Annotated in this window: 50 protein-coding genes (1 of these 50 running past the window's edge); 29 read left to right on the forward strand and 21 right to left on the reverse strand. The window is 66.7% G+C overall.

The annotated features are described in order from the left end of the window. Positions 1-131 precede the first annotated feature (131 nt). The 3 genes from D7Y61_RS12755 to D7Y61_RS12765 are packed head-to-tail and all read left to right on the forward strand — an operon-like array spanning position 132 to position 1,668. Positions 132-761: a superoxide dismutase gene (locus tag D7Y61_RS12755; RefSeq protein ID WP_180866545.1), complete on the forward strand. Its 630-nt coding sequence runs from the start codon at positions 132-134 to the stop codon at positions 759-761. After that, positions 758-1,333, forward strand: a complete 576-nt coding sequence (locus tag D7Y61_RS12760) for a flavin reductase family protein (RefSeq protein WP_180866547.1) — start codon at positions 758-760, stop codon at positions 1,331-1,333. The genes D7Y61_RS12755 and D7Y61_RS12760 overlap by 4 nt, the downstream gene beginning before the upstream one ends. After that, a complete protein-coding gene (locus tag D7Y61_RS12765) occupies positions 1,333-1,668 on the forward strand; it encodes a tetratricopeptide repeat protein (RefSeq protein ID WP_032129997.1) in 336 nt (111 codons plus the stop codon). The genes D7Y61_RS12760 and D7Y61_RS12765 overlap by 1 nt, the downstream gene beginning before the upstream one ends. 5 nt (positions 1,669-1,673) lie before the next feature. On the opposite strand, the gene D7Y61_RS12770 is transcribed toward D7Y61_RS12765, so the two are convergent. Then, positions 1,674-2,822, reverse strand: coding sequence for a fatty acid desaturase family protein (locus tag D7Y61_RS12770; protein ID WP_088026244.1), 1,149 nt, complete (start codon positions 2,820-2,822; stop codon positions 1,674-1,676). Positions 2,823-2,833: 11 nt separating this feature from the next. Next, complete coding sequence (locus D7Y61_RS12775; protein WP_180866548.1) at positions 2,834-3,904, reverse strand: ferredoxin reductase; 1,071 nt, start codon at positions 3,902-3,904, stop codon at positions 2,834-2,836. 92 nt (positions 3,905-3,996) lie between these two features. Here D7Y61_RS12775 and fabR point away from each other — a divergent pair, with 92 nt between their 5' ends. The 3 genes from fabR to D7Y61_RS12790 all read left to right on the forward strand — a co-directional run bounded on the left by fabR (position 3,997) and on the right by D7Y61_RS12790 (position 7,644). Next, positions 3,997-4,653: an HTH-type transcriptional repressor FabR gene (gene fabR, locus D7Y61_RS12780; protein ID WP_180866550.1), complete on the forward strand. Its 657-nt coding sequence runs from the start codon at positions 3,997-3,999 to the stop codon at positions 4,651-4,653. A gap of 275 nt (positions 4,654-4,928) precedes the next feature. Next, a complete protein-coding gene (locus D7Y61_RS12785) occupies positions 4,929-7,106 on the forward strand; it encodes a TonB-dependent receptor plug domain-containing protein (RefSeq protein WP_180866551.1) in 2,178 nt (725 codons plus the stop codon). Next, on the forward strand, positions 7,096-7,644 hold the full coding sequence (locus tag D7Y61_RS12790; protein ID WP_180866552.1) for a thioredoxin-like domain-containing protein: 549 nt from the start codon (positions 7,096-7,098) through the stop codon (positions 7,642-7,644). The genes D7Y61_RS12785 and D7Y61_RS12790 overlap by 11 nt, the downstream gene beginning before the upstream one ends. A 122-nt stretch (positions 7,645-7,766) precedes the next feature. Here D7Y61_RS12790 and mntR read toward each other — a convergent pair whose 3' ends face one another. Beyond that, complete coding sequence (gene mntR / locus D7Y61_RS12795; RefSeq protein WP_014037494.1) at positions 7,767-8,237, reverse strand: manganese-binding transcriptional regulator MntR; 471 nt, start codon at positions 8,235-8,237, stop codon at positions 7,767-7,769. A 117-nt stretch (positions 8,238-8,354) separates the two neighbouring features. On the opposite strand from mntR, the gene D7Y61_RS12800 reads away from it, so the two are divergent. Then, a complete protein-coding gene (locus D7Y61_RS12800; RefSeq protein WP_180866553.1) occupies positions 8,355-9,686 on the forward strand; it encodes an Nramp family divalent metal transporter in 1,332 nt (443 codons plus the stop codon). Between the two features lie 94 nt (positions 9,687-9,780). Here the strand turns inward: D7Y61_RS12800 and D7Y61_RS12805 are convergent, their stop codons facing one another. The 4 genes from D7Y61_RS12805 to D7Y61_RS12820 all read right to left on the reverse strand — a co-directional run bounded on the left by D7Y61_RS12805 (position 9,781) and on the right by D7Y61_RS12820 (position 14,087). After that, the gene (locus tag D7Y61_RS12805) at positions 9,781-10,107 is read right to left on the reverse strand and encodes a thioredoxin family protein (RefSeq protein ID WP_180866554.1); all 327 of its coding nucleotides are present in this window, start codon (positions 10,105-10,107) and stop codon (positions 9,781-9,783) included. Continuing rightward, positions 10,079-10,600 carry a flavodoxin gene (locus D7Y61_RS12810; RefSeq protein ID WP_180866555.1) on the reverse strand — a complete coding sequence of 174 codons (522 nt, stop codon included), beginning with the start codon at positions 10,598-10,600 and terminating at the stop codon, positions 10,079-10,081. The genes D7Y61_RS12805 and D7Y61_RS12810 overlap by 29 nt, the downstream gene beginning before the upstream one ends. Next, entirely contained in the window at positions 10,572-11,612 is a 1,041-nt protein-coding gene (locus D7Y61_RS12815) for a ribonucleotide-diphosphate reductase subunit beta (protein ID WP_049428423.1), read from the reverse strand. Before D7Y61_RS12815 ends, D7Y61_RS12810 begins: the two co-directional genes overlap by 29 nt. Before the next feature lie 111 nt (positions 11,613-11,723). After that, a complete protein-coding gene (locus tag D7Y61_RS12820; protein ID WP_180866556.1) occupies positions 11,724-14,087 on the reverse strand; it encodes a ribonucleoside-diphosphate reductase subunit alpha in 2,364 nt (787 codons plus the stop codon). Positions 14,088-14,520: 433 nt separating this feature from the next. Here D7Y61_RS12820 and D7Y61_RS12825 point away from each other — a divergent pair, with 433 nt between their 5' ends. Further along, positions 14,521-15,498 (forward strand): zinc-binding dehydrogenase, encoded by a 978-nt coding sequence (locus D7Y61_RS12825; RefSeq protein ID WP_180866557.1) that lies wholly within the window; start codon positions 14,521-14,523, stop codon positions 15,496-15,498. A 241-nt stretch (positions 15,499-15,739) separates the two neighbouring features. Next, positions 15,740-18,418 carry a TonB-dependent receptor gene (locus D7Y61_RS12830; protein WP_258010353.1) on the forward strand — a complete coding sequence of 893 codons (2,679 nt, stop codon included), beginning with the start codon at positions 15,740-15,742 and terminating at the stop codon, positions 18,416-18,418. Between the two features lie 108 nt (positions 18,419-18,526). On the opposite strand, the gene betT is transcribed toward D7Y61_RS12830, so the two are convergent. The 6 genes from betT to D7Y61_RS12860 form a co-directional block, all read right to left on the reverse strand. Continuing rightward, positions 18,527-20,506 carry a choline BCCT transporter BetT gene (gene betT, locus D7Y61_RS12835; RefSeq protein ID WP_180866558.1) on the reverse strand — a complete coding sequence of 660 codons (1,980 nt, stop codon included), beginning with the start codon at positions 20,504-20,506 and terminating at the stop codon, positions 18,527-18,529. A 233-nt stretch (positions 20,507-20,739) separates the two neighbouring features. Then, the gene (locus D7Y61_RS12840) at positions 20,740-21,447 is read right to left on the reverse strand and encodes a hypothetical protein (protein WP_180866560.1); all 708 of its coding nucleotides are present in this window, start codon (positions 21,445-21,447) and stop codon (positions 20,740-20,742) included. 122 nt (positions 21,448-21,569) lie between these two features. Continuing rightward, positions 21,570-22,130: an acyloxyacyl hydrolase gene (locus D7Y61_RS12845; RefSeq protein WP_180866563.1), complete on the reverse strand. Its 561-nt coding sequence runs from the start codon at positions 22,128-22,130 to the stop codon at positions 21,570-21,572. 208 nt (positions 22,131-22,338) lie between these two features. Continuing rightward, positions 22,339-23,643, reverse strand: coding sequence for an ATP-binding protein (locus D7Y61_RS12850; protein WP_180866565.1), 1,305 nt, complete (start codon positions 23,641-23,643; stop codon positions 22,339-22,341). 1 nt (position 23,644) lies between these two features. After that, positions 23,645-24,331 (reverse strand): winged helix-turn-helix domain-containing protein, encoded by a 687-nt coding sequence (locus D7Y61_RS12855; protein WP_180866567.1) that lies wholly within the window; start codon positions 24,329-24,331, stop codon positions 23,645-23,647. A 111-nt stretch (positions 24,332-24,442) separates the two neighbouring features. Continuing rightward, positions 24,443-24,823, reverse strand: coding sequence for a VOC family protein (locus D7Y61_RS12860; RefSeq protein ID WP_180866569.1), 381 nt, complete (start codon positions 24,821-24,823; stop codon positions 24,443-24,445). Between the two features lie 148 nt (positions 24,824-24,971). Between D7Y61_RS12860 and D7Y61_RS12865 the strand changes: the two genes are divergently transcribed. The 3 genes from D7Y61_RS12865 to D7Y61_RS12875 all read left to right on the forward strand — a co-directional run bounded on the left by D7Y61_RS12865 (position 24,972) and on the right by D7Y61_RS12875 (position 29,449). Beyond that, complete coding sequence (locus D7Y61_RS12865) at positions 24,972-25,490, forward strand: sigma-70 family RNA polymerase sigma factor (protein ID WP_180866571.1); 519 nt, start codon at positions 24,972-24,974, stop codon at positions 25,488-25,490. Continuing rightward, positions 25,487-26,431, forward strand: coding sequence for a FecR family protein (locus D7Y61_RS12870; RefSeq protein ID WP_180866573.1), 945 nt, complete (start codon positions 25,487-25,489; stop codon positions 26,429-26,431). Before D7Y61_RS12865 ends, D7Y61_RS12870 begins: the two co-directional genes overlap by 4 nt. 69 nt (positions 26,432-26,500) lie before the next feature. Continuing rightward, positions 26,501-29,449, forward strand: coding sequence for a TonB-dependent receptor (locus D7Y61_RS12875; RefSeq protein WP_180866575.1), 2,949 nt, complete (start codon positions 26,501-26,503; stop codon positions 29,447-29,449). A gap of 221 nt (positions 29,450-29,670) precedes the next feature. On the opposite strand, the gene D7Y61_RS12880 is transcribed toward D7Y61_RS12875, so the two are convergent. Next, the gene (locus D7Y61_RS12880) at positions 29,671-29,994 is read right to left on the reverse strand and encodes a DMT family transporter (protein ID WP_180866577.1); all 324 of its coding nucleotides are present in this window, start codon (positions 29,992-29,994) and stop codon (positions 29,671-29,673) included. Then, the gene (locus D7Y61_RS12885) at positions 29,994-30,347 is read right to left on the reverse strand and encodes an SMR family transporter (RefSeq protein WP_180866579.1); all 354 of its coding nucleotides are present in this window, start codon (positions 30,345-30,347) and stop codon (positions 29,994-29,996) included. The genes D7Y61_RS12880 and D7Y61_RS12885 overlap by 1 nt, the downstream gene beginning before the upstream one ends. Before the next feature lie 160 nt (positions 30,348-30,507). Between D7Y61_RS12885 and D7Y61_RS12890 the strand changes: the two genes are divergently transcribed. Then, positions 30,508-31,359: a LysR family transcriptional regulator gene (locus D7Y61_RS12890; protein WP_180866580.1), complete on the forward strand. Its 852-nt coding sequence runs from the start codon at positions 30,508-30,510 to the stop codon at positions 31,357-31,359. Between the two features lie 68 nt (positions 31,360-31,427). Here the strand turns inward: D7Y61_RS12890 and D7Y61_RS12895 are convergent, their stop codons facing one another. Beyond that, positions 31,428-32,348, reverse strand: coding sequence for a M14 family metallopeptidase (locus D7Y61_RS12895; protein WP_180866581.1), 921 nt, complete (start codon positions 32,346-32,348; stop codon positions 31,428-31,430). A gap of 131 nt (positions 32,349-32,479) precedes the next feature. Here D7Y61_RS12895 and D7Y61_RS12900 point away from each other — a divergent pair, with 131 nt between their 5' ends. The 3 genes from D7Y61_RS12900 to D7Y61_RS12910 all read left to right on the forward strand — a co-directional run bounded on the left by D7Y61_RS12900 (position 32,480) and on the right by D7Y61_RS12910 (position 37,213). Further along, positions 32,480-34,561, forward strand: a complete 2,082-nt coding sequence (locus D7Y61_RS12900) for a TonB-dependent receptor family protein (RefSeq protein ID WP_180866582.1) — start codon at positions 32,480-32,482, stop codon at positions 34,559-34,561. A gap of 62 nt (positions 34,562-34,623) precedes the next feature. Continuing rightward, the gene (locus tag D7Y61_RS12905) at positions 34,624-36,396 is read left to right on the forward strand and encodes a chloride channel protein (RefSeq protein WP_219627917.1); all 1,773 of its coding nucleotides are present in this window, start codon (positions 34,624-34,626) and stop codon (positions 36,394-36,396) included. A 100-nt stretch (positions 36,397-36,496) separates the two neighbouring features. Next, complete coding sequence (locus D7Y61_RS12910) at positions 36,497-37,213, forward strand: MgtC/SapB family protein (RefSeq protein ID WP_010485159.1); 717 nt, start codon at positions 36,497-36,499, stop codon at positions 37,211-37,213. A 31-nt stretch (positions 37,214-37,244) separates the two neighbouring features. Here D7Y61_RS12910 and D7Y61_RS12915 read toward each other — a convergent pair whose 3' ends face one another. Next, a complete protein-coding gene (locus D7Y61_RS12915) occupies positions 37,245-37,649 on the reverse strand; it encodes a MerR family transcriptional regulator (RefSeq protein WP_180866584.1) in 405 nt (134 codons plus the stop codon). Positions 37,650-37,712: 63 nt separating this feature from the next. Between D7Y61_RS12915 and D7Y61_RS12920 the strand changes: the two genes are divergently transcribed. Beyond that, positions 37,713-38,540, forward strand: coding sequence for a class I SAM-dependent methyltransferase (locus tag D7Y61_RS12920; protein WP_180866585.1), 828 nt, complete (start codon positions 37,713-37,715; stop codon positions 38,538-38,540). 85 nt (positions 38,541-38,625) lie between these two features. Here the strand turns inward: D7Y61_RS12920 and D7Y61_RS12925 are convergent, their stop codons facing one another. From D7Y61_RS12925 to D7Y61_RS12940, 4 genes are all read right to left on the reverse strand, one after another. Continuing rightward, a complete protein-coding gene (locus tag D7Y61_RS12925) occupies positions 38,626-38,916 on the reverse strand; it encodes a DUF6959 family protein (protein WP_019659952.1) in 291 nt (96 codons plus the stop codon). Positions 38,917-39,037: 121 nt separating this feature from the next. Further along, on the reverse strand, positions 39,038-39,874 hold the full coding sequence (locus D7Y61_RS12930; RefSeq protein WP_180866586.1) for an OmpA family protein: 837 nt from the start codon (positions 39,872-39,874) through the stop codon (positions 39,038-39,040). Positions 39,875-39,935: 61 nt separating this feature from the next. Beyond that, entirely contained in the window at positions 39,936-44,780 is a 4,845-nt protein-coding gene (locus tag D7Y61_RS12935; protein ID WP_180866588.1) for a YadA-like family protein, read from the reverse strand. Positions 44,781-45,015: 235 nt separating this feature from the next. Next, on the reverse strand, positions 45,016-45,996 hold the full coding sequence (locus tag D7Y61_RS12940) for an AraC family transcriptional regulator (RefSeq protein ID WP_180866590.1): 981 nt from the start codon (positions 45,994-45,996) through the stop codon (positions 45,016-45,018). Positions 45,997-46,685: 689 nt separating this feature from the next. On the opposite strand from D7Y61_RS12940, the gene D7Y61_RS12945 reads away from it, so the two are divergent. From D7Y61_RS12945 to D7Y61_RS13000, 12 genes are all read left to right on the forward strand, one after another. Beyond that, entirely contained in the window at positions 46,686-46,871 is a 186-nt protein-coding gene (locus D7Y61_RS12945) for a Flp family type IVb pilin (protein ID WP_180866592.1), read from the forward strand. Positions 46,872-46,948: 77 nt separating this feature from the next. After that, positions 46,949-47,491, forward strand: a complete 543-nt coding sequence (locus D7Y61_RS12950; RefSeq protein ID WP_180866594.1) for an A24 family peptidase — start codon at positions 46,949-46,951, stop codon at positions 47,489-47,491. Further along, positions 47,488-47,964, forward strand: coding sequence for a TadE/TadG family type IV pilus assembly protein (locus D7Y61_RS12955; RefSeq protein ID WP_180866596.1), 477 nt, complete (start codon positions 47,488-47,490; stop codon positions 47,962-47,964). Before D7Y61_RS12950 ends, D7Y61_RS12955 begins: the two co-directional genes overlap by 4 nt. A gap of 23 nt (positions 47,965-47,987) precedes the next feature. Then, a complete protein-coding gene (gene cpaB, locus D7Y61_RS12960; protein WP_180866598.1) occupies positions 47,988-49,022 on the forward strand; it encodes a Flp pilus assembly protein CpaB in 1,035 nt (344 codons plus the stop codon). An 18-nt stretch (positions 49,023-49,040) separates the two neighbouring features. Then, the gene (locus D7Y61_RS12965) at positions 49,041-50,399 is read left to right on the forward strand and encodes a type II and III secretion system protein family protein (RefSeq protein ID WP_180866600.1); all 1,359 of its coding nucleotides are present in this window, start codon (positions 49,041-49,043) and stop codon (positions 50,397-50,399) included. A gap of 27 nt (positions 50,400-50,426) precedes the next feature. Further along, on the forward strand, positions 50,427-51,683 hold the full coding sequence (locus tag D7Y61_RS12970) for a fimbrial protein (protein ID WP_180866601.1): 1,257 nt from the start codon (positions 50,427-50,429) through the stop codon (positions 51,681-51,683). Beyond that, positions 51,668-53,017, forward strand: coding sequence for a CpaF family protein (locus tag D7Y61_RS12975; RefSeq protein WP_180866603.1), 1,350 nt, complete (start codon positions 51,668-51,670; stop codon positions 53,015-53,017). Before D7Y61_RS12970 ends, D7Y61_RS12975 begins: the two co-directional genes overlap by 16 nt. 2 nt (positions 53,018-53,019) lie before the next feature. Next, positions 53,020-53,976 carry a type II secretion system F family protein gene (locus D7Y61_RS12980; RefSeq protein ID WP_180866609.1) on the forward strand — a complete coding sequence of 319 codons (957 nt, stop codon included), beginning with the start codon at positions 53,020-53,022 and terminating at the stop codon, positions 53,974-53,976. A 28-nt stretch (positions 53,977-54,004) separates the two neighbouring features. Then, positions 54,005-54,943 carry a type II secretion system F family protein gene (locus D7Y61_RS12985; RefSeq protein ID WP_180866611.1) on the forward strand — a complete coding sequence of 313 codons (939 nt, stop codon included), beginning with the start codon at positions 54,005-54,007 and terminating at the stop codon, positions 54,941-54,943. Next, positions 54,943-55,827: a Flp pilus assembly protein TadD gene (locus tag D7Y61_RS12990; protein ID WP_180866613.1), complete on the forward strand. Its 885-nt coding sequence runs from the start codon at positions 54,943-54,945 to the stop codon at positions 55,825-55,827. Before D7Y61_RS12985 ends, D7Y61_RS12990 begins: the two co-directional genes overlap by 1 nt. After that, on the forward strand, positions 55,824-56,279 hold the full coding sequence (locus D7Y61_RS12995; RefSeq protein WP_180866615.1) for a DUF3613 domain-containing protein: 456 nt from the start codon (positions 55,824-55,826) through the stop codon (positions 56,277-56,279). The genes D7Y61_RS12990 and D7Y61_RS12995 overlap by 4 nt, the downstream gene beginning before the upstream one ends. An 8-nt stretch (positions 56,280-56,287) precedes the next feature. After that, on the forward strand, positions 56,288-57,230 hold the beginning of the coding sequence (locus tag D7Y61_RS13000; protein WP_180866617.1) for a TadG family pilus assembly protein. 1,217 nt of this gene lie beyond the right edge of the window; 943 of the gene's 2,160 nt are visible here — the first part of the coding sequence; it begins with the start codon at positions 56,288-56,290; its stop codon lies off the right edge, out of view.

Raw genomic sequence — 57,230 nt, forward strand, 5'->3', positions numbered from 1 at the left:
TGCCGSCCAGCGGCCGGCACTACCATGCCTCCGTCTTGACCTCTTGATCTATTGACCTCAACCAATGTTGAGGTGCGATAACAGTCTCCCCACGGCCAGCCCGTCTGGCCTTCCCCACGGAGATTGCTTCGATGTCGTACTCGCTTCCCCCGCTCCCCTATGCCTATGACGCCCTCGAGCCGCATTTCGATGCGCGCACGATGGAGATCCACCACAGCAAGCACCACCAGACCTACGTCAACAACCTCAATGCCGCCATCGAGCAGGCCGGCATCGCCGAGCAGCCGGTCGAGGCGCTGATCGCCAACCTCGATGCAGTGCCCGAGGCGCAGCGTGGCGCAGTCCGCAACAACGGCGGTGGCCACGCCAACCACAGCCTGTTCTGGACCGTGCTCAGCGCCAACGGCGGCACGCCCGATGATGAGCTGGCCGCCGCCATCGACCGCGATCTGGGTGGCTTCGATGCCTTCAAGGAGGCCTTCACCAAGGCCGCGCAGACCCGCTTCGGCAGTGGCTGGGCCTGGCTGACCAGCGATCGCGACGGCCGCCTGAAGGTTGAAAGCAGCGCCAACCAGGACAGCCCGCTGATGGGTGCAACGGCCGGCCTGTCCGGCAATACCCCGATCCTCGCACTGGACGTCTGGGAACACGCCTACTACCTGCACTACCAGAACCGCCGCCCGGACTACATCGGTGCGTTCTTCAACATCATCAACTGGGCCGAGGTCGGCCGGCGCTACCGCCAGGCCCGGGCCTCATGAGCGGCGAGACACTGCCGTACGCCGGGCCGTGGGTGGGGGTCTTCCCCGCCCCGGCCCCGGTGCCGTCGGTCGAGATGCCGCCGCGTGCCCTGCGGCGGCTGCTCGGCCACTTTCCTACCGGCGTGGCCATCGTCTGCGCGCGCGATGCGCAGGGCAAGCCCATCGGCCTGACCATCAATTCGTTCGTGCCGGTGTCATTGCAGCCGCCACTGGTGCTGTGGAACCTGGCGTTGCACGCGCAGAGTCTCTCCACCTTCCAGCGCGCCACCCGCTTTGCGATCAGCGTGCTGGCGGCCGACCAGGAAGCACTGGCCCGGCGCTTTGCCGATCCGCAGGTACGCAACCGCTTCGACGGTCTGGCATTGCTGGATGACGACGAGGACGCCCCGCCACGCATCGCCGGTGCGGTAGCGCATCTCACCTGTACTCGTCACGCGCAGTGGCCGGTCGGCGATCACCTGTTGCTGGCCGGCCGCATCATCGAAGTGCACGAGAACGGCGGCGCGCCGCTGCTGTTCCATCGCGGCCGCTTCCAGCCGGGACCGGCCGAGCTGCTGGTGGAGGTGCGCTGATGAACATCGAGGCTCTGGAATGCATGCTCGCCAGCGGCAAGGACGGCGCGCTGCTGCGCTTCGGCCTGGGCAAGGGCTGGCTGGATGCCGGCAACCCGGTGCGCGCGGCAACCCATCTGGGCCGTTGCGTGGTCCTTGATCCGCAGTATTCGGCGGCGTGGAAGCTGCTGGGCAAGGCCTGGCTGGCCAGTGGCCAGCCGCAGGCGGCGCGCGAAGCGTGGCAACGCGGGCTGAGCGTGGCCGGCAGCAAGGGCGACCAGCAGGCACGCAAGGAAATGCAGGTGTTCCTGCGACGCCTGGACCGCGAGCAGGCGGATCTGGCGAAAGCGGGCTGAGTCGATCAGCCCGCGTTGGCCGATGCCGGTGCGGACATGATGTCCGACATCGGCAGGCGGCGCGGCTTGCTCGGGAACGCGTGGCGCAGGATGCGCCAGACCACCTGGCCGAACTGGCGCGGCAGCGAGCCGTTGTTGTAGTGCTGGCCGTAGCGGCGGCAGATGTCCTTCACTTCCTTGGCGATGGCCGCATAGCGGTTGGCCGGCAGGTCCGGATAGAAGTGGTGCTCGATCTGGTGGCTGAGGTTGCCCGACAGCACGTTGATCAGGAAACCGCCACTGATGTTCGACGAACCGCGCAGCTGGCGCAGGTACCAGTGACCGCGCGACTCATTGCGCAGGCACTCCTTCGGGAAGGTTTCCGATTCAGCGGTGAAGTGGCCGCAGAAGATGATCACATAGGTCCAGATGTTGCGCAGGCCGTTGGCGACCAGGTTGCCCAGCATCACCGTGAGGAAGAACGGACCGGCCAGCAGCGGGAAGAACACGTAGTCCTTCAGAACCTGGCGCAGCATCTTGCGCGCCACCGGGCGGGTCTGCATCCACATCGCACGGCCACTGATGCGGCCCTTCAGCCAACGGCCCAGGCGCAGGTCCTGCGCGGCCACGCCCCACTGGAACAGCAGCGCGAAGATCGGCGCGATGATCGGCTGCAGCAGGTAGAACGGCTTCCAGCGCTGTTCCGGGAAGATGCGCAGCAGGCCGTAGCCGATGTCATCGTCCATGCCACGCACGTTGGTGTAGGTGTGGTGGCGGAAATTGTGGGTCTTGCGCCAGTTGTCGGCGGTGGCAACGATGTCCCACTCGTAGGTGTTGCCGTTGAGCTTGGGGTCGCCGGTCCAGTCGAACTGGCCGTGCATGACGTTGTGGCCCAGCTCCATGTTCTCCAGGATCTTCGACAGCGCCAGCAGCAGCGTGCCGGTGATCGCGGCCGGCCACAGCAGCGGCATCCAGAACAACGGCGAGAACGCCGCCAGGAACAGCAGGCCACGGCCACCCACGCCGAACCAGCGCACGGCGGCGGCCACGCGGCGGATGTAGCGGGTATCGGAGGCGCCGAGGCTGCCGATCACACGGTCGCGGATCGCGTCGAGTTCCTCACCGAAGGCATGCATCTCGGCGGTGCTCAGGGCACGGTCGGTAGCGCGGGTCATGGCAGGCGTCCTCAGAGATCCAGGGTCAGGTCGGTGGTCGGTGCGCTCACGCAGATCCGCACCGGCTGTGCCGATTCGGACTGCAGGTCGCCGGTGCGCAGGTGGCGGGTGGCGCCACTGACGCGGTCACAGCTGCAGCTGTTGCAGATACCCATGCGGCAGCCGTGTTTGGGCTTGATGCCGTGGGCTTCGAGGCTTTCCAGCAGCGAGCGGCCCCGCGGCACGCTCAGCTGGCGGCCACTGCGCGCAAGCGTCAGCGACACCTCACCTTCGCTGCTGGCATCGCACAGCGGCGCCGGCGGTGTGAACGCTTCGGCCTGGAAGCCGGCGACCTGGTGCGCCAGACGCTCGCGCGCAGCGGCTACGAAGCCGTCCGGGCCGCAGGCCAGCACATGGCACTGCGCCAACGGCGTGTCATCGCCGGCCACCTGCAGATCGTGGGTATCGATGCGCGCGGCCGGCGCCGCGCCCTCGCGGGTGGTCAGCAGGTGCACGCGCAGGTTCGGGTGCGCTGCGGCCAGCGCCTGCAGCTCATCACGGAACTGCAGATGGGCGGCGGTGCGCTCCCAGTAGAACAGGTCCACCGGTGCTGCCAGCGGGCGCTGGCAGGCGTCGCGCAACAGGCTGCGCATCGGCGTGATGCCACTGCCGGCCGCCAGCAGCAGCACCGGCGCTGCGGCCGGCATGTGGAACTCGCCGAAGGCGGCATCAAGGCGGAACAGTTCGCCCGGCTGTGCATGGTTCACCAAGTGCTGGCTGACCCGGCCGCCATCGATCGCCTTGACGGTGATCGCCAGCTCGCGCCGCCCCAGTGCGGTGGGGCTGTAGCTGCGCTGCCACAGGCGTCCTTCAATCTCGACGCCGAGGGTGACGTGCTGGCCAGCGCGCATGCCAGCCCAGTGCCGGTTGGTGCGCAGGACCAGGGTCGCCGCGCCCTCGCCGGCCGGCTCGCGCCGGACCAGGCGGGCCACCGGCTCGCGCAGGGTCCACAGGGGATTGAGCTGGCCCGCCCAGAAATCGAACAGCGACGGCGAGACCCAGCGGTACGGAGAGAACAGGGACGGACGGACGACAGCGCTCATGGGCGCACTATACGGGCGCACATACATCTGTGTATACATGTGTATATTGAACCGGATTGGGTATGATTCAGCCTCGCCCCACCGGAACCCCCATGGCCGCCGCCACCGCCTTGTCGACGCCCGAAGATGCCAACAGCCCGGCCCGCCGTACGGTGAGCCGCGAGGATCTGCTGGCTGCTGCCCTGAAACTGATCGGGCCGCACCGCAGCCTGTCCACGCTCAGCCTGCGCGAAGTGGCACGTGAGGCCGGCATCGCGCCGAACAGCTTCTACCGGCAGTTCCGCGACATGGATGAACTGGCCGTGGCGCTGATCGATGCGGCCGGCCGCTCGCTGCGCACCATCATCGGTGAGGCCCGGCAGCGCGCCACCTCCACCGCCAGCAGCGTGGTGCGGGTCTCGGTGGAGACCTTCATGGAGCAGCTGCGCGCCGACGACAAGCTGCTGCACGTGCTGCTGCGCGAGGGCGCGGTCGGCTCGGACGACTTCAAGCACGCGGTCGAACGCGAGCTGCACTACTTCGAGGAAGAGCTGCAGCACGACCTGGTGCGCCTGGCTGCATTGGACGGCGCGGTCCTGCATGCGCCGGAACTGGCGGCCAAGGCCATCACCCGGCTGGTGTTCGCGATGGGCGCCACCGCCATGGACCTGCCGCCTGAGAAGGATCCGGAGCTGGTCGAGCAGATCTCCACGATGATCCGCATGATCATCGTCGGCGCGCGTACCCCCGCCGCGTTCCGCCGCGGCTGATCGAGCGTCCCCCGGGCCGGATCCCTTTCCACAGGAAAGGGCTGTGACCCCGTTCCCGTCTACTCCGCAACGCCATCCTCCGCACATGACCACCGGCAGGGTTGCGGTCGTTTTATGTAATGTTATAACACGTCCATGATCTGACTCGGCCGGCGCCTCAATCGTAATTGCTGCGGCTTCGTTATATAGCCCTTGCTATATTCATGAGCCGCTGCTTTCATATGCGTCAGCCAGGTCGCCCTCGCCGCCTTTCTTCTCCCAAGGACGACGCCCTCATGCGCTTCATTCCCCACCACCTCCTCATTCCCCACCACCTCCGCCGGTTGCCACTGGCCGCCGCCATTGCCATCGCCCTGCCGCTGCCTGCACTGGCCGCCACCTCGAAGCCGACCGAGCTGGACCGCGTACAGGTCAAGGTCAGCACCGCCACCCGCAGCGAACGCCTGCTATCCGATGTCCCGATCCGCACCGAAGTGCTGCGCAAGGAAGACATTGCGCTGCGCGCGGCCACCGACTTCTCGCGTGCCGCCGAGCTGATCAACGGCCTGCGCGTGGAAAGCAACTGCCAGAACTGCAACACCAGCGAAGTACAGCTGCTGGGCCTGCCCGGCGCCTACAACCAGCTGCTGTTCGACGGCATCCCGCTGCTGTCCACGCTGGGCAGCGTCTATGGCCTGGAGCAGATTCCGGCCGGCTTCGTCGACCGCATCGAAGTGGTCAAGGGCGGTGGCTCGGCGCTGTACGGCCCGGGTGCGGTGGCCGGTGTGATCAACCTGATCCCACCGCTGCCGGCGCGCAGTGGTGGCCATGTGCAGGCCGGCGTGGACGTGCTGAAGGGCACGCCGCAGAAGAACGCCGACGTGCGCCTGGACCTGGTAGCGAAGGACGCCGACGCCGGGCTTTCAGTGATTGCCCAGCGCAACTGGAACAGTGGCATTGACTACAACGGCGACGGCTACACCGAGATCACCCGCAAGAACCTCAAGGTCGGCGGCCTGCAGGCCTGGTATGCACCCAATCCCGGCACGCGGCTGCGCCTGGACCTGCAGGTGACCGATGAAACCCGCCGCGGCGGCAATCGACTGGATCAACCGGAATACCTGGCCAACATCGCCGAGTCGTTGGATACGAAGTACCGGCGTGGCAGCGTGTCGTGGGACCAGGAGATCAATGCCGACGTCGAATTCCGCCTGGCCTACGCCTTCGCCGACATCGACCGCGACAGCTTCTACGGCGGTCTGGGCGACGTCGTCACCGATCCCTCAGCACCCGACTATGACCCGTCGCAGCTGGACCACAACGTGGCCGGCAGCGCGGCCTCGCGTTCGTGGCGCCAGTACGGCCGCACCCACAACCCTCTGCACTACATCGACAGCCAGTTGAACTGGCGATTGGGTGCGCACGCGCTGGCCTTCGGCGTGCAGTACAAGCACGAGGCGCTGCGCGACGACAACCGCACCGGTGACGGGCAGCGTATTGCCGTGCTGGAGGATGCGACCTTCCACAACTTGGGCGCCTTCATCCAGGACGAGTGGAGCCTGCGCGACAACGTCGACCTGGTGCTGGGTGCACGCGTGGACAAGAGCTCGGAGCTGGACAACGCGGTGTTCTCGCCGCGCATCGCGCTCGCCTGGCAGGCCACGCCGAACCTGAAGTGGCGGGCCGGTATCGCCACCGGCTTCCGCGCACCGGAGATCTTCGTCGAGGATGTGCATGTCGATACGCTGGGTGGCGAACAGGTGCGCGTGCGCAACACCGACGGTCTCAAGGAAGAGCGCGCGTTGACCACCCTGTTCGGCTTCGACTGGCGATCGGACCCGGCCAATCCGGTGTGGAGCTGGGATGCGACCGCCTCCTATGCACGCATCCGCGACACCTTCGCACTGGGCGAGATCCAGCGCGGCGATGACGGACAGCTGAGCCAGCTGCGCTACAACGCTTCCGGCTCCAACGTGCTGGGCGCGGAAACCAACCTCGGTTGGCAACCGTCGCCGCAATGGCGCCTGACTGCCGGTGCCTCGTGGTACCGCTCCCGATTCCGCGAACCGCAGCGCATCTTCGACGACACCGGCGACGGTGGCGACACCGTCATCGAAAGCCGCGACTACCTGAAGACCCCGCGCTGGACCGGCCTGGCCCAGCTTAGCTGGATGCCGGCCGAGCCGTGGGAGACCTTCGTGGCGCTGCGCCATACCGGCCCGATGTCGGTACTGAACAACCGGTTGGGCGAGCTGCACCGTACGCGTTCGTTCCTGCTCACCGACCTCGGTGCGCGCTGGCACCGTCATCTGGGCGCGCAGGCACAGCAGGAAGTGTCGGTGGCCGCAGGCGTCAAGAACGTGTTCGATCAGCGCCAGAAGGATCTGGAGGTGGGCGCGCTGCGTGACAGCGACTATGTCTACGGGCCGCGTTTTGCGCGCTCGTGGTACGTCAACCTGCGTTATGCGTTCTGAGTTGCTGCGAACGTTGTCGCTGGTCAGCGCCCTGCTGCTGGGCGCACCGGGAATGGCCACGGACCTGCATGCGCAGGTCTCGGCCTCGTTGATGCGTCCGGAGCAACGCTCGCTGGGGCCGATGCAATGGTCACCGCCACCGCGACTGGTGGCGCTGTACTTCGGTGCCGACTGGTGTGCGCCGTGCCATGCCTTCGTACCCACCCTGCGCAGCGTGCGCGACGCGTTGCGGGAGGCCGGCGCCGATACCGAAGTGGTGTACGTCAGTCTGGATGAGAGCGAGAGCGCGCTGCGCCGCTACATGCAGGCGCAGGGCATGCCGTGGCCGGTGCTGGACCCGCGCCGCGCCGCTCGCATGCCGGCACTGCAGTCCCTGGCTGGGCTGGCACCGCCGAACCTGGTGCTGATCGATGCCGACGGCAAGGTGCTGGCCAATGGCTGGCAGGGGCGGCGTTACGAAGGGCTGCAGCCGGTGTTGAAGGAATGGACGAAACGGGCGTGTGCGCAGGCACAGGCGCACTGCCCGCCCGGATTGTAGAGTCGAGCCATGCTCGACTCATTCCATCACCGTGCGAACGGCAGCCGAGCATGGCTCGGCTCTACAGAACACCTGATTCCGCCACCACACGGACACCCGCCGGGCATGGCCCGGCGCTACCACTAAGGCGCCCCGCCCTCGGCCTTGCGCACGAACGCCTCGAACAACGCCAGCGTCTGCTCGCTCACATGGTGCTCGATGCCCTCGGCATCACGCCGTGCCGTATCCGGGTCCACGCCCAGTGCCAGCAGGAAACGCTCCACGGTCTGGTGCCGCTGGCGGCTGGCATGCGCCAGCGCCTCGCCTTCCGGGGTCAGGAACACGCCACGATACGGCCGCTGCACCACCCAGCCATCGCGGGCCAGGCGCCGCAGCATCTTCGCCACGGTTGGCTGGGCCACGCCCAGGCGGGTGGCGATGTCGACCTGGCGGGCCTCGCCGCCGTCGGCCAGCAGATCCGAGATCAGCTCGACATAGTCCTCCACCAGCTCCATCCGGTGCGCCTCGCGCACTTGCCGGAAGCTCTCGACCTGGCGCTCGGCCTCGATCAAGGGGGTGCTTTTCAGCGATGTCGAATCGTCGGTCTTGCCCACGCCTGCGCCTGTCCTTCCGGGGTGATCCGGTGTTGAACCTGAATTCTGGACCAGTAACGCGATAAAGACGATTGTTTCACATTGCTAATGACTATAGCAGGAGCTATATTCGCACCCATGAACACCCTGGCACCCCGCGACCCTTCGGCCTCCACTGCGGCCAGCCTGGGCGCGCTCAACGCCTCGGTGGCGGTGCCTGACAAGGGTCACTGGTGGTTCCGCCTGCTGGCCTTCCTCGGCCCGGGCTACATGATCTCGGTCGGTTACATGGACCCGGGCAACTGGGCCACCGACCTCGCCGGCGGTTCGCGCTTCGGCTACCTGCTGCTGTCGGTCATCCTCATTTCCAACCTGATGGCGGTGATCCTGCAGGCGCTGTCGGCGCGGCTGGGCATCGCCACTGGCATGGACCTGGCCCAGGCCTGCCGCGCGCGCTACCCGAAGCCGGTGAACCTGGCGCTGTGGGCGCTGTGCGAGGCGGCGATCATCGCCTGCGACCTGGCCGAGGTGATCGGCACCGCGATCGCGTTGAAGCTGTTGTTCGACCTGCCGTTGCTCTGGGGTGCGGTGATCACCGCGCTGGACACGCTGCTGGTGCTGATGCTGATGAACCGCGGCTTCCGTGCGCTGGAAGCGTTCGTCATCGCGCTGTTGATGGTGATCTTCGGCTGCTTCATGGTGCAGATCGCACTGGCCGCACCACCAGTGATGGAGGTGCTGGGCGGGTTCATTCCCCGTGCCCAGGTGGTGACCGATCCGCACGCGCTGTACATCGCCATCGGCATCATTGGTGCCACGGTGATGCCACATAACCTGTACCTGCATTCGTCCATCGTGCAGACCCGTGCGTATCCGCGCACCGATGAGGGCCGTCGCAGCGCCCTGCGCTGGGCAGTGACCGACAGCACTCTCGCGCTGACCCTGGCACTGTTCATCAACGCCAGCATTCTGATCCTGGCTGCAGCGGTGTTCCATGCGAACGGCCGTTTCGATGTGGAAGACATCGAGCAGGCGCACCAGCTGCTGGCGCCGATGCTGGGCGTGGGCGCGGCGGCGACGTTGTTCGCGATAGCACTGCTCGCCTCGGGCCTGAATTCGACGGTGACCGCGACATTGGCCGGCCAGATCGTGATGGAAGGCTTCCTGCATCTGCGCCTGCCGCCATGGCTGCGGCGGCTGATCACGCGGGCGCTGGCGATCATTCCGGTGGTGGTGGTGATCATGCTGTTCGGCGACCAGGGCGCGGTAAAGCTGCTGGTGCTGAGCCAGGTGGTGCTGTCGATGCAGCTGCCGTTCGCGATCATTCCCCTGGTGCGGATCGTGACCGACAAGGTGACAATGGGCGCGCTGGTGGCGCCGCGTTGGCTGGGTGCGATTGCCTGGGTGATCGCGCTGCTGATCGTGGCATTGAACGTGAAGCTGCTGGTGGATACGTTCAGCGGCACGTGAAGTAGGTCCACGCCGTGCGTGGATGCATTTGTAGAGTCGAGCCATGCTCGACTCATCGCACACCGTACGAACAACAGCCGAGCATGGCTCGGCTCTACAAATGCAACGCGATCGCGGCTTCGATCTGCTGCGGTGACTGGAATCCGGCCAGACGCGTGCGTTCGTCACCGTCACGGAACAGGGACAGCGTCGGCGTCTGCCGCAGCCCCAGCTCGCGGAAGAATGCCTCGCCCAGCACCTCCAGCTGCACGCGCAGCAGCGTGGTGCCCTGCCCCGCACTGCTGGTGGCTACCCGATGCAGCGACATCTCCAACATCCGGCAACCGGGGCACTGGTCCTTGTGGAAATCCACCAGCACCCGCGGGTGTTCGGCCAGCAGCTGCTGGAACTGCTCAGGCGTGGTGGCGTCGATGATCTGCATCGGTGTTGCTCCAGTAATGGGCCAGGACCGCGTCAGTCCAGGCATTGATGGCCTCGGCGTGCCGAACGCCATGCGGCATCTGTTCGATCTCCAGCGGCGGGTAGTCGCTGCGGAAATAGCGGATCAGTCGGTGCACGGCACCGCAGTAGTACTCCTGCCCCCATTGCGTCTCACCGGTGCCGAACACCGCCAGCTGCCGCGGCCGTTCACCCCGCTCGGCGATGCCGGCCACCCAGGCCTTCATCTCCGACGGCGTGCGGCCGGCGTTGTCAGTCCAGCAGCCCAGCAGCACCAGCTCTGCCTCATCGGCTGCCAGCGGCGGTGCCTGGCGCAGGTCATCGGCCTCGTGCCAGTGCACCGCATGGCCGGCGGAACGGAGGCGCTCGGCAATCTGCCGCCCCAGCTCGCGGGTATTGCCACTCAGCGACGCGACCACCAGCAGGATGCGCAGTACCGCGCCCGGCTCAGAGGTCGTCGAAGCCGTTGTCGACATTGGTCTTCTTGTAGCTTGCATTGCGCATCTCGAAGAAGTCGGTCTTGGTCTCGGTGAAGTTGTCGGCGTAGGCCTTGATCCACGGCATCACGTTATCGGTGGTGTCGCTGTACAGGCGCTCGATGCCGAGCATGCCGGCCATCTTGTTGGCCCGGTACTTCACGTAGCGCGTCATCTCCTCGACATCGATGCCGTCGATACCGTCCAGCACTTCCGAGGACCACTGCGTCTCCAGTTCGATCGCATGCTCGAACGCCTGATGCACGTACGCGGTCAGTTCATTGGTCTGCAGCTCCGGGTTCTCGCCGATGATGGCGCGGATCAGCTCGCTGATGAACTTGGTATGGGCCAGCTCGTCACGATTGATGAAACTGATGATCTTGCCGGTGCCGGTCATGCGGTTCTGCCGCACCATGTTGTAGAAGTAGGCAAAGCCGGAATAGAAGTTGATCCCTTCCAGGATCGACGACTGGATCAGCGACTTCAGCAGGGTCTCGGCGGTCTTCTCGCGCATGAAATCGTCATACGCCCCCATGATCGGCGCGTTGCGCTTGATGATGGTCGGGTGGGTACGGGCGATCTCGAAGATGCGGTTCTGGTTCGGCAGGTCGGTGATCGAGGCCAGCACGTAGCTGTAGCTCTCGTTGTGGATGACTTCCTGCTGGCCGATGATCGCTGCATTGGCATGTGCCGCCGGGTCGGTGATGTACTCGGCCACGTTGTAGATGAAACGCGTCTGTGGCGAATCCAGCGTGGCCAGCAGGCCGATGATCGAGTCATAGGCATTCTTCTCGCGCCCGGACAGCTCGCCGTACTGGCGCGCATCCAGCTTCATGTCCACCTCGTCGGGGATCCAGAAGTTGGTCGACAGCTCCTTGTACGCCCGATAGAACGACGGGTATGGAATATCGTTCCAGTTAAGGATGCCACTGGTGCGGCCGTTGATGATGCCGGTGCTGCGGTTGGGGTGGCGCGGTTCGAGGATCTTGATGCGGTCGAGGGGAGTTGCCATGGTGTTCTGCCTTCGTATTGCGTGCGTTGCGGATGTAGAGCCGAGCCCATGCTCGGCTGCTCTTCGCGCCTGAGCCGAGCGTGGGCTCGGCTCTACAGGGGGGCGCAGTGGTCAGCTTGCGCACCATTCGCATTCGCTGATGTCGATGTCGTTGGAGCGCACGTAGTAGGTGGTTTTAAGTCCCTCGCGCCAGGCCGTCAGATGCAGCTCCAGCAATGTGCTGGCGCGAATGGTGCTGGGCACGTACAGGTTGAAGCTGATCGACTGGTCGACATGGCGCTGGCGGCGTGCGTTCTGGCGCACGCTGGCGAACTGGTCGACCTTGTAGGCACCCTTCTCGTAGTACGGCCAGGTTTCCAGCGACAGACCCGGCGCGGCCACCGGCCGCCGGAAGTCCTTCTTTTCTTCGTAGTAGAACGCGCTGTAGATCGGATCGATCGATGCGGTGGAACCGGCAATCTGCGCGGTGCTCATGTTCGGTGCGACGGCCAGCAGCCAGCCGTTGCGCAGGCCGTGTGTGGCCACCTCGCGCGCAAGGCTGTCCCAGGCGGCACCGCTGTAGTCGCGGTCGCGGAAGTAGCGGCCGTTGTGCCAGTCGCTGCCGGCGAACATCGGGTAGCTGCCCTTTTCTTTGGCCAGTTGTGCGCTGGCCTGGATGGTCAGGAAGTTGATGCGCTCGTACAGGCGGTCGGCCAGCGCCTCGGCGTCCGGCGATTCCCACTGGATCGCCTGCTGCGCCAGCAGGTGGTGCCAGCCGAAGGTGCCCAGGCCGATGGCCCGGTACTTGCGGTTGGTGATCGTCGCCTGCGGCACCGGCAGTGCGTTGAGGTCGATCACGTTGTCGAGCATGCGCACCTGGATCGGAATGAGCCGCTCCAGCACGTCGGTGGCCAGCAGGTCATCCGGCGCACTGATCGCACGTCCGAGGTTGATCGAGGACAGGTTGCAGACCACGAAGTCACCGGCGCGACGTGTGGTAACGATCTGGTCGCCGCTGACGATCTCCTGGATCATCCGCGTCGGGCTCATGTTCTGCAGGATCTCGGTGCACAGGTTGCTGGAATAGATCATGCCCGCGTGCTTGTTCGGGTTCCGGCGGTTGACCTCGTCGCGGTAGAAGAGGAACGGGTTGCCGGTCTCCAGCTGGCTGAGCATGATCCGCTTGAACAGATCGATGGCCTTCACCGTGCGACGGCTGATGCGCTCATCGGCCACCAGCTCGGCGTAGCGGTCACGGAAGCTGCCAGAACCACGCTTCTCGTCGTAGAAGTCCTGCAGGTACCAGCCCTTGGCCTGCTTCACCTCGTGCGGATCGAACAGGTACCAGTCGGCGCGACGTTCGACCGCTTCCATGAACAGGTCCGGCACGCAGACCGAAGTGAACACATCGTGCGCGCGCAGGCGCTGGTCGCCGTTGTTGAGGCGCAGGTCCATGAAGGCTTCGATATCGCGGTGCCAGATGTCCAGGTACACCGCCACCGCGCCCTTGCGCTGGCCGAGCTGGTCCACCGACACCGCAGTGTTGTTGAGCTGCTTGATCCACGGCACCACGCCACCGGAGGAATTGGCAACGCCACGGATCGGCGCGCCGCTGCTGCGCACATAGCCCAGATAGGCACCGACACCGCCGCCGTGCTTGGACACGCGCGCGATATCGGTGTTGGAGTCATAGATGCCCTGAAGGCTGTCATCCACCGTGTCGATGAAGCAGCTGGAAAGCTGCCCGCCCACCTTGCCGGCGTTGGCCAACGTCGGCGTGGCCACCGTCATGTACAGGTTGGACAGCGCCCAGTACGCCTCGCCCACCAACTGCATGCGCCGCTCGCGCGGCTTTTCCTCCTGCATCAGGTACAGCGCAATGGTCAGCCAGCGCTCCTGCGGCAGTTCATAGACCTCACGGCTGCGGTCGCTGGCCAGGTAGCGCGTGGCCAGCAGGTACAGGCCGTTGTAGGCGAACAGGCGATCGCGTTCCGGGTCGATCATTTCGCCGGCCTGCTGCAGCTCTTCCTTGGAATAGCAGCGCAGGATGTCGTTGCTGTAGATGCCGCGGTCGGCCAGGCTTTCCTGCAGGCCCACGTAGGAACCGTACTTCAGTCCAACGTCGTAGAAGCGGTTGCGGCTGGCGCGCTTGTACAGGCGGCGCAGGTAGATGCGTGCGGCAAACTGTTCCCACTCCGGCGCGACCAGGTCCACGCGCGATTCGGCCTCGCGGATCAGCAGATCGACCAGATCATCGGCGCTGATGCTCGGTTTGCGTTCGACCATCGACTGCACTACACGGCGGTAGTCGCTCACGTCCAGCTGCGGGAACTCGGCATGCACGGCGTCGATGCTGCGCTGCAGGCGCTCGGCCTCGAACGGCAGGCGACGGTTGCCGGCCTCCTTGGTGATCCAGGTCGGCACGCGCTCGCCACCGGCGCGCAAGGCGTCGCCAGCGCCGGCCAGATCGGCCACGCGGAAGGTACTGTCGGTCATGGTGGTGAAACTCCAGGCTCGCACGCGCGTTGGCGGTCGATGCCATGGCGGCCCTGCACGCGATACCGGCGCACGGGGCGGTCGGGGTGGGATGCCAAAGCGCGGGAACACCAGATCGTCGGCAACAGCCTGCGCCTGCGGCCGGTATCCGGGCCGTGGGGGCGATCTGGGTCCGCTCGATGGCGGCCGCGTCGACACGGCAAGCCTTCAGGGGCGGGCCGCGGGACGTTTGCTGCATGTCCGGCGGCGGCGGCTGACCGGGAGTGACGGACACAACATAGTGGGGATATTCCAACCCGTCAACACAAGATGCGGTAATCAGCACATGTCGCGACGATCAGTCGCAGGATGCCGTGTTGCACCTGCGGCGCCTTGTCGACAACGCCTGCGTCCCCAGTTCGGTACAACATCAACTTTCCCCGGAACACCGCCCATGCGCGCTGCCCAGTACCCCTCCTTCGGCGACCCGGCCGACGTCCTTGCCATTGCCGATGCCGCCCTGCCCGAGCCCGGCCCCGGCGAGGTGCGCATCCGCACCGTGCTGGCCTCGATCCACAACCACGACCTGCTGACCGTGCGCGGCCTGTATGGCTACAAGCCAACGCTGCCAGCCATCGGTGGCAGCGAGGCGCTCGGTGTGGTCGATGCACTCGGTGACGGCGTCGACGGCGTGAAGATCGGCCAGCGCGTCGCCGCCGCCTCGGTACACGGCACCTGGGCCGAGGCGTTCATCGCACCGGCGCGGATGGTGATACCGATGCCGGAGTCCATCGCCGACGAAATGGCCGCACAGCTGATCGCGATGCCGCTGAGCGCACTGATGCTGCTGGAGTTCCTGCACGTTGAACCGGGACAGTGGGTCGTGCAGAACACCGCCAACGGCGCGGTCGGCAAGTCGCTGGCGATGCTGGCAAAGGCGCGTGGCGTGCACGTGGCCAACCTGGTGCGCAATGCCGCGGCCGTGGCGCAGTTGCAGGCGCTGGGCATCGATCATGTATTCGACACCTCGGTGGACGGCTGGAAGGATCGCGTGCGTGAGGCGACCGGCGAAGCACAGGCCGCCGCCGCAGTGGATTCCATCGGCGGCGAAGCCAGCGCCGACCTGGTCGACCTGCTTGGCCACCACGGCACCCTGGTGTCGTTCGGCGTGATGAGCGGCGAACCCATGCGCATTCCCGCCGGCGGCCTGATCTACAAGGAAGCCACGGTGAAGGGCTTCTGGGGCAGCAAGGTCAGCCAGGCGATGGCGGTGGAGGACAAGCGCCGGCTGGTTGGCGAGCTGCTGAAGCGCGCGGCCAGTGGTGAGCTGACGCTGCCGGTGGAGCAGGTCTTCGCACTGGACGACATCGCCCGGGCGGCGAAGGCCGGTGCGGGTTCGGGCCGCAACGGCAAGGTGCTGCTGCGGCCGTGATGGGCTGGCATTGCCTTCTGTAGAGCCGAGCCATGCTCGGCTGCTTTCCGGTCAGTGTGCGGAGCCGAGCGTAGGCTCGGCTCTACAGGAGCGTGCGGACCAACGGTCCGCACCCACCACAGACCAGTCGGCACCCACCACAGATCGGTCCGCCCCCACCGCACCGGTCGATAACAGGGCCGGTCATTTCGTTAAGAACCTGTGATGTATAACTGAATGCGCTTTCGTCATTGGAAGGCGCATGTACCTGCGTGCGGTACTGACGGCTCCTCCCCCGTTCGGCGTTGTCGCTTCCATGTACCGCACCACCCTGAACCTGCTTGCCGGCGCGATCGCGCTGGGCCTCACCGCCGGCGCTGCCGGCGCCGCTGAAACCGCCGATTCCGGCAAGGACAGCACCACCCTCGGCACTGTGCTGGTGACCGGCTCCAACATCAAACGCAGCGATACCGCCGGGCCCAACCCGGTGCAGATCGTCAGCCGCGAACAGATCGAGCAGACCGGCCGCTCCACCCTCACCGACGTGCTGCGCAACCTGTCGGCCAATGCCGGCAACAGTTTCGACGAACAGTACACCGGCAGCTTCGCCGCCGGCTCGGCCTCGATCGGCCTGCGCGGTCTGTCGCCGAAGAACACGCTGGTGCTGGTCAACGGCTATCGGGTGTCCAACTTCGGCTTCGCGCTCAACACCCAGGACACCTTCGTCGACCTCAACGCACTGCCGATCAGTGCGGTCGAGCGCATCGAAGTGCTGAAGGATGGCGCCTCGGCGGTGTACGGCTCTGACGCCATCGCTGGCGTCATCAACATCATCCTGCGAAAGAACTTCCAGGGCGTGGAAGTCGGCGGTGGTTTCGGTACCGCCACCCAGGGTGGCCTGGACGAGCGCAAGGCCAACCTGCTGGCCGGCTTCGGTGATCTGGAACAGCAGGGCTGGAACGTGCTGTTCGGGCTGGACCTGCTCAAGCGCGACCGCCTGGATGCCGACCAGCGCGCCTACACGCGCAGCGGCGATTTCCGCGACAAGCCCGGTGGCCGCCTGGCCGGCTGGTCCACCGCCGGAGGCAACTGGCTGTCCAACCCCCGCGCGCCACAACCGTTCGCCAGCTGCCCGGATGGCAGCCAGCTGCGTCCGTACAGCGACTTCGGCAGCACCCTGCCCGGCCAGGCCTGCGCCTTCAACGCGCAGCCGTTCAAGACCCTGCAGCCCGGCGCCGAGCGCCTGCAGGCATCGTTGAGTGCGACCTACCGCTTCAATGACAGCGTCGAGGCCTTCGCCGATGTGCTGTACAGCCACAACAAGGCCGACCAGATCTTCAGCGCGCCACTGACCGTCGGGCCGGGCCTGCGTGCCTACAACCCGGCCACCGGCACCCTGATCGATGTGCCGGCGGTGCTGCCGGTCGGCCATCCGAACAATCCGGGCAGCACGCCGCTGCCGCTCGAGTACACCTTCTTCGATCTCGGCCCGCGCCTGAAGGACAACACCCAGGTGTTCTACCGTGCCCTGGCCGGCGTGCGTGGCAGTGGCGAGCGCTGGGACTGGGAAGTGGCAGCGCTGACCTCGCAGAGTGCACAGCGCGAGTACGTCGACAACTTCGTCAACCGCTACGCGTTCGAACAGATCCTGCGCGACGGCAGCTACAACTTCCTCAACCCCTCCAGTACGCCGGGCGCGCTGGATGCACTGCGCCTGCAGACCAAACGCCCCGGCTGGTACAAGCTGCACTCGTTGAACGTAAAGGCGTCGACCACGCTGTGGGAGCTGCCGGCCGGTGCGGTCGGCTTCGCCTGGGGCGCCGAGTTCCGCAAGGAATCATTGGATGCGCGCACCAGCGCACAGGTGCTGTCGGGTACCGAGCTGCGCCCGGCCATCAACGTGGTCAACGGCGAGCGCCAGGTCAGTGCCGCCTACGCCGAACTGAGCGTGCCGCTGCACCGCACGCTGGAACTGCAGCTGGCCGGTCGCGGCGACCGCTACGACGACTTCGGCAAGGCGTTCTCGCCGAAGGTGGCATTGCGCTGGCAGCCGCTGGACAGCCTGCTGCTGCGCGGCTCGTTCTCGCGTGGCTTCCGTGCGCCGTCGCTGCCGGAGATCGCGCCGGGCCAGACCGTCAGCTACGGCTCGGTGATCGATCCGTTCGACCAACTGCAACCGGGTGGCAGCCGCGGCGTGACCAACATCCGCACCGGCAACCCGGACCTGAAGGCCGAGCGCTCGCGTAACTTCAACGTGGGTGCGGTGTGGTCGCCGGATGGCGATACCAACATCGGCCTGGACTGGTACCGCATCGAACAAGACAACCTGGTCAAGCCTGACAGTGCGCAGTTCATCGTCGACAACCCGACCCTGTTCCCGGGCCGCGTACAACGCGAGAACGGACGCATCCAGTTCATCACCAACCAGTACGCCAACCAGGGCGAACTGACCACCTCGGGGCTGGACCTGGACGCCAGCCGTACCTTCCGCACCGATGGCTGGGGCAGCTTCACCGTGGCCGGCAGCTGGACCCACCTGCTCAGCTTCAAGCAGCCACTGGTGGCCGGGCAGGCACCGTATGACGGCGCCGGCAACAACCGCCACGGCGCGCTGCCTCGCACCCGCGGCACCACCTCGCTGAACTGGGCGGTGGGCGACTGGAGCAGCACGCTGAGCCTGCAGTACGTGAGTGGCTACGACCAGCGTGTGGCGACGGTCACCAGCAACCCGGGGCTGCGTGACCGCATCAAGCCGTATCACCAGCTGGATCTTTACGTCGCCTACGAAGGTATTCCCAACACCACGCTGTCGCTGTCGGTGCTGAACCTGACCGACAAGGACCCGCCGTTCGATCCGGCCGGTGGCTCCAACGGTTTCGACATCAGCCAATACAACCTGCGCGGGCAGTTCGTCTCGCTGGGCGCGCGCTACCGGTTCTGATGGTCGCTGTAGAGCCGAGCCATGCTCGGCTGCTCTTCCGGCATCACGCAGCCGAGCGTGGGCTCGGCTCTACAGGGGTGTGCGGACCAACGGTCCGCACCCACCGCATCACCGGCTAAGGTGCAGGAACTGCAGGTGCCGTTCGTACTGGCTGATGATGTCGTTGATGATCTGCTTGCGGCTGTAGCCCACCAGATCGTAATCCTGGCTGCCTTCGTACAGATGCACCTCGGCACGATAATAACGCTGGTTGCGCAGCTGCTGCGCGGCGAACGACGGGGTCAGGTAACCGCTGAGGATCACGCGATACAGGAAGTCCTGCTGCTCGCCATGGTTGACGGTCAGCTCCATGTCACCCGCCTCGAAGCGTGTGGCGACATCCCAGCCCTGCCCGCGAAGCTGCTCGGCCACCGCTTCCATCGCCGGCTTCACCGTGTCATCCATGAAGCGGTAGACCTGGTCACGCACGGGGAAATGCATGGCCTGGCTCAGGCGCTGGCGCCAGCCCTGGTGGTGGCGATCGTCACCGATCAGCGGCGATGGCCGGTACTGCAGCGCGCGCTTGCGATGCGACTCGTCACTGAAGGCGCGGGTCAGCCCCCACATCATCAGCAACAGGATTGCCGAGAACGGCAACGACGCCAGCACCACCGCGGATTTCAGTGCGTCGATACTGCCGGCCAGCAACAGGCCCGCGGTCAGCACCGCGATCACCGTGCCCCAGAACACCCGCAGCCAACGTGGGCCGTCGTCTTCGGGCGCGCCGCCATGCGAGGACAGCGTGGACAGCACCACCGCCCCCGAGTCGGCCGAGGTCACGAAGAAGATGAAGCTGACCAGCACTGTCACCGTGATCACCGCGCGGCTCCAAGGGTAGCCGTCCAGCAGCGCATACAGCACGGTCGGTGGATCATCAACCGCCAACTGCGCCAACTGCTGCTGGCCGTGGTGCAGCACTTGGTCCAGCGCGCTGTTGCCGAAGATCGACAGCCAGGCCAGGGTGAAGCCCAGCGGAATCAGCAGCACGCCGAACACGAATTCACGGATGGTGCGGCCGCGCGAGATGCGCGCGATGAACAGTCCGACAAAGGGCGCCCAGCCGATCCACCAGGCCCAGTAGAAAACGGTCCAGCCGCCCAGCCATTCGGGGCGGCCGCCGTAGGCATACACATCGAAACTCTTGCCCACGACGCTGCCCAGGTAGTCGCCCAGGTTCTGCATCAAGGTGCTGAACAGGTACTGCGTCGGCCCGGCAAACAGCATGAACAGCACCAGCGCGATCGCCAGCAACATGTTGATGTTGGCCATCCAGCGCACACCCTTCTCCACCCCGGAGACGGCCACGGCCACCGCCGCGCCCATCATCGCCACCACCAGGATGATCTGCACCAGATTGGAATGCGGGATGTTGAACAGGTGCGCCAGGCCGGCATTGAGGTGCAGCACGCCGAAGCCCATGTCGGCACCGATGCCGAACACGGTGGCGACGATGCCCAGCGCGTCCACGGTGTAACCGATCGGGCCGTTGATGCGCTTGCCGATCAGCGGGTACAGCGCCGAGCGCAGCGCCAGCGGCAGGTTGTGGCGGTAGGCGAAGTAAGCCATCGCCATCGCCGCCAGCGCGAACACGCCCCAGCCGTGCAGGCCCCAGTGCAGGAACAGCAGCTGCATGGCCTGGCGCGCGCCGGCCTCGCCCGCCGCCGGATCGCCCTGCGGCGGCTGCAGGTAGTGGGTCAGCGGTTCGGAAACGCAGAAGAAGAACAGCGTGATGCTGATGCCCGCCGCGAACAGCATGCCGGCCCAGGAGAGGTAACTGAACTCCGGTTCGTCATGGTCGGCGCCAAGCTTGATGCCACCGTACTTGGACAGCGCCACGCCGACCACGAACACCAGGTAGAGGGTCATCGCCAGCAGGTAGTACCAGCCGACATTCAGTGCGGCCCAGTCCTGTGCCTTCAGCAGAAGGCGGCCCGCACCGAGTGGGAACAGGCTGACGAACAGCGCGAACGCCACGACAACGATCGCCGCGAAGGCGAACACAGGCCGAAGGGTGCGCACCGGGGATTGTTGCGGCTCCAGTACATCCATGGGGCGGCGTTCTCCGGTAGATCAGGGAATTAGCCGACTGATTCTGGCTGAACCGCAGTGGACAGAGCATGAAGTTGTGGCCTACGGTCACAGGTATGCTCCACCGTTCCGTGTTATCACGCGCGCGGGTCGGGGCCAGAACACATCAGGCGCCCCCGCTCCACGCGTGGGACGGATGTGACGTGATCCCTTGCAGAGAAACCGGCAGCTTCAGCCCGACCGGCACAGCCGGCTCAGGCCAGCGCGCGGCGCAGGATGAGCACGCTGTCGCCCAGCCCCCTTGCGCGGCGGCCAGCGAAGCGGCACAGCACCGGCAGGAACCACAGCCGGCACACCGCACCACGTAACAGCTGCTGGACGTCAGGCCCGGTCTGCCGCAGGCACTGGCCGATCACGGTGACCAGTGCGTCGGCGGGCAACCCCGCATGGCGGACACTCCCACTGATGAACAGCAGCCAGTCGCGCGCCTGCGCTTCTGCCAGCACCATCACCTGCAGGGGATCTTCTTCCAGGTCGAGGAAGCGTACGCAGCCCGCCTCATCCACCGCGATGTTGCGCGCCACAGGCTGGCCGACACAGCAGCCAGCCCAGTGCACGCGCAGCAGTTCGTTGGCAGCAATCCGCATCAGGTGCTCGGCTTCGCCGGGCCCGCAACGGCGCAGGCGCTGCGCCAGACTCGGACCACCATCCTCCAGCAGCAGGACCGTCTCACCATGGCCCAGCACGCGGGGCACCGGCACCCCATGTGCGGCCAGCTCGCACAGCCGCCGGCGCTCCAGCTGGCAGGCCTGTTCGGCCTTCAATCGCGGCGGGGGCCGCAGGCAACGCAGACCGAGCAGGCGCACGCCCAGGTCCAGCGCGGCCAACGCCAACCAGCGCCGCTCGCCGTCATGCTGCTTCAGCCAAGTCCGTCGGCCGGCGATCTGCAAGGGTTCGACCATCTTCAGTCTCCCTGCCCTGCACGGGCCAGTCTTGCACCGGCCATCATCGTGCTTACGTACTGTCTGCATCGCATGCAGGGCCTGTGCCGCTTGTGTAACCACAGGTAATGCCCGTGCACGCTTCAGTACTCCACGCGCCAGCTGAGCTGCAGCAGGTCCAGCCCCGGGTTGGGCTTCTTGATGCTTGCGTTGGAGTAATGCGAGTAGCGCAGCGATACGCTGTGGCGTTCGGCTACTTGCAGCCCGATCCCCAGGTGGTCACCGAACTGGAAGGCGGTACTGATGCGACGACCGCCAACACGGGTGGTATCGAACACGGTCGGGCCGACCCCTGCTTCGATGAACAGATGTGCGTTCGGCCACCAGCGCAGCATCGGGATGGCACTGGCCTGCCAGGCGTGCTGACGCTGCGGATCGCTGGCCTGCCACCGCGCAACGCCCAGCTCCATCGCCAGGTCCAGGTGCCGCCCCGATGCCAGCTCGCGTTGCCAAAGCGGGCCACTGTCCCAGATCACGCCTGCCCGCTGGTAGTCACCACGGCCATGGCCCAGCTGCAGGCCTATCGAAGGGCTGGTTTCTGCCGCCGCCGACAGGACCGGCAACAGGGCCAGCGTGGCAATCCAGGACAGGCCGCGCCGCCGCAGCAGGACGGCTCGGGGAACGGGGAAGACAGACAGAATCACGCGACAACTCCAGGCGGAAGCCGCACGCCACCCTCACGCCGGCAGGAACCGGCGCGTCACAGGACGTGGGCTGGGGATGACGTGAAGGCAGGCGCGTCCACGGAAGCGGCCGTCACCCGCAAACGCGCAGATGACCGCTTCGACATACAGCTTGGGTCACGCCCCCGCCTCGATCCTCGTCACGCGGTATCCGCTTTGTAAGGGATTGTCAGCCCAGCGCCGAGATCGGCCAGCGAACCACGAACGACGCGCCGCCCAAGGCGCTGACCTCCACCCGCACACTGCCGCGATGGCAGGCCACGATGCGGGCGACCATCGCAAGCCCAAGGCCCACACCACCGGTATTGCGCTGGCGGCTGAGATCAAGCCGGGTGAAGGGCTGGAACACCCGCTCGCGATCGGACGCGGCAATGCCGGGACCGTCGTCGCAGACACGTAGCTGCCAATGGTCGTCCTGCTGCTGCAGCTGCAGGCGGATCCGCGAATGCGCATGGCCCAGTGCGTTGCGCAGCAGGTTGAGCGTGGCCCGCCCCATGTAATGCGGGTGCAGCTGCACCTGTGCCGGCGCGCCATCTGCTACTTCGCACTGGATGCCACTGCCCTGCGCATCGCGACTGATCGTACGCAATTGGTCATGCAGCCAGTCGCGGGCATCGACCGGCTCCTGCTGCAGCCGGCTGCCTATGTGCTCCAGCCGCGCCTCGAACAGCAGCTCGCCGACCAGCTCATCGAGCCCTTGCAGGTCCTCGCGCATCTCCTGCTGCAGTTGCCTGCGCGCCTGCGCATCTTCCTCCACGGCCAGCAGGCCCAGCTCGAACTGCAGGCGCGCGATCGGTGTCCGCAGTTCATGCGAGACATCGTTGGTCAACTCGCGCTGACGTGCGACCAGACCGGCGATGCGTTCGCCCATCTCGTTGAACTGACGGGCCAGCGGCGCCACGCTGGAGCGAGGTGAGATCGGCGCACGGGCATCGAGATCGCCCTCGCCCATACGCTTGCTGGCCGCTGCCAGCCGCTGCAGGTCGCGCCAGGTTGGCCATGCCCACGCCATCAGGAACGCAGCCGACACCGAAATCATGAGCAGCACCGCCAGCGCGATGGTGGTCAGGTCCAGCGGCGGTGAATTCGGCAGCCTCAGATGCAGCCACTGCGCTGGCGCAGCGGCGTGCCCAGGCAGCAGCCGATAGAAATCCTGCTGGTCGTTGCGGGCGAGGAGGCCGTACTCGAGCAGCACCTGCTGCTCCTCCGCGCGCGGCTGCAGCGCATCGGACGCCAGCAGCTCCAGCGCCGGCCCATAGTGCGGCGCCAGACGTTGCAGTTCGGCCGCGCGATCGGCAGCGCTGCGGTCCTGCAGTAGTTCGCCCAGTGTAAACAGGGGACCACGCACCGCATCGCGGTAGTAGACGTCTGCATCGTCGCTGAAACGCTCCTGCAGCAGCAGCGGCACTGTCCAAAGCGCCACGCCAAATCCAATGCTGGCGAGCACCAGCAGCCGCAGGTAGAAGCGCAGCACGTCAGGCCCCGGCCGGCAGGAACAGATAACCCTGACCGCGCACGGTCTTGATCCTGACCGGATCGCGCGGATCGTCCTGCAGCTTGCGCCGCAGCTTGCTTACGCACATGTCTACGCTTCGATCCAGCCCGTTGAAATCGATGCCGCGCACGCTGTTGAGCAGATCGTCACGGCTGAGGACTTCGCCACTGCGGCTGGCCAGCGTCCACAGCATCTCGAACTCGCCTGTGGTCAGCTCCAGGCGACGGTCGCCCAGCTGCACCCTGCGGCTACGACGGTCGATGTCCAGCGTATCGAAGCGCAACCGCTGCTCGTTGGGCTGGCGTTGCGCCGGGCGGCGCAGCAGCGCGCGCAGGCGTGCCAGCAGCACCGGCGGCTCCACCGGTTTGATCACATAATCATCGGCGCCGGACTCCAGACCCAGAACATGGTCCAGCGCGTTGTCGCGCGCGGTCAGCATCAGCACCGGTACATTGCAGAAGTCGCGAAGATCGCGGCAGACCTGGAGGCCATCGCGGCCCGGCAACATCAGGTCCAGCACCACCACCTCCGGTTGAAACGCCTGCACGGCCGCGCAGGCCTGGCTGCCGTCGTGCACGCAGTGCACGATATAGCCGTGGGGTTGCAGGTAACGGCCGACCAGGCCGGCCAGCTTCAGATCGTCTTCCACAAGCAGCAATCGGGTCATCGAGTTCCGTCTCATCCGGCGCCCGCCGTTCGTTGGCAGGCGCGGCCGATTGTACTCATCGGCGGAAAGGCCGCATCGGTCGGAAGTCCCGGATCGTAGCCTGCGTTGTGTTCAGGTCATCACATGCACCGCGCACAGCTTGTTGCCATCGGGATCGCGCAGGTAGGCCAGGAACAGCTGGCGACCGGCCATGCTGCGGATGCCGGCCGGCTCTTCGATGGCGGTGCCGCCATGGGCGACGCCAGCATCCTGCCAGCCGCGCACGGCCTCGGCATTGTCGAGGGTGAAGCCGATGGTGCCGCCGTTGGCGTGGCATGCCGGTTGCCCATCGATCGGCGCGGTGACGATGAACATGCGGCCATCCTTGAAGTACACCAGCCTGCCCTTGTCATCGAAGATGCCCGGGCGTGCGCCCAAGGCGGTGAACAGCGCATCGTAGAAGCGATGCGCGACATCCATGTTGTTGGTCCCAACGGTGACGTGGCTGAACATGCGGGCACTCCGTGCGGAAAACCGCAGTGTCGGTGAGCGCGCCGGGCATCGCAAATCCGGCGATCTCCCTCTGCTGCGTGCGCGGGATTTGTCGTGCGCCGCTCGATCACCCTATAATGGGAATCATTCTCATTAATGATCCATACCCATGGCCGTGCCCGCCACCTCCAGCACTGCGCTGGCGGGGTTCTACCGCGAACACCATGGCTGGCTGCTGGGCTGGCTGCGCCGCCGCACCCACAATGCCGACTGCGCCGCCGACCTGACCCAGGACACCTTCCTGCGCCTGCTCAGCCGTCGCGTCGATCCGTCCGAACTGCGGCTGCCACGCGCCTACCTCAGCACCATCGCGCACGCCCTGCTGGTCAACCACTGGCAGCGCGCGGATCTGGAGCGCGCCTATCTGGCCGCACTGGCTGCGCAGCCGGAGCTGGTGCATCCCTCGGCCGAGGAGCGCGCGCAGGCGTTGCAGCTGCTGCACGCCATCGCCGACATGCTGGCCGGGCTGGCCGAACGGCCTCGACGTGCCTTCCTGCTGGCGCGACTGTCCGGCCTCGGCTATGCAGAGATCGGCCAGCAGCTGGGCGTGTCCGAGCGGATGGTCAAGAAGTACATGGCACAGGCGATGCTGCATTGCCTGCGCCTGTCCGGCGACGCCGCAGCATGAGCGCTGCGTTGGCCAGCCCGGCGCTGGAACAGGCCGCCGAGTGGTTCGCGTTGCGCCAGCAGGGCTGGAGTGACGACGAGCAGCAACACTGGCACGCATGGCTGCAGGCCGACGCCCGCCACGCCGATGCGTGGCAGCGAGTCGAATCGGTCTGGCAATCGTTCGCACCGCTGTCGGCCCCTGCGGCCGCGAAGGCACTGGGCGCGGCAGGCCTCCGCCGTCGCCAGGCGCTGCGCGGACTGGGCGGCGCCCTCGCCATCGGTGGCGTCTCGCTGCTGGGTCTGCGCGGGCTGCAGCTCCAGCGTGGATTGCAGACCCTGCGCACCGCCTCCGGCCAGACCGGGCACTGGACGCTGGCCGATGGCAGCCAGCTCTGGCTCAACGCTGACGGCGAAGCAGCCATCGACTTCGATAGCGGCCGCCGCGCGGTGCACCTGCTGCGCGGCGAACTGCTGCTGCAGACCGGCCACCACCCCGCCTATGCTGGCCTGCCGTTGACCGTGCACGTGCCCGGCGCGCGCCTGCAGCCGATCGGCACCCGTTTCGCGGTAGGCCGCGAGGCACAGGGAAGCCGCCTGGATGTGTTTGAAGGCGTGGTGCGCTGCCTGCCGCAGTTCGGCACCGCACGGGATGTACCCGCCGGCAGCGCCGCGCAGATCGGCCCGATGGGCGGGCTCGTTCCGCTTGAAGCGGATCCGCTGCGCGGGGATTGGCAGGACGGACGCCTGCAGGTGCAGAACATGCCGTTGATCCGGGTGATCAACGAGCTTGCCCGCCACCATCGCGGCTATCTCGGCTGTGATCCTCGCCTCGCCGCACTGAACGTCACCGCTGTCCTGCCGCGGCTGGACAGCGCCCAGTCCCTGCAGTTACTGGCACGCGCCTTGCCGATCCGCGTCGAACAGCGCTGGCCGTGGTGGACCGTCGTGCGTCCGCTCTGAAAACGCGGTTCCCCTTTTTCGCGCTCACCGGGCAGTACAGGGGAACCCATTGCGGATGTTGCCGCCTCCATGAAACTGCCTTGCCCTTCCCCTCGCCCTCTGGCCATTGCCCTGTGCCTGGCCCTGGCCACGCCCGCCCTGCTGCCGGCCGCTGCCCACGCACAGGTGTCCACCGCTACGGTCCGCTGGCAGATCGCCGCCGGCCCGCTCGATCAGGCCCTGACCGCGTTCGGCCAGCAATCGGGGCTGTCCATCGCCGCCGATGCACGCCTGACCCGTAGTCGCCACAGCAATGGCGTACAGGCCACACTCGATACCGATGCGGCATTGGCACAGCTGCTGGCCGGTACCGGCCTGACCTTCCAGCGCGATGCCAGCGGCGTGGTGTTGCAACCCGCGCCAGCAGCTGAAGCCGGTGTGCGCCAGATCGGCACGTTGCGGGTCGCCGGCCAGGCCAGCGAAGGTGCTTCGCCGTGGGGCCTGGCCGATGCCGATGCGGTCTACCGCGACAGCGGCTCGCGCGTGCACCTGGACCGCCAGCAACTTGAGCGGTTCCGCGGCCAGTCGATCGGTGATGTGCTGGCCGGTGCGGTCGGCGTGCATACCGCTGACGTGCGCAACGGCGGTGCGCTGGACGTGAACATCCGTGGCCTTCAGGGCCAGAACCGGGTGCCGGTGATCATCGACGGCGGCCAGCAGGCCATCGACGTGTACCGCGGCTATGCCGGCGTGCAGCAACGCAGCTACCTCGACCCGGACCTGATCAGCTCGGTCAGCATCGAAAAGGGACCGAGCCTGGCCGCCAACGCCGCCAGTGCGATCGGCGGCGTTGTCTACATGGAAACGCTGAACGTCGATGACATCCTCAACGACGGCCAGGCGTGGGGCCTGCGTGTGCGCGGCGGCGTGGCCGACAACAGCATCGACCGCACCCACACGTTCAAGCAGATCGCGCGCGGCAGCGACAACCGCAACAGCCTGCGTGATCCGCGGGACTGGAACGGCAGCGTGGCCTTCGCCCAGCGTGGCGAGGATTGGCAGCTGGTGGCCGCCTATGCGCGGCGCCGCCAGGGCAACTACTTCGCCGGCAGCAACGGCGCGCACCGCTACGACGACCAGCACCTGTCCAGCGGCGGTACCGGCATGTCCAGCCAGGCGGTCTCGGACATGTACCACCCGGGCGACGAGGTACTCAACACGCACACCGACAACGAATCGGCGCTGCTGAAATTCACCTGGACGCCCAACCCCGACCAGCGCCTGGAGCTGAGCCACCGTTACTTCAACTCCAGCTTCGGCGAGATCATGCCGTCGGCGATCGGCCGTGTCGGCGAGTCCAACGAATGGGTGACCTATGTGGACAAGGCCAACACCATGTTCCAGTTCGAGCCCGGGAAGATGCGGCTCAACGCCACCTCGCTGCGCCACCGCTACCGGCCCGAGGCACACCCGTGGCTGGACCTGAGCAGCACGCTGTGGTTCACCACCGCCACCAGCCGCATGTTCAACAGCAACATCGCCAACACGCCGCTGTTCAAGGACGTGCCCAACGACCAGATGCCGGACACGCTGGGTGAAACCTATGGTCCGGGCCTGCAGTCGGACGTGAAGACCCGGCGCTGGGGCGTGGACAGCAGCAACACCACCCGCTTCAACAACAGCCTGGGCGACTGGACGCTGCGCTATGGCGCTTCTTTCCAGCACGAGGACACCGCACCGAATTCGCCGGTGCTGCCGGTGGACTACAACAACAACCGTTACCTGCGCTCGGGCACGCGCCGCGAAGCCAGCGTTGTCGCCTCGCTGCAGTGGCAGCCGTGGGACTGGCTGTCGCTGACCGCAGGCGGCCGCTTCATCGACTACCGCACCCGCGACCGCAACCGCGTGGCCTTTGTCAGTGAATCGCGCGACCTGCGCTACACCTTCGCACGTCTGAGCAAGGGCGGACAGCTGCTGCCGGGCTGGTACAAGGAGTGGTACCCGGATGCGCAGGGCAACTACACCTATGACTCGCTGCGGGCCACGCCGTACGGCGACAGCACGCTGGGCCAGAGCTACGACTTCGACGGATTCATTCCCGACCCGCGCGGCGCCAACGGTTTCTACACCAAGCAGATTCCCACCGCGTGGGGCTACAAGCCGGCGATCCGCCGTTCCGGCCACGGCTTCGCACCCTATGCCGAGGCCCGCTTCAACCTCGACCAGGACATGTTCTTCTACGTGAAGTACGCGCAGGGCTGGAAGATGCCCAGCCTGTTCGAATCGACACTGGGCAACAGCACCTCGGCACCGGTGGCCGACCTGAAGCCGGAGAAGAACCGCTCCTGGGACATCGGCTTCAGCCTGCTCAAGCAGGATCTGTGGCGCGACGGCGACCGCCTGGCGTTCAAGGTGGCCTGGTTCAAGAACGATATCGACAACGCGATCACCCGCCGCTTTGACTCCAGCAACTGGGCCTTCTACGTCGACAACGTGGACAACTACACGGTGTCCGGCTACGAACTGCAGTCCGGCTATGACGCTGGCATCGCCTACCTGGACCTGTCGGCCAGCTACTACCAGCGCGCGCGCACCTGCGACGCCGCTACCGCCAAGCGCCTGCGCGAAGGCCCCTATGCGAAATGGAGCAAGCTGGACACCACGCCGGACTGCGTGGACGGCGGCTTCGGTACCTCGTTCGTCAACGCACAGAATCCGCCGAAGTACTCGATCCACAGTACGCTGGGCTTCCGCCTGTTCGACAAGCGGCTGGATACCGGCATCCGCCGCACCTACAACAGCGGCCCCACCCATGAACTGGACAAGCCCTGGAACACCACCGGCTCGACCGGCCTGCAGAACATCTACCTGCCCACCGCGATCTATGACTTCTACGCGCGCTGGCAGTTCACGCCGAAGACCGAAGTGGAACTGGTGGTCAGCAACCTGCGCAACACCTACTACATGGACACGCTGGCAATGAGCCTGATGCCCGGCCCAGGCCGGACCACGCGGTTGAATTTCACCGCACGTTTCTAAGCCCCGCGGATATGACAGCGCCCCGGAGAAATCTTCCCCCGGGGCGCTTGCTTGCGGCACCTTACGGTCTGGCGGATGCCACCCCTGTTTGGCACAGCGACTCAGCACTGGCAGATGCCAACCCTGGTTGGCTCAGCAACGCAGCACTGGCAGATGCCAACCCTGGTTGGCACAGCGACTCAGCACTGGTAGGTGCCAACCTTGGTTGGCACAGCGAATCGCTACTTCGCAGTACTCAGCAGGAGCACCGCCACGGTGACCAGCGCGATGCCGACCCAACCGATCGCCCGCAGGCGGTTGCCGAACAGCAGGCGACCGCAGGTGGCGGTACCGATCACGCCGATCGCACCCCACATCGCATAGGCGGTGGCCAGGTCCATGTAGCGCACCGCCTGGCCCAGCAGGGCGAAGGCGATCCAGACCATGACGATCGCGCCGACACCCCAGCGCCAGCGGCGGAAGCCCTCCGACTTGGCCACCATCATGTTGGCGGCAACGTCGATCAGCGCAGAACAGATCACGAAAAACAGGGCCAGGGTATTCATCAGTGCGCCTCCCCGAGGGTGACACAGACGATGCCGACCACCGCCAGCACGAGGCCGGCCAGCTGCTGCAGCGACAGGCTCTCGCCGAACACGGTGAGGCCGACCACGGTCAGCAGGGTCAGGCCCAGGCCTTCCCACACCGCATAGGCGACACCAACCGCGATGCGGCGGACCGACAGGGCCAGGAAGTAATAGGACAGCGCCAACGCGCCGGCCATGATCAGGTAGCCGGTCCAGCCGCCGTCGCGGGCGGCTTGGGCCATGAACGAGGTGCCGACCACTTCGGCAACGATCGCCACGGTCAGGCAGGCCCAGGCGACCAGCGCGCCACGGGCAGGAACAATACGGGACATGTGAAACTCCTTGCGGGACGGAGACCGCGCCCCGCCATCAATAGATCCACGCCCTGCGTGGATGATCTGGAACGCCCCGCAGACAGGGGCGACGGCGGCCAGTATCATCGTCTTTTACGGTGGCAACAAAATGGATTCCATCGACAGGAGCGATGGATCAATGCCCTACTCCCCTGAATCCCTGCAGGCCTTCGTGGAAGCCGCGGCGCTGGGCTCGTTCTCGGCGGCGGCGCGCCGCCTGCGCAAGACCCAATCGACGGTCAGCACCGCCATCGCCCACCTGGAGGCGGACCTCGGCGTCAGCCTGTTCGACCGCAGCGGCCGCTACCCGCAGCTGACCGAAGCCGGGCGCCAGGTGCTCGGCCATGCCCAGGAAATCCTCGCCGCCGACGCCCGTCTGCAGCAGCTGAGCGTGCGGCTGGCCGCACCGGTCGAAGCGCGGCTGACCGTGGTGTTCTCCGACGTCTATCAGCTCGATCCGGAGCAGCGCGTGTTGCAGCGCTTTGCAGAAGCGTTCCCCGAGATCGAACTGGAATGGTTGGATGCCGAAGGCGGAGACGTGCTGGAACTGGTCGGCAGTGGTCGGGCCGCGCTGGGCCTGCTGCCCTGCCAGGAACGCTATCCGGATGGATTGGTGGCGCGCCCCCTGGCCCACCACAGCGAACTGTCGGTGTATGTGGCGCGCGGACATCCGCTGGCCGACGCCGGCCGCCATGCGTCGGCCCAGCTGGCACGGTACCGGCAGGTGCGATTGAGCGCGGAGGTCGACCATGCGCGGGCGGCAACAGGGCTGGCGTGGACCGCCACCGACTACCTGATGGTGATGGAGATGGCCGAAGACGGCATCGGCTGGGCCGAGCTGCCACGGGCACTGGTACAGCGCTACGACCGCGGGCAGCTGGTCGAGCTGACCCTGCCCGGCTGGCCACGACGCATCCACAGCGACCTGCTGTGGCGCCGCGACACACCGCCGGGGCCAGCCGCCCTATGGTGGGCCGACACGCTTGGATGAGGTAGTGCCGGCCGCWGGCCGACAATCCCAGTGTCCCGTGGTTGCCGGCCHGCGGCCGGCACTACCGATCAACGATGGGCGAGCGCGTAATCCAGCGCCGAGCACACCGCCGCCACCTGGGCGTCGTTGCACTGCTGCGGGGTGGCGCGCGGGCTGTCCGGGTAGACCTCGGTGGTGGTGGTGTAGGTCGCACCGGTGATGCCCGCACACAGGCCCAGCTTCACCAGCGGGTACTCGATCACGCCGTGGGCCACCACCGGCGAACCGATGATCTCGCCCTTGTCGTCGGCCGGGGCGATATGGGTCACCTTTTCCACCTCGGCGATCACCGCCTGCTGGAAGGCCGGCTGCGGGTTCTCGCTGTCGTCCACCAGGTAGAAGCCATCGGGAATCAGGCCCGGTTCGAACGGCTTGCCATCACGTGCGGCCAGCGCCGGCCGGAACTCGCTTTCGTCGCTGTCGGTGGTTTCGTGCAGGTCGACATGCAGCACGAACTGACCCTTGTACGGCGCGATCAGGTCAATGACGGCGGTCGATTCACGCGCCGGGCCATCGGCGCGGAAGTTGCGGTTCGGATCGATCGCATCGAAGTTCCAGCGGTTGATGCGCTCGAAACCCCACGGGTTCACGCACGGCGCCACCAGCAGGTTGGCCTTGCCGGCATAGTCGACGGCGTGCTTCTCGAGGAACTCCAGCGCGCCCATCACGCCGCTGGTTTCGTAGCCGTGCACGCCGCCGGTAACCAGCGCGGCCGGCAACGCCGGGTTCCAGTCGCGGCTGCGCAGGGCGAACAGGGTGTAGGTCTCGCCAGCGTAGTCGAGCTGGCCATAGGCCACCTTGTCGAAGCGCGAAGCCAGCGCTTCGATGCGCGGCAGCACCTCCTCGTCATAGCGACGCAGGCGCTGCTGGCGGCCACGCCACGCCTCCCGTTCCGCCGCTCCCCACGGCTGGCCAGGGGTTCCGACGGGGTAGAAGGCGGCTTGGGACATGGCAGATCTCAGCGAGTCAGGAAGCAATCGCCCACTCTACCACCGGGGGAACAGCGTGAACCGGCGGCGCATTCCATTGGCGAATGGAATCAGCAATAATTCTCATTTACGACCTTCCACGACCTGCACCGATGCTCATCCTCGCCCCGCAACCGGCCCTCCTGCCGCTGGCCGCCGCTCTCGCCCTGTGCCTGCTCCCGGCCGCCACCACCTTCGCCCAAGACAGCACCACCACGCTGGACAGCATCCAGGTCTCCGGCAGCTGGCTGGGCACCGGCCTGCATGACAGCGTGAAGAGCTTCGCCGGCGCGCGTACCGTGGTCGACCGCCAGCGTATCGAGGCCAGCGGTGCGGCCAGCATCGGCGATGCCATGCGCCGTATTCCGGGTGTGCAGGTCACCGACAACTCCGGCACCGCAGGCAGTTCGGTGTCGCTGAACATCGGCGTGCGCGGCCTCACCGGGCGCTACTCGCCGCGCTCGACCGTACTGCTGGACGGCGTACCGCTTGCGGTAGCGCCGTATGGCCAACCGCAGCTGTCGTTCGCACCGACCAGCCTGTCCAACATCGAGTCGATCGACGTGGTGCGTGGCGGCGGCGCGGTGCGCTACGGGCCACAGAACGTGGGCGGCATCATCAACTTCAGCACCCGCGCCATTCCCACCGAGGCCGGCCTGCACGGCGAAGCCGGGGCGCGCTACACCGCCTATGACCATGGCGGCGGTGACAGCACCCAGTACAACGCCTTCCTCGGCGGCACCGGCAGCAACGGTCTGGGCGCCGCCCTGCTCTACTCGGGCCAGGATGGCCGCGGCTGGCGCCAGGGCAGCGATGACCGCTTCAACGATCTCGCGCTGAAGTTCGCCTACGCCATCGACGAACAGCAGGAGCTGCGCGCCAAGCTGTCGTACTACGACGTGCGCTCGCTGACCCCGGGCGGCCTGACCCGCGCGCAATACGAGACTGATCCGTTCCAGAACACCCGACCGACCGACTTCTGGAAGGGCCATCGCACCGGCATCGACCTGGGCTACACCAACACGCTGTCGGAAAGCAGCGAGCTCGAGGTGCTGGCGTACTACAACGAAAGCAACCGCGCCAGCTCGCTGATCAACGCCGCCAACACGCAGATCACGGTGCAGCCGCGCGATTACCGCGTGCTCGGCATCGAACCACGCTACACCCAGCGCCTGCACTGGGGCAGCAGCGTGCACGACATCACCGCCGGCTACCGCTTCCTGCGCGAGCGCGGCAATGACCGCAGCTACACCGTGACCCGCCGTACCGGTGCGGCCGGCGTGACCACCCGCTTCGACAACGCCACCGATGCGCACGCGTTCTACGTCGATGACCGCATCGCCATCGGCCAGTGGCGGATCACGCCCGGCGTGCGCATGGAGTGGATCGACATGGACCGCCAGCAGGCCGGTGGCGGCGCCAACTTCAGCAGCCGCAACGACAAGGCCCTGCCCTCGCTCAACGTCGCCTACCTGCTGACCCCGCAGCTGACCGTGTTCGGCAACTACACCACCTCGTTCGGGCCGGTGCAGAACATCCAGCTGAACTCGCAGACCGCAACCAACCCGCTGAACCCGGAAATCGCCAAGACCACCGAGCTGGGCGCGCGCTGGCAGGATGGCGCGCTACGCGCGGAAGTGACCGTGTTCAAGATGCGCTTCGACAACCAGATCCTGCAGGTCCCGGGCATCACCCCACCCACCTTCCAGAACATCGGCGCCACCGACCACAAGGGCGTGGAAAGCGCGATCGAATACCGCTTCGCCGAGAGCAGCGCGCTGGCCGGGCTGGAGCTGTACGCGAACTACACCTGGACCAAGGCCATCCAGCAGTCCGGCGACAACCGCGGCCTGGATGTACCGTTCTATTCGCGCGACACCGACAGCATCGGCGCCCGCTACGCGCTGGCCGGCTGGACCTTCAATGTCTCCAGCACCCACCAGAGCGGCCAGTTCTCCGACGCCGCCAACACCTGGGCCGAGAGCGCCGATGCGCGCGTGGGACGCGTGCCGGGCGTACGCCTGTGGAATGCCCAGGTGGCCTGGCAGGTGCCGGGGCTGGGTGACAGCGAGATCGCGCTGGGCGTGAACAACCTGGCCGACAAACGCTGGTACACCCGCAACGTCGATGGCAATGCCGGGCGCATGGTGGCCGCGCCGCGCACCTTCTACGTGCAGGGCCGCTACCGCTTCTGAGCCGGTAGCCGCCCGATGCGGTGACGGTGGCGCTCACGGTGGCGGCGTATCATGCCGCCACCATGTCTTCGCCCGCTTCGCCATCGCGCCTGCATCTGGCCTTCCAGGGCCTGCGCCTGCGTCTGCGCGGCAGCGATCTGTGGTTCATCGCACTGGCGCTGCTGGTCGGCCTGATTGCCGGCTACCTGACCCTGCTGCAGTCGGGCATCGCGCGCTGGCTGCAGGGCACGTTGTACGGGCTGGACGACGGCATGCGCCTGAGCTCCCTGCCCTCGCTGACCTGGACCGCGCTGCTGGTGCTGCCACTGGGTGGCCTGCTGGTCGGGCTGGTCAGCCTGGCCGCGACGCGGCTGAAACGGCCACTACTCGATGCGGTCGAAGCCAACGCCCTGCACGGCGGCCGTATGTCGATGCGCGACAACCTGATCGTGCTGACCCAGACCCTGCTGTCCAACGGCTGCGGCGCGTCGGTCGGTCTTGAGGCTTCGTATACGCAGATGGGCGCGGGCAGCGGCTCGCAGCTCGGCCGGGTGATGCGTCTGCGTCGCAACGACGTGCGCATCCTGGTCGGTGCCGGTGCCGCCGGTGCCATCGCCGCTGCGTTTGGTGCGCCGCTGGCCGGTGCGTTCTACGCCTTCGAAATCGTCATCGGCGCCTACATCCCCGCTGCGCTGGCACCGGTGGCCGTCGCAGCGCTGGCCGGCGCGTTCGTGGCCGACCAGGCCGGCATCGAGGCCTATCTGCTGCCTGCCGCCTCGACCATCGACGTACGCGCCGCCGACTACGCCATCTACGGCCTGCTCGGCTGCTGCTGCGCGATGGTCGGCATTGCCATCATGCGGCTGATCGCCTCCATCGAAGGCACGGTCAAGCGCAGCCCGCTGCCGGCGTGGGGCCGGCCGGTGGTGGGTGGCCTGCTGCTGATTCCACTGGCGCTGGCCAGCCCGCAGGTGCTTTCGTCCGGACACGGCGCGCTGCACCTGGACCTGACCACCCACCTGCCACTGATCTGGATCGGCGGCCTGCTGACCTTGAAGTGCCTGGCCTCGGGCATCTCGCTGGGCTTCGGCTTCCGTGGCGGCCTGTTCTTCGCCTCGCTGTTCATGGGCACGCTGGTCGGTGCGCTGTTCGCCGGGCTGCTGGGCATGGCCACCGGCGTTCCGGTGGTCGACGCCACGTCTGCTGCACTGGCCGGCATGGCTGCACTGGCCGCCGCCGTGGTCGGTGCACCGATGACCATGGCCATGCTGGTGCTGGAAGGCACCCACGACTTCCTGCTGACCAGCGTGGTAATGAGCGCGGTGCTGGTCTCCAGCACGCTGGTGCGGCAGTGGTTCGGCTACTCGTTCTCGACCTGGCGCATGCACCTGCGCGGGGAGACCATCAAGAGCGCCCGCGACGTCGGCTGGGTGCAGAGCCTCAGTGCCGGGCGCCTGATGCGCAAGGGCGTGGCCACCGCCCCTGCCGACCTCGACAGCGCCGCGTTCCGCCAACGCTTTCCGCTGGGCTCGGGCACCCGGGTGATCCTGATCGACAGCGAGGGACACTACGCCGGCATCGTACAGATCCCGCGGGTCTACGGCGATGGCGTGAAGCCGGAAACCCCGATCGGCGAGCTGGCTGAGAACCGCGACGTCTCGCTGTCACCGGCTGCGGATGTGGTCAGCGTGATGCAGCGGTTCGACCAGACCCAGGCCGACGAGCTGGCAGTGGTCAGCACCGACGGCCAGGTCCTGGGCGTGGTCTCCGAGGCCTTCGTCCGCAAGCGCTACGCCGAGGAACTGGACAAGCGCCAGCGCGAACTGATGGGTGAGCGCGTCGAGGACACCGACTGATCCCAAAAAGGGGACGGAGGGGATTAAGTCGTTTGTGGCCCATCCGGGCATCCACGCACGGCGTGGATCTACCGTCACATGGCCGGGGTAGACTCCGGCCATGCGCTTCATCGAAACCTTCCAGGCCGGCCCTTTCGCCGACACCGTGGTCAGCCTGCTGGCCGCTTTCGTGCTGGGCACGCTGATCGGCGCCGAGCGCCAGTACCGGCAGCGCACCGCCGGCCTGCGCACCAACGTGCTGGTAGCTGTCGGCGCCGCTGCCTTCGTCGACCTGGGCATGCGCATTGCCGGCAGCGCCGAAGCCGTGCGGGTGATCTCCTACGTGGTCTCCGGCGTCGGCTTCCTCGGCGCCGGCGTGATCATGAAGGAAGGCATGAACGTGCGCGGCCTGAACACCGCCGCCACTCTGTGGTGCTCGGCGGCGGTCGGCAGCTGTACCGGCGCGGACATGCTGGCCGAGGGCGTGCTGCTGACCGTGCTGATCATCGCCGGCAATACCCTGCTGCGGCCGCTGGTAAATGCGATCAACCGCATTCCGATCAATGAGGCGGCCACCGAAGCGACCTACGAAGTGCGCCTGAGCGTGGATGCCGAAGCCGTGCCGCGGGTGCGTGAGCGTCTGGTCGACGCGCTGGAAGCAGCGCAGTACCCGGTCGGCGATGTGCAGCTGGTCGAGCATGCCGACGCACCCACTGACGTGATCGCAGTACTGGTCAGTACCGCAGTAAGTGCCGACGAGCTGGACGTGGTGCTGGCGCGGATGGAGCACGTTCCCGGCGTGCTGCATGCCACTTGGGAAGTCAGTACCCGCGATTGATTCATCCACGCATTGCGTGGATGCCTTCGTCTCACCCGCCCATACGCTGCTGCGCGCGCAAGAGCTTCCGGAACGAACCGCACTTCCGGGCGTCCTCTGCCTGCGGGCAGGCTGCAGCACGCTGCAGATGCCTGCGTACCCGCTGCAGCTGCATGATCTGCCGCTGCAGCACATCGGCCTGTGCCAGCAGCGCCTCGCGGTCCAGCGTAATGCATCCGTGCTGAGGCGGCAGCGACAACCCGATCTGCTGCAGCGACAACCCGGCCGACTGGCCAAGGCCGATCAACGCCAGGCGCTCCAGCACCTGATCGTCGTACTGCCGGCGCAGGCCGCGACGGCCCAGCGACTGCAACAACCCGAGCTGCTCGTAGTAACGCAGGGTCGAGGCCGGCACGCCACTGCGCTTCACCACCTCGCCGATATCCAGTTCACGCATGGGCTTGACCTCAAGTCGCCTTCAAGCATCAACCTATGGGCAACTTCCCGGCAGGACAAGGTCATGGCCAGTACATCCCCCGTTGATCAGAATGCGCTCTGGAATGGCCCTGGCGGCCAGATCTGGGTCGCCCAGCAGGCCATCCTCGATGGTCTGTTCCAGCCGATGGCCGACCTGCTGGTGGCCGAGCTTCCGCAAACCGTCACGCAACTGCTCGATATCGGCTGTGGCACCGGCGCCAGCCTGCTGGCATCAGCCGCCGCTCGCCCGGCGACACACAGCACCGGCCTGGACATCTCCGCGCCAATGCTGGCACTGGCCCGTCAGCGCGCCGAGGCGGCAGGACTGGACGCGGACTTCATCCTGGCCGATGCGCAGCAGCATCCGCTGCCCTCCGCGCACTTCGACTGGATCCAGTCGCGGCTGGGTGTGATGTTCTTCGAGGATACCGGCGCGGCCTTCGCCAACCTGCACCACGCCGCGCGACCGGGTGCCGGCCTGCGTTTCATCGCCTGGCGCAGCGCAGAGGAGAACCCATTCATGACGACGGCCGAGCGTGCCATTGGCGATGAACTCGATCTACCCCCACGCGTGCCAGGAGCACCCGGCCAGTTCGCCTTTGCCGATGGCCAGCGCGTGCAGCGTCTGTTGCAGGCCGCCGGCTGGAAGAATGTGGAGTTGGTCGCGGTAGACCTGCCGTGCTCGATTGCCCGCGATGAGCTGCCGACCTATGTCGGCAAGCTGGGCCCGTTGGGCTTGGCGCTGCGCAATCTGCCCGAAGACCGCGCCGACGCACTTCGAAACAAGGCGCTGGCCGCGTTCGCGCCCTTCATCGAAGGCGACCGTGTGCGCGTCGATGCCGCCTGTTGGCTGGTCCGCGCCCGCGCCTGATACAAAAAAGGGGACGGAGGGGATTAAGTCGTTTCCGGCACAGCCGGGGCAAGAACGACTTAATCCCCTCCGTCCCCTTTTTCTACTACAGCGCCTCGCCGGCGTCCGCCAGGCGCGATTCAATCAGCGCATACCACTGCTGCAGCACGTCGATCAGCATGTCCAGCTCGGCGTCGGTGCGCTGTGCGCGCCCACTGCGCAGGCAGGCCTGCGCTTCCTGCAGCTGGGCGAGGAAGCCGGCCACGGTATCGGCCTGCAGGATCAACCCCGGCAGGCGCCGCCCGGGAATGCGCACCACCGCATGATTGCCGAGCTGGCCGTACACACTCAGTGTGGTTTCCGTCTTCATGGAAAGAGGCAGGAATTGGGCGTTCATCGCGTGCACCATGGAAAACCTGAGCCGCCGGCAGGCGTGGACAACGGGGGAGACGTGGCCACGTCCTGCCGGCGGTCAGGGGGGACTCGGGATGCCGGGGACTTGCCCCGGCGCAGGATTCTCAGCGTGGCTGCGCCACACCCGCGATCTGCACGCGCCGGTTCGGCGCCAGGCAGGCGATCAGCTCGCGACGGTTGCGCTGCTCGCACTGCACGATCGGCTCGGCCGCGCCGCGTCCTTCGGCACTGATGCTGGCTGCAGGCACGCCGCCCTGCACCAGCGCGCTGCGCACGGCCTCGGCACGTCGCTGCGACAGTGCCTGGTTGTAGCTGTCACTGCCGATACGGTCGGTATACCCGGTCACCCGGATTGACTGCACCTGACTGGCCTCGCGCACCTGCGCCAGTACGCCCTGCACGGCCTGCTGGCCTTCGGCACTGAGCACCGCGCTGTCGAAACCGAACAGCGCATCGGCGGACAGGCGCAACGGCTGCTCCGGCAACGGCGCCGGTGCAGGCGGGGCCGGCGGCCGCGGCGGGTCCAGCACCGCCGCACATGATTCAGGCTTCCAGTAGCCACCCTGGGCGATGCCCTTGCTGTCGAATCGCACCTGGAACTGGCAGGTGAAGTACTCCGCGCCCTGCGCAGTGCGGAAGTTGAACAGGTAGTTCCACTCGCGCACGCCCCACATGCCCTCGTTGAAATGCGGCGTGCCCAGCAGCGTGTACAGCTGGCGTTTGCTCATGCCCGGCGCGAAGCGGCGCAGGTCGGCGACGTCGGGATAGATGCCTTCCTTCAACGAGGCCTTCGAGGCCTCCGGGAACTGCACGGCGGTAGTGTCGGCAGGACCTTCGGCGGCTGGCGCATGGCTGCGGCAGGCGGCCAGCAGGCCCATGCCCAGGACCAGGCCCAGCACTGCGGCCATCTGGCCGGTGCGGGCGATGCGATGCTGTTTCATGTCATTCCCCCTTTGGACGTTTCCGCGATGCCGGGCCGCGCGTGCGGCCCGGCGGCGGGGATCACCACTGGATGCCTGCACCGACGGCCACACCGGCCTCGCCACGGCTGTTGGTGGAGCCGCTGAACTTGTAGATCCAGCGCCCTCCCTCGGAGACACCGGAGATACCGACCGCCACGCCCGATTCGCCGTTGTAGCTGCCGGCAGCGACCGAGGCCATGCTGCGGCCCGCCTCGCTGGGCTGAGGCAGGGCTGCGGTGGCCATCGCCGAAGCGATACCGGCCGAGGCGCGGTTGTCGGTCTTGCGCAGGTCGCGCTCGAAGCCGCCCATGCGCTCGTCGGTGTAGGCCTTCGACCAGTCCAGGGTCTGTGCCATGCCCGACTTCAGCTGGTCGACGTTGACCGCGTCAGTGCCCGCAGTGCCGGCCGCGACATTGCGCACCGTGGTCGGACCGCTGGTGGTACTGCCCAGGGTCACGCTGTTGTAGTTGGTCGCGCCATTGACCGTTGTGTCATAGCGGATGGTGCCCTGCTGCGACGCCTGCAGCTGGCGGACATTGACCGCATCGGTCGCCTGCGTGCCATCGGCGACGTTGACCACCTGGCGTTCCGCACCGCTGGCACCGACCGAGACCGTGTTGGCCCGGTCCGCCACCGAACCCGCACCCAGCGCCACCGAGTTGTCGGCCTGCGCCTGCGAGCCATTGCCCAGCGCGGTGGAGTTGGCACCGGCGGCGGTGGAGCCAGCACCACCTGCGGCCGAGTTGGCACCGCTGGCGGACGGATCGGCCAGGTTGTTGGTGTTGTTGGCGCGGAAGCTGCCGGCCACGTTGGTGATGTTCTGGATCTTCTGGTCGGTGTACTTCTTCGATTCGTCGATGGCGTAGTTCACGCCGTTCTTCAGCTGGCCGACATTGGTTGCGTCGTACGTATCTGAACCGTCGGCGACATGGGTGATCTTGCGCTCGCTGCCGGTGCTGCCGACCGAAACCTCACCGGCCGAGTTGCTGGCGCCGGTCTGGCCATAGGCGCCGGTGTAGCCGCTCTGCGCACCGACGCTGGCCACCGACCCGGCACCCAGGGCGACGCTGTTGCCGGCACTGGCGCTGGCGCCGTTGCCGACCGCCACGCTGTTGGCACCGGCCGCACTGGCCTGCGGGCCGACCGCCACCGCTTCCGCACCGGCAGCCGTTGCAGGCGCTGCGGTCGAGTTCACTGCCAGGTAGGCACTGCCACCGCTGTTGTTGGTGATGCGTTGGTTGAGGACCTTCAGCGAGCCGTCCACCGCAGTGAAGGCGGCGGTGACATTGTTGTAGTCGCCGCTGGTAAAGGTGCCGTCGGTGGCGATGCTGGAGATGCTGAACTTCGGCGCGGTCCACACGTTGGTGGTGCCGTTGTACGCGGTGGTGCCACCGAAGTAGTTGGCGACGGTGCTGTTGGTGCTGAACAGCTGGTCGCCGGTGATGGCATCACTGCTGCCGGCCAGGATGCTGCCGGCGGCGACGTTGGTGATCTTCACCGCGCCGGTGCCGGTACCCGTCAGCGTCACGCTGTTGAGCACGTTGCCACTGCCATCGACGTCGTACTTCACGGCCAGCTTGTCGATCTCATCGGTCTGGTCGGCGACGTTGGCCAGCGAGTTGCTGACCGCGTCGAAGGCGGTGCCGACATCGTTGTAGCTGCCCTTGGTCACGGTGCCGTTGGCGGCGACGTTGTTGATCGAGTAGGTCGGTGCGGTCAGCACGCCGCTGGCGTTGACCGCTGCACCACCACCGAGGTGGGTGGCCACGGCCTGGTTGGCGGCGAACAGCTGGGCGCCGTTGATGGCTTCGCTGCTGGTGGCGCTGACCTGGCCCGGGCCGAGATTGCGCAGCGTAGTGGCCGTGCCGGTCTGGCCCAGCGTTGCGCTGGCATAGTTGACGCTGCCATCGCCGTTGAGGTCATAGCGCAGGGCGCCCTGCTCCGAGGCCTGCAGCTGGCCCACGTTCACTGCATCGGTCAGCGCGGTACCGGCGGCCATGTTGGTCACCTGGCGTTCGGCGCCGGCGGCACCGATCGAGACCGAGTTGGCACGGTCGGCCAGGCTGCCGGCGCCCACCGCGATGCTGTTGGCGGCAGTGGCGCGGGCATTGGTACCGACCGCGATTGAATCGGTGCCGCTGGCCACGGCCTCGGTGCCGGTGGAGTTCACCCGCAGGTATTTGGTTCCGCCATTGCGGATGTCGGTGATCTGCGTGTTGAGGTTGACCAGCGAGCCATCGACGGCCGCGAACGCGTCGGTGGCGTTCTCATACAGGCCCTTGGCGATGGCGCCGCCGGTGGAGATCGTGCTGATCTCGAACAGTGGCGCTGTGAAGGCACCGCTGGCCGGATCGAAGGCCGCGCGGCCACCGAAGAAGCTGGCGATGGCTGCATTGGTACCGGCCAGCTGGCCGCCGTTGACCGCCTCCAGGCTGCCTGCGGTGATCGCGCCGCCGGCCAGGTTGCCGATGGTGGTGGTGCCGGTACCGGCGCCGAGGGTGACCCGGCGGTAATTCGGATTGCCTGCGGCATCCAGGTCATAGGTGACCGCTGCCGCCGCCACGTCATCGATCAGGCTGATCGCGCCCTTCAGCTGGAGCACGTTGACCGCATCGGTATTGGCGCTGCCGGCAGCAACATTGGTGATCTGACGCTCACCGCCACCTGCGGTACCTACCGAGACTTCACCTGCGGAAACCTGCGGTGCAGTCAGGCCATAGGCGCTGTAGCTGGCCTGTGCGCCGCGCAGCGCTGCCGAGCGGTAGCCCAGGGCGACCGAATTGGCCTGGTTGGACGTGGCCTCGGCGCCCAGCAGCGTCTGCCCATTGGCAGTACCCACGGCGCTGTCACCGACAATCACCGAATGGCCCATGCGCGCCGCATAGTCCGCGGTGGGCACGCCGGTCGGGTTGCTCGGGTCATTGATGCCGGCACCCGGGAACGCAACGTTGGCGTCGACCTTCGGCAGCTCATGGCGTGCGTTGGCGCCGATCACCACCTCCTTCGAACCATTGGCGAATGCGCCGTCACCCATCAGCACCTGATAGTCCTGCGCCGCGTTGACCGCCCAGCACGAGATGTCGGCCAGGGCGATGTCCAGGCACTTGGCTGCCCAGGCAGGTGAATCCTTCGGCAGCAGCAGGCCCAGCAGGCCACCCGGATTGCCGTTGTTGATGTTGTAGATGTAGCTGTCGGAGGTCACACCGCCGATCAGGGTCAAGTGCGAGCTGCCACCGGTAACGGCGCCGCCGAGGCCATTGAGCGTGCTGCCGACCGGTGACAGATTCACCAGCGGCAGGCCCAGCACATTGACCGTCGAATAGGTCTGCATCACGTTGGCATTGCTGAGCTTGAGGTTGCCGTTGCTCAGGTAGCCATTGCCGCCGAACAGGCTGGTGGTGGTCGGGCCGATCAACTGCCCGACATTACCGACCAGGCCACCGGTGCCGATGATCAGGCCCGCGTTCGGATCGGCCGGCGCCGGCGCTTTCGGGCTGGTCGGCGGGATCGCCGAAGGCTTGGTCAGGCCGAGGCCGCCGAGCGTGCCGCCGACCAGGCCGCCTACGGCACTGCCGAGATTGCCGATGGTGCCATTGAGGTTGCCGTTGAGCAGGTTGCCGACGGCGCTGCCGACGTTGCCGAGTGTATTGCCCAGCAGTCCACCCAGGCCAGCACCGGAACCCGAACCGCCATTGAGCAGTCCGCCAACGGTGGTACCGACAGTGCCGACGGCGCCGTTCACCGCACCGCCCACCGCACCCACGGTGTTGTTGAGCGTGCCACCCACCGCACCACCCACGCTGCCAACGGTGCCATTGAGCGTGCCGCCAACCGCACCACCCACCGCGCCGACRGTGCCGACGGHGCCGTTCAGCGCACCGCCGACAGCGTTGCCAGCAGCGCCTACCACGCCACCGACCAGACCACCGACACCCAGTGCGCTGTTCTGCGCAGCAACGGTTGCCTGCCCCGCCAGTTTGAGGTTCCTGTCGGCCACCACTTCCTGGCCGTCGGGTGCCTGCACGCGAACCTTGCCGGCAACACCGGCGTCAAAGGCTGCAGTGATCGCACGATCATGGGTCTCTCCCGGCAACTCCTCCTTGGCCGGCAGCGTGACCGCCGCCGTCGCACGGGCCTGGCCCTGACCGTCGATCTGATGCCCTGCCACCTTCAGTTTCGAATCCAGCGCACCATCCACCGAAGCTCTCAGGCCATGCAGCGCACCCGCCGGTGCAGCGCTGATGCTGGCTGCGGCCTTGGCACCGGTATCGAGCGATGCAACCTGCCTGCCCGCAAGACCCGCATCCGCTGCAGCACGCGCCTCTGCGGCAAGGCCCAGAGGTGACGCCGCTGGCGCTACATGGGCCGCCAGCGACGCATCAACCTGCGCGCTCCTGGCGCCCGCATTTCCCACACCGACATTGGCGCGTACGTCCGCGGCAAGACCCGGGACGGCGACCTGCTTCGGCGCGACGTTCGCTGCCAGCTTCACCTGCACAGTGGCCGGCAGGACGTCACGCACCACCGGCAACGAAGTGGTGCTCAACTGCAGCCCGACACGCGCATCGGCACTGATCGCAGGGCTGCTCTGCGCCTGGCGTGCCGCTGCGGCCAACGCCACCTCGGCATCCACCTTGACCGGCATCGGTTGGGCGTACTTCGCAGCGAGTGCCTGCAGGTCACGCAACGATTGATTGGATTCAGATGCTCCTGCGTGCCCGCTGGCCAGCACACACAGCAGGGCAAGCGCCAGGGCGGTGGGTATCAGCAGGGCGCTGCGTTGATCGCGGACAGCGCTGCCGCCGCTGTCGCCGGTGGCCAGTTCCGAGGCCACAACCAGAGCATTGAGCTGGCGGTTCCATACACGCCGGTAGATGCGGTTCATGAGCATTTCCCCCGTAGGCGAACAACTGGAATGTCAGTGGACTTGCCGCTAGGCAGGTGACTGACATTTCAGCGTCTGCAGCCGGGGCCGCGCACTTCATTCCGGCACAGCAATCACGCATTCCGGCAAATCCACGACCGGAATCGGCAGCTGGTTATGCAGAAGCGGCAACCCTATCGGCAAGCGGATATGCATTTCCGGCAGAAACCACGGGAAATGCCTTGCGGGACAGGGCTCAGGCAGGCTGGCCGATCTGCGCAGGCGCACGCATCAGCGTGTCGCGCGGGAGTTCCCCGAAAACCTTGCGGTAATTGTCGGCAAAGCGCGACAGGTCCCATAGGCCACAACTGAGGGCAATGGCCTTCACCGAGCGACGGCTGGAATCGGCCATCGACAGGCTGCGGCAGGCTGCACACAGCCGCAGCATCGACAGATAACGGTTGGGCGACGTACCGAACAGATCCTCGAACGCATAGCGCAACCCACGCTCGCTGACACCCGCGGCGTCGCAGATCTCATTCATGTAGATATTGCGGCGAAGGTTGAGCCGCATGAAGTTTTCCGCCCGCTGCGCGATCAGATAATGGGTACGCCGCGCGCGGCTGCACCCGGGGCGCTCGGCCGCCCCCGCACCCAGCAGCGCCTGCACATGTTCATGCAGCAGCTTCTCCGTCTCTTCCGCCTGCAGGGTGGCCCCCTGCCCCAGCTGCAGGTGCAGTTGCTGGTAGTGCTGCGCAAGCGGTGCGGCCTCGCTGGCAAGGTTGAACAGCGACAGCGCCTGGCCTGCAGGCGGTGTGCTGCGGAGGCTGAGTTCGGTCAGCTTGCGCTGCACCCGCGCCGCCGGCACCAGCATCAGCGTCATGTGCGTGCCCGGGCTCAGGGTGAACTCGCTGATACCCTCGGGCATCACGGTCAGCGCCATTCCGGGGGTAAGCGGTACGCCGTGGCACCAGCTCAATGTCTCATCGGTGGCGTGCAGATACCCCAGCATCGCCCAGTCCGGCGGCAGCATGAACCGTCCACGGCAATGGAAGCCGCAGCTGATGCTGCAGAACAACGCTTCTTCATGCACGCGCGAAGCGAATGCCGCCCGTGGCCCGTTGCCATCAAGCAGGAGCAGCTCGACATCACACACACGAAGCACGCCGCTCAGCGTCGCCAGGTCGATCGACCGCAGGCCGCTGTCGTCGCTGTCTTCCACCCCACCATCGACCATGACAGTGTCGTCCCCCGATTATCCGTCGTGCGATGCGGCCCCCACTGCCCGACAGGGCGCGCACCTCTCCTGGAATTGCTTCCATCTTCGGGGTGGACAGCGCTGCCTGCGTGCGCACCCCATAAAGCAACGCGAATACTTGAATGCGAGTATGCCCGATAATTCGCAAGGGTAAACACCCCCCTGCATTGAATAAGAGGAACACAGACGTGAAGGGGCGATTGTCGTTATTGGCACAGTTTTCGCATGCCGCAGAATTACGCGATCACATTATCTCCACGTCGATGAATCGTTTTGCGAACGAACGGATTTTCGTCACAGAACCAGACTTAATTCTTAAGGGCGCGGGGAATTCTGCCGAATTTGCATATAGGTTCCAGTTGCAGCTTGCCGCCATTCAGGCAAAGTCGATAACACGGTGATCCGGCCATCCAGCGATGGCCTCGCCCAGGGGGACGACATGACCATGCATGTATCGCACCACGCATTGACCACCGGCTCCGGGCCGCGCGGTCGTTGCTGTGCGAACAGCGTCCCGCCTGGAGACGATCACCCTGCTTGAGCATGGCGGGTCTGTCCCGCTGTGCCTCCTCTGCCAGGATGGGCGGAGGTCCACGGACGATCCCGGCGGAGCCGGGCCACCGCCCAACAGGTGTCCTGCAGCAGACAGGTAGAGGGAGACAAACGTCATGAACGCATCGATTCGCAAGTTCCTGAGGGAAGAAGATGGCGTCACCGCGCTCGAATACGGGCTGCTGGCCGCCGTGATTGCCGGCGTCCTGATCGCATTGGGCAGCACGCAGATCCAGACGTTCTTCAGCACCCTCTTTGAAAATCTCACCAAACTGGCGAACAAGGCATCGGGTACCACCTGAAGCGCGCATGCGGCTGCGGGCCTGTTCGGGGTTGGGAGCGTCTGCTTGCTGTCCAGTGACGGACAAGGGAGTGCACGATGACACTGCTGGGGTTGTTGGCCATTGGCCTATGCCTGCGGATCACCGTCAGTGACCTGTATGCACGCCGGGTGCCGAATACCTGGCTGCTGGCCGCAATCGTGCTTTCCGTCCTGCTGCTGGCCGCTGGCCAGTTCTACGCGCCGCGCCTGCCGTGGTTGCACCACGCTGCCGGCGCGGCGCTCGGCCTGGTGGCGCTGCTGCCGTTCTACGCGCTGCGATGGATGGGCGCCGGGGATGTCAAGTTCTTCTGCGTGCTGGGCCTGATGCTGGGCTGGCAGGCACTGCTGCCGATCTGGATCGCAGCCAGCCTGGCTGCAGGCGCGCACGCTGCGGTGGTGCTGGTGTCCCGCCGCCTGGGCATGATGCTGCCCGGACTGCAGGCGCAGGCGCACCGCGCCACCTCGCACTGGCAATCACATCCAGCGCTCCGCGACATGCACAACGCCCGGCAGGGCCGCCAGGGCATTCCCTACGCCGCCTATCTGGCAATGGCTGCCACGGGCTGGATCCTCATCAGCACCTACGGAGGCCAGGCATGAACGCCCGCAACCCGCGACGGCAACGCGGCGCCGTCAGCATCGAGTTCGCGCTGATGTTGATGCTCGGCCTGCTGCCCCTGCTGTTGTTCACTTTCTCCGGCGTGATGATCATGGCGGCCCAGCAGACCCTGGCAACGGCATCGGCCGAGGGCGCACGCGCATCATTGCGCTATGGCAGTGCCAGCGAGCGCCGCACCGCCGCCTGTGTTGCTGCCCGCAGTTCGATGCAGTGGCTGCTGAATTTCTCAGGGCAGCCCGTCGACTGCAGCAATGGGGGCACCAACGCCATCCTGGTGTCCGCACAAGCCCCATGCGCCGGCCTGGCCACCGCCCAATGCATGACCGTGACGGTCAGCTACGACTACGCCAGCCATCCCTTCCTGCCCGGCACCGCCACGCTCTACAAGTGGGTGATGCAGGCTCCCATCCGCAGCGTCGCGGTCGCCCAGCTCGACCTCGGCAGCGGCAACTGACGATCGGTACAGGAGACGGTTCCATGCTCAAGTTGACCCGCATCGCTGCCGTCGCCCTGATCGGGCTGGCCGTGCTGCTGGCGGTAATCGCCTTGATGATCGGGCGCAAGCCAGACGCGCCCGCCATGGCCGCCCCCGTTGCTCAGAGCGAGGCGCAGGCGATCACCGTGGTCGAGGCCGTGGCGCGCCTGCCAGCCGGCGAACCGATCACCGCCAACGGACTGCGCCTTGCTCAGCGCAGCGCCCCTGTCGCCGGCGCCGCAACCAGCCTTTCATCCGTGGTTGGCAAGGTGCCGGTGCAGGACATTGCCGAGGGCACCACCATCAGCAGCAGCGTACTTGCCCAGGGCTTCTCGCTGCAGCTGCGCCCTGGCGAACGTGCGCTGGCCGTCCCGGTCGACGAACTGGTCGGCGCCGGCAACCGCATCCTGCCAGGTGATTTCGTCGACGTCTTCCTCAACCTGCGCAACGCGCAGCCCAATGTCAGTGGGCCGGCCGAGGCAGCGCAGACCCGACTGCTGCTGTCTCGCCTGCGCGTGCTCAGCTACGGCCAACAGGACATCGCCCCGGCCGCCAGCGAGGTCGTCGCCAGCAATGAAGGCGACACCCGCAATGATTCCCGCGCCGCCGACATCACCGGAAGCAGCAGTCAGCACTCGGGCAGCGACACCGCCCAGCCGGCGCGCAGTGCAGTGCTGGCGGTGCCGGTGGCCGATGCCAATCGCCTGCTGCTGGGTGCGCAGCAGGGCAAGCTGTTCCTGGCCCTGCGCAACCCAGCGGATACCGGGCAGCCCGATCTTGCCTTGTTCCCTCAGGCCCGCGGCGTGATCGATCCGCTGCGGGGCCTCGACGCAGAACAGCAGTTGGCGTTGCAGCGGCCGGAGAACCATGCGTTTGCCGGCATCGATGGAGACGCACTGGCCGGCCGCGGCAACATCCCGGCCCGTGGCAACCCGGCGCCCACGGTCCGCGCGCCGGCATCACGGCGCAGCGCCCCCCGTGCGTCTGGCATCGAAATCATCCGCGGTGACAGTTCCGCCCCCCGTGGTTCCCTTTGACCTGCATCGAGCGCATCCATGACCGAACGTCGCCGCAGTCCACGCCCTTCCCCCCGCCAGCGCTGGCTGGCCCTGCTGCTGGTGCTGCTGGCACCGGCGACAAGCGTGGCCGCCGACGACCTGGTGCTGCAGACGCGCGAGCAGCGCCCATGGACACTGCCCGGCGATCTTGAGCGGGTCGCCATTGCCGACCCGGGTGTGGCCGACATCGTGATGTTGCGTGGCCAACGCCAGGCGCTGCTGGTCGGCAAGGCGCCCGGCACGACGACGCTTCTGTTGTGGCATCGCAAGCAGGCCGAACCTCAGCGTCTGCAGGTACGGGTGCAGAGCGCCGTGCAGGGTGCCGCCGGTACCGGCGCCGAGGGACTGGTGTTCACCCAGCAGGACAACCAGGGCCTGCTACAGGGAAGCACCGGCAGCGTGCTCTCGCATATGCAGGAACAGAAGACTGCCGCCATGGCACTGGGCAAGGACGGCCTGCTGGCCGATGCATCGACGGTCAGCAGCGGCGGCGTGGTCCAGGTCGAAGTCAAGGTGGTGGAGTTCAACAAGACAGCACTGAAGCAGATCGGCATCAGCTTCCAGAACCGCAACGGCAGCTTCGCCTACGGTTTCGCCCGCCCGGGCGGCCAGCTGCCGGGCAACACCGGCATCCTGCCCGGCATGAAGGAAGGCAACTCCAGCAACGAATCCGAATCCCCCATCTCTTCGGCCTTCCGCCTGGTCTTCGGCTCGACCAAGGGCCTGTGGAATGCAGACGTCGACCTGCTGCAGAGCAACGGCATGGCACGCGTGCTTGCCGAGCCCACTCTGGTCGCCCTGTCGGGCCAGAGCGCCAGCTTCCTCGCCGGTGGCGAACTGCCGATCCTGGAACCTCAGGGCCTGGGCACCACCACCATCACCTACAAGCCCTTCGGCATCGGCCTGACCGTTACGCCCACGGTCCTTGCACCCAACCGCATCGCATTGAAGGTGGCTCCGGAAGCCAGCGACCTGGATTACAGCAACGCCATTGCCCTCAATGGTGTCCAGATTCCCTCGATCACGACCCGTCGCGCCGATACCACGGTCGAGCTCGGCGACGGCGAGAGCTTCGTGATCGGCGGTCTGGTCAGCTCCAACGTGGTCTCCAACGTCGACAAGATTCCGTTGCTGGGCGACCTTCCGATCATCGGCTCGTTCTTCCGCAACTTCGACTACAAGCGCCAGGACAAGGAGCTGGTGATCATCGTCACGCCGCGGCTGGTGAAGCCGCTGGCCCGCAACACCGAGCTGCCACTTCCTGGCGACCGCGAGGCCAAGCCGCACATGCCCGAATGGGGTGCATGGCTGCTGGGCCCGATCAGCCAGGATCCGGTGCCCGGATTCTCACGCTGACCCCATGATGCCTGCGATACCACGCCCATGCCCTACGCCACCGCCCAGCCACTGCATCCGCAAGGACCGCCGATGAACCTGGTCCTGTACGGATTGGATCGCGAACTGCTGCCCCGGCTGGCGGCCAAGCTGCCGCCGACCACCACCCTGCACTGGCAGGACAGCAGTGCACCGACCTCCGCGCAGGATCTGCAACGTGGGCCACAGAGTCTGGTGCTGCTCGACTTCCGCCCCGAACATGCGGCTGCTTCAAGCGTGCTGGCGCAGCAGTTGCAGCAGACCGAGCCGGAGCTGCTTCTGGTCGCCGTCGGCGCCACCAGTGCCGGCCAGGTGGAGGGCGTGGTCATGGCCCTGCGCGTGGGCCTGCGCGACGTGCTGGACCTGGACAGCGACAACGCCGGCATCGAAGCTGCGTTGCGCCGGGCCTTGTCCCCGCGCCCCGCAGCCGCCGCGCAGCATGCGCACAAGGCACGACTGATCGTCCTGCTGGGTGTGCGTGCGGGCGTGGGTACCAGCACGCTGGCCGCACATCTTTCGGTGCTGGCCCAGCAGACCCGGGCCCTTGCCCAGGGCGAAGCGGTGCAGCAGGACGGCCTGCTGATGGAGCTGGCCCAGCCCTCGGGTGACCTGGCGCTGTACCTCAATCTTGACAGCCGCTTCCACTATGAAGACGCGCTGCGCAACGCCAGCCGCATCGATGCCACCCTCGCCCGCACTGCAATGGCCCGCCACGACACCGGGTTGGTGCTGCTGGACCGCGCCAGCGGCAGCGATGCGGTACCGCCCTCCGACCCGGGCGCCCTGCTGCAGCGCCTGCGTACGGTGTTTGCCAGTGTCCTGTGCGATGCCGGCGGCTGCCCGCTGCGGCAACTGCCGCCGCTGCTGCTGGACCAGGCCGACGAGATCTGGCTGGTGACCGATGCGTCGATCGCCACGCTGGTCTCGCTCGACCAGGCCCTGAAGCACCTCGCCGGCCAGCGCGAACGCGAGAAGCGACTGCAACTGGTGATCAATCGCCACGATGACAGCAGTGGCATGAGCCCCGAACAGATCGCGCGCCGCTTCGAAGTGCCACTTCTGGCCACTTTGCCGGAACGCCCGCGTGTGCGCCTGGCGGCCAGCCAGGGCCACCTGCTGCTGCAGGACGCACCGCGCGACCCCTATCTGCGTGCCCTCGCCCCGCTCGTGCCGCGGCTGGATCCMGCCGCCTGCCCGGTCCAGGCGCATGGCCTGCGGGAAAGACTCTCCCTTGCCCTGGGTGGATCGCAATGGAAGACAAGGTAACCCCGTTCCCGCATGCCGTTGCCCGGCCGCTGCTGTCCGACAGTGCCCCGGGCCACCTGCCGTTCGCCCAGACCGAGCAGTACCAGAAGGTGCTGTCGGCTGCACACGAGCACCTGCTCAACAGCATCGAGGACGAGCGCATCGACATCGATTCCTGGGCGCCTGACACCATCGCCCGCTGGGTGCAGGTGCAGACCGTGGGCTTCATCCAGGAATGGCGCATCCCGATCAACGAGGAGGAGATGCAGGTGGTCGCCGAAGGCCTGGTCAAGGAGCTGACCGGCTTCGGCCCGCTCGACGACCTGCTGCACGACCCGACGATCGAAGACATCCTGATCAACGGCTTCAAGGATGTACATGTCTCGCAGGGTGGCCAGCTCAAGCGCGCCACCCAGCGCTTCACCGACGACACCCACCTGCTGCGCATCCTGCGCCGCATCCTCGCTCCGCTGGGTCGTCGCCTGGATGATTCCAACCCGATGGTCGACGCGCGCCTGCCCAATGGTGGCCGCCTCAATGCGATCATCTCGCCGTTGGCGGTGGATGGGCCGATGGTGTCCATCCGCAAGTTCCGCAAGGATCCCTTCACACCCGACGAGCTGCTGGCCAAGGGCACCTTCGATGCGCCGATGCAGGCGCTGCTGAAGGCAATGGTGCTGGGCCGCTGCAACATCCTGGTCTCCGGCGGGACCAGCTCGGGCAAGACGTCGCTGCTGAACGCCCTGGCCAGCTACGTGCCGCCGAACGAGCGCGTGATCACGGTGGAAGACACCGCCGAACTGTCACTCAACCATCCGCACGTGGTGCGCCTGGAAAGCCGCATCGGCGGCGCCGAAGGCCACGGTGCGGTGAGCATCCGCGACCTGGTGCGCAACAGCCTGCGCATGCGCCCTGACCGTATCGTGGTCGGCGAAGTGCGTGGCGCCGAAGTACTGGAGATGCTGCAGGCGATGAACACCGGCCACGATGGATCGATGGCGACCATCCATGCCAACTCGCCCCGCGACTGTCTCTACCGCATCGAGATGCTGGCCGGCTTCGCTGGCTTCCAGGGCAGCGAGGACAGCCTGCGCCGGCAGATCGCCAGCGCGATCGACTTCATCGTGCAGATCTCGCGGCTCGGCAGCGGGCGCCGCGTGCTGCTCTCGATCACCGAAATCACCGGCGTGAGCGACAACCTGATCACGACCCAGGAGATGTTCCGCCACGAGCTGCAGATCGATGGCAATGGCAAGGAGACCGATCGCTGGATCGGACTGGGCTTCCATCCGCACTCGCACAAGCTGGAGCCGTTCCGCCAGCAATTGCGCGAATCGCTGTACGGAGATTTCTGAGCATGGGCACGGGCCTGCTGCTGGGTGTATTGAGCATCATCTCGGTGCTGCTGGCGCTGGCGGCCTGGCTTTGGGGCACAGCCAGCAGCCGGGAACAGCGCCAGGCCTCGCTGCAGCATGCCGAGCAGCGGCTGGCGCGCGGTGGTGCCAGTGGCGGAGCGCCCGCAGGACCGGCAGTCACCGCCGCCAATGATCCGGCACGACCGGCCGGCGGCGGGCGGCGGGTCCGGCCACTGGACGGCATGCTGCAGCGCGCCGGCCTGCAGACAGGCTGGAAGCTGCCGATCGTGCTGCTGATACCCGGGCTGGTGCTCGCGCTGCTGGCGGCCCTGCGGCTCGGCACGGCATGGATGTTCGCGCTGACGCTGCTGCTGTACCTGCTGGGCTGCTGGCTATGGGTGATGCGGCGCACGTCGAAGCTGCGCGCGCAGCTGCTGCACCAGCTGCCCGACTTTCTCGACAACCTGGTGCGCCTGACCGCGCTGGGCAACAGCCTGCAGGCCGCGTTCCAGGTGTCTTCAATGCAGACCAGCGCACCGCTGCGCGGCCTGCTGGATACCACGGTGCGTTACGCACGCAACGGCATGGATCTGGATCGCGCCCTGGGCCTGGCCGCACAGCCCTACCGGATGGACGTACTGCGGGTGCTCTCGGTGGTGATCGGCGTCAGCGTGCGTATCGGTGGCCGCTCCGACCAGATCCTGCAACGCATGGGCGACTTCATCCGCGACCTGGAACAGGCACAGCAGGAACTTGCCGCCACAACGTCGGAAACCCGCATGTCGGCCTGGGTCCTTGGCCTGCTGCCACCGGCATGCGCGGTACTGATGGCGATCGCCAGCCCGGACTTCTTCCAGCCGGTGCTGCGCGATCCGCTGGGCCACAAGATCCTGCTGATCGCGCTGGGACTCGAACTGGTGGGTGGCTTCCTGCTGTATCGCCTGGCCAAATCACTATGACAGCCCCCATCCGCCACGGAGGTGCCTGATGAGCGCCAGCACCTGGTTCGCCCTTTCACTTCTGGTGCTGGCGGCAGGCATTGCCCTGCTCGGCATCGGCAGCTGGGTCCGCAGTCATCGTGAGCACCGCACATCGGCGACCTTGAAGACCGCCCTGCAGCCGCGGGACGAAGCCCGTGACACCGACGCGGCATCGCAACGTGATTCTCTCGGCTGGCTGGAGCGATTCGGGCGTGCACTCAGTGGCGGACGCCTGGAATCGGCGCTGCTGGCCAATGAAGACCGGCTGCTGCTGGACCTGGCCGGGTGGAACACCCGGCGGGGCACGTCCATCTATCTTGGCCTGCGCTTGCTGCTGGCCATGGTGGTGCTGGCATTGGCGCTCAGCTTCAGCGATGCGACCGGTCTGGCCAGGATGATGGTGGTGATCGGCGCACTGGCCGCTGGCCTTTTGTTGCCCAAGTTCATCCTGTCGTCCTGGGTGAAGCGGCGCCGGCGTGCCGTCGACAACGAGCTGCCGCTGCTGATCGATCTGCTGCGCCTGCTGCAGGGCGTGGGCTTCAGCATGGACCAGAGCCTGCAGACCCTGGGCGACAAGCTGCGCGACGCATTGCCAGTGCTCGGCGGCGAGCTGCAGGAAGCCAATGTGGCCTATACCCATGGCCGGACGCGTGCGCAGTCGCTGCGCCGGCTGAGCGAAGTCTATGCGGACGACGATCTGTCCAGCCTGATGCAGCTGATCCTGCAGGTACACGCGCACGGCGGCGCCGTGCAGGAGCCCCTGCGGCAGTTCAGCATCCGGCTGCGCGAGCAGCGCCGCAACACACTGAAGGAAAAGGTGGGCAAGCTCTCGGTGAAGATGACCGTGGTGATGATGCTGACCCTGCTGCCAGCGTTGATGCTGGTCCTTGCCGGCCCGGCGCTGGTTGCGCTGGCGTCTACCATGTCCAAGATGGGGTCCCCCTGATGCCTGCCCTGCATACTTCCTGCCTGCTGCTTGTCCTCGCCGCCGTCTGCAGCGGCTGTGCATCGACCACGCCGAAGTACCTGCGCGCGCCCAGCCTGGCCGCGCCCGAGCCGGAGCCGCAGGACAGCCGAAATGCCTACCTGGAGCTGATCGAGCGCATGCAGCAGCAGGGTGCATGGTATGCGTCGCTCGCCCATGTCGACGCCTTCCGGCAGCGCTATGGCGATCCACCCGCGCTGCGCCTGCTGCAGGCCGACGCGCTGCGCGAAACAGGCCAGGCCGACGCGGCGATCGTGCTGTATCGCGAGCTCTCCAGCGGAGCGCAGGCCGCCGCTGCCGCGCATGGCCTGGGCCTGATCGCCGCACGCCGTGATGACGATGCCGGCAGTGAGCAGGCGCTGGCACGGGCAACCCAACTGCAACCGTTGAATACCAGCTACCTGGGTGACCTCGGCTACGCACGGCTGCGCGCGGGCCAGTTCGAGCAGGCGCGCGAACCCCTGGCCAAGGCATTGGAGTTGTCACCGGGCAATGCCAAGGCCACCGCCAACCTCGCCCTTTGGGCGGTGCTGCGGGGTGACACGGCCACTGCCGAGCGCCTCGCCAGGCAGGCCAACCTCAACGAGGAAACCCGGCTCAGCATCCAGCAGCAGGCGGCACAGATCCGCACCCGCCTGCAGCAGCGCCAGGCGGCAGCAGCAGCGGTCGCCCGGGCCACGCCCGGAGCCCCCGCCGGCAGCGCAGTCAATACGGAAGCAAGCCCTGCACGACTGGCCGTCGAACCACGGCGCGACACCCGCGATGAGCGCGATCCGCAGCGCCTGCCCCCCTCGATGCTGGAACGCTTCAGCACCTCCGACCACCCGAACGGGAACACACCATGACCGCCACGCCCTCGAACCGACGCCTGCTGACCCTGCTGAGCGGCCTGTTGATTGCGGGCAGCGCGCAGGCCCAGCAGCAGCCCCTGACCGGCCAGATGCTGGGCGGCAGCGCGCCGGTTGCCGCCGATCCGCAGCCACTGCAATCCGAAGCGCTGGCCACGGTGGATCTGGCCGCCCCGCACGCGCCGACGCCGGCCGCAGCGCCTGCAACCGCCGCCACCGACTACGGCCCGGCAGCCCTGCAACCCGGCCGCAGCCAGATCGGCGATGCAACGCGAAGCCTGTTGCGCCTGCAGGCGTCGGGGCAACGGTCCGGCCAGCACCTGCCGATCCTCGGTGACCAGGCCACCCTGAGCTATGCCCGTTACATGAGAAGTTTCGAACACGAAATCCCGGACTTCTTCGAAACCGATGTTGCCAAGTCCAAGGGATCATCCTCGTCCGGACGCTGAGGTAGGCCATGAAACGCCCACGCCAGTTCAGTTTCAGCCGCCCACGTGGCGGCATGTCGATCACCATGATGCTGGTCATGCTGTCACTGCTGGCCATGCTGGGCCTGATCGAAATCGGCTATCTGTTCTGGGCCAAGCGGGACGCGCAGAAGGTTGCCGACCTCGCCGCGCTGGCGGGCGCACAGCGGCTGGAACTGTGCGCATCGGACAACAGCGACAACAGCGCGGCGCGCCAGAACGCGCTGACCCAGAACACGTTCGCCGGGACTCTGGAGATCCGTTGCGGGAACTGGAACGTCACCCGGGCCACGGAGGGGCATTTCAGCCCGGTGGTCGATGCGGCAAACCAGCGCAATGCCGTGCGCGTCATCACCCGCCGCTCGGTGCTTCCCTTCTTCGGGCAGAACAGCAGCCTGCCCACCGTGACCGCCCAGGCGGTGGCACGCCGTGCGGCGCCCACGGCGGTTTTCAGCGTTGGTTCGCAACTGCTGCGCATCAACGGCAACACACCACTGGGAAATGTCCTGAAGCTGGTGGGTGCCGACCTCGACAAGACGACCCTGCTTGGCTACGACGGCCTTGCACAGGCGCATATCACGCCGAACGGATTGCTGCAGGCACTTGGCATTCCGATCGACGTGAACATGGGCGTGGCCGAGTTCAACAACCTGCTGGCCGGTCGCAAGGTCAAGCTGGGCCGGATTCTTGAGGCGACCGTTGAGCTGCTGGCCCAGCAGGGTGTTGCCCATGTGGACCTCAGTGCGCTCGAGAACGCCCTGGTCGTGAAGGGCATCGACATCAAGCAGCTGGACGTGAAGCTCGGCTCCGACGACAGTGGCGGCGGCCTGTTCGCACGTGTGGTTGCGCCCGATGGAACGATCTCCAGCGCACTGCAGGCCGACGTCAATGTGCTCGACCTGATCGGCACCAGCATCAGCATCGCCAATGGCG

Source organism: Stenotrophomonas maltophilia (genome assembly GCF_013464485.1).
Lineage (GTDB): Bacteria > Pseudomonadota > Gammaproteobacteria > Xanthomonadales > Xanthomonadaceae > Stenotrophomonas > Stenotrophomonas maltophilia_AW.

Bases quoted from the DNA above. Each gene is read 5' to 3' on its own strand.
- D7Y61_RS12755 (WP_180866545.1), top strand. From the start codon at position 132: ATGTCGTACTCGCTTCCCCCGCTCCCCTATGCCTATGACGCCCTCGAG.
- D7Y61_RS12760 (WP_180866547.1), top strand. From the start codon at position 758: ATGAGCGGCGAGACACTGCCGTACGCCGGGCCGTGGGTGGGGGTCTTC.
- D7Y61_RS12765 (WP_032129997.1), top strand. From the start codon at position 1,333: ATGAACATCGAGGCTCTGGAATGCATGCTCGCCAGCGGCAAGGACGGC.
- D7Y61_RS12770 (WP_088026244.1), bottom strand. From the start codon at position 2,822: ATGACCCGCGCTACCGACCGTGCCCTGAGCACCGCCGAGATGCATGCC.
- D7Y61_RS12775 (WP_180866548.1), bottom strand. From the start codon at position 3,904: ATGAGCGCTGTCGTCCGTCCGTCCCTGTTCTCTCCGTACCGCTGGGTC.
- fabR (WP_180866550.1), top strand. From the start codon at position 3,997: ATGGCCGCCGCCACCGCCTTGTCGACGCCCGAAGATGCCAACAGCCCG.
- D7Y61_RS12785 (WP_180866551.1), top strand. From the start codon at position 4,929: ATGCGCTTCATTCCCCACCACCTCCTCATTCCCCACCACCTCCGCCGG.
- D7Y61_RS12790 (WP_180866552.1), top strand. From the start codon at position 7,096: ATGCGTTCTGAGTTGCTGCGAACGTTGTCGCTGGTCAGCGCCCTGCTG.
- D7Y61_RS12800 (WP_180866553.1), top strand. From the start codon at position 8,355: ATGAACACCCTGGCACCCCGCGACCCTTCGGCCTCCACTGCGGCCAGC.
- D7Y61_RS12805 (WP_180866554.1), bottom strand. From the start codon at position 10,107: ATGCAGATCATCGACGCCACCACGCCTGAGCAGTTCCAGCAGCTGCTG.
- D7Y61_RS12810 (WP_180866555.1), bottom strand. From the start codon at position 10,600: ATGTCGACAACGGCTTCGACGACCTCTGAGCCGGGCGCGGTACTGCGC.
- D7Y61_RS12815 (WP_049428423.1), bottom strand. From the start codon at position 11,612: ATGGCAACTCCCCTCGACCGCATCAAGATCCTCGAACCGCGCCACCCC.
- D7Y61_RS12820 (WP_180866556.1), bottom strand. From the start codon at position 14,087: ATGACCGACAGTACCTTCCGCGTGGCCGATCTGGCCGGCGCTGGCGAC.
- D7Y61_RS12825 (WP_180866557.1), top strand. From the start codon at position 14,521: ATGCGCGCTGCCCAGTACCCCTCCTTCGGCGACCCGGCCGACGTCCTT.
- D7Y61_RS12830 (WP_258010353.1), top strand. From the start codon at position 15,740: ATGTACCTGCGTGCGGTACTGACGGCTCCTCCCCCGTTCGGCGTTGTC.
- betT (WP_180866558.1), bottom strand. From the start codon at position 20,506: ATGGATGTACTGGAGCCGCAACAATCCCCGGTGCGCACCCTTCGGCCT.
- D7Y61_RS12840 (WP_180866560.1), bottom strand. From the start codon at position 21,447: ATGGTCGAACCCTTGCAGATCGCCGGCCGACGGACTTGGCTGAAGCAG.
- D7Y61_RS12855 (WP_180866567.1), bottom strand. From the start codon at position 24,331: ATGACCCGATTGCTGCTTGTGGAAGACGATCTGAAGCTGGCCGGCCTG.
- D7Y61_RS12860 (WP_180866569.1), bottom strand. From the start codon at position 24,823: ATGTTCAGCCACGTCACCGTTGGGACCAACAACATGGATGTCGCGCAT.
- D7Y61_RS12865 (WP_180866571.1), top strand. From the start codon at position 24,972: ATGGCCGTGCCCGCCACCTCCAGCACTGCGCTGGCGGGGTTCTACCGC.
- D7Y61_RS12870 (WP_180866573.1), top strand. From the start codon at position 25,487: ATGAGCGCTGCGTTGGCCAGCCCGGCGCTGGAACAGGCCGCCGAGTGG.
- D7Y61_RS12875 (WP_180866575.1), top strand. From the start codon at position 26,501: ATGAAACTGCCTTGCCCTTCCCCTCGCCCTCTGGCCATTGCCCTGTGC.
- D7Y61_RS12880 (WP_180866577.1), bottom strand. From the start codon at position 29,994: ATGAATACCCTGGCCCTGTTTTTCGTGATCTGTTCTGCGCTGATCGAC.
- D7Y61_RS12885 (WP_180866579.1), bottom strand. From the start codon at position 30,347: ATGTCCCGTATTGTTCCTGCCCGTGGCGCGCTGGTCGCCTGGGCCTGC.
- D7Y61_RS12890 (WP_180866580.1), top strand. From the start codon at position 30,508: ATGCCCTACTCCCCTGAATCCCTGCAGGCCTTCGTGGAAGCCGCGGCG.
- D7Y61_RS12895 (WP_180866581.1), bottom strand. From the start codon at position 32,348: ATGTCCCAAGCCGCCTTCTACCCCGTCGGAACCCCTGGCCAGCCGTGG.
- D7Y61_RS12900 (WP_180866582.1), top strand. From the start codon at position 32,480: ATGCTCATCCTCGCCCCGCAACCGGCCCTCCTGCCGCTGGCCGCCGCT.
- D7Y61_RS12905 (WP_219627917.1), top strand. From the start codon at position 34,624: ATGTCTTCGCCCGCTTCGCCATCGCGCCTGCATCTGGCCTTCCAGGGC.
- D7Y61_RS12910 (WP_010485159.1), top strand. From the start codon at position 36,497: ATGCGCTTCATCGAAACCTTCCAGGCCGGCCCTTTCGCCGACACCGTG.
- D7Y61_RS12915 (WP_180866584.1), bottom strand. From the start codon at position 37,649: ATGCGTGAACTGGATATCGGCGAGGTGGTGAAGCGCAGTGGCGTGCCG.
- D7Y61_RS12920 (WP_180866585.1), top strand. From the start codon at position 37,713: ATGGCCAGTACATCCCCCGTTGATCAGAATGCGCTCTGGAATGGCCCT.
- D7Y61_RS12925 (WP_019659952.1), bottom strand. From the start codon at position 38,916: ATGAACGCCCAATTCCTGCCTCTTTCCATGAAGACGGAAACCACACTG.
- D7Y61_RS12930 (WP_180866586.1), bottom strand. From the start codon at position 39,874: ATGAAACAGCATCGCATCGCCCGCACCGGCCAGATGGCCGCAGTGCTG.
- D7Y61_RS12940 (WP_180866590.1), bottom strand. From the start codon at position 45,996: ATGGTCGATGGTGGGGTGGAAGACAGCGACGACAGCGGCCTGCGGTCG.
- D7Y61_RS12945 (WP_180866592.1), top strand. From the start codon at position 46,686: ATGAACGCATCGATTCGCAAGTTCCTGAGGGAAGAAGATGGCGTCACC.
- D7Y61_RS12950 (WP_180866594.1), top strand. From the start codon at position 46,949: ATGACACTGCTGGGGTTGTTGGCCATTGGCCTATGCCTGCGGATCACC.
- D7Y61_RS12955 (WP_180866596.1), top strand. From the start codon at position 47,488: ATGAACGCCCGCAACCCGCGACGGCAACGCGGCGCCGTCAGCATCGAG.
- cpaB (WP_180866598.1), top strand. From the start codon at position 47,988: ATGCTCAAGTTGACCCGCATCGCTGCCGTCGCCCTGATCGGGCTGGCC.
- D7Y61_RS12965 (WP_180866600.1), top strand. From the start codon at position 49,041: ATGACCGAACGTCGCCGCAGTCCACGCCCTTCCCCCCGCCAGCGCTGG.
- D7Y61_RS12975 (WP_180866603.1), top strand. From the start codon at position 51,668: ATGGAAGACAAGGTAACCCCGTTCCCGCATGCCGTTGCCCGGCCGCTG.
- D7Y61_RS12980 (WP_180866609.1), top strand. From the start codon at position 53,020: ATGGGCACGGGCCTGCTGCTGGGTGTATTGAGCATCATCTCGGTGCTG.
- D7Y61_RS12985 (WP_180866611.1), top strand. From the start codon at position 54,005: ATGAGCGCCAGCACCTGGTTCGCCCTTTCACTTCTGGTGCTGGCGGCA.
- D7Y61_RS12990 (WP_180866613.1), top strand. From the start codon at position 54,943: ATGCCTGCCCTGCATACTTCCTGCCTGCTGCTTGTCCTCGCCGCCGTC.
- D7Y61_RS12995 (WP_180866615.1), top strand. From the start codon at position 55,824: ATGACCGCCACGCCCTCGAACCGACGCCTGCTGACCCTGCTGAGCGGC.